Source organism: Hwangdonia seohaensis (assembly GCF_031932625.1).
Lineage (GTDB): Bacteria > Bacteroidota > Bacteroidia > Flavobacteriales > Flavobacteriaceae > Hwangdonia > Hwangdonia seohaensis.
The window spans coordinates 57,672-115,342 of record NZ_JAVSCK010000001.1 but is presented as its reverse complement, the minus strand read 5'-3'; the positions used below and the strand labels follow the sequence as shown (position 1 = coordinate 115,342).

Here is a 57,671-nt window from a genome sequence, read left to right as displayed (position 1 = left end):
ATTAGGACCCATTGCAAATTGGGGCTTGGAAATAGAAAAAAACGCCATTAAAGTAGATAACTCCTTAAATTACCAAACAAACATTCCGGGAATATTTGCCATTGGTGATGTGAATACCTATCCTGAGAAATTAAAACTTATCCTATGCGGTTTTCACGAGGCGACTTTAATGTGTCAAGCGGCATATAGAATTATCAATCCGGGTAAAAAATATGTTTTAAAATACACTACGGTAAGTGGTATTAACGGTTTCGACGGAACGCGCAAAGAAGCTCCAAAGGCTGTTGTTAGAGCCATTGAAGCTTAATATAATATTATGAGTTTATTTGGTAAACCATTCAAATGTTTTAATCTCAAATTAAAGGATACTGTAGAAAACTTTACAAAGCAATTGTTTTATGCGCTTTTTGATGAAGAAGACCCTACAGTATGGAAGCAATTAAAGATTGATTTTCTTGAGATAGCAAACCAGGTCTGTGCCGAAGATAGGGCAGCTACTTGGGACACCTTTTGTAACGCATTGCCCGATGTTAGGCGCAAACTGGACCTCGATGCCTTGGCGATTGAAAAAAACGACCCAGCATCAAAAAGTTTAGAAGAAGTTTATCTCGCATATCCGGGGTTTCATGCCATTGCTATTTATAGAATAAGCCATGAATTATACAAAATAAAAATGCCCATAATCCCTAGGATGATGAGTGAATATGTGCACGGTGTCACCGGCATCGATATTCATCCGGGGGCAACCATTGGTGAGTCGTTTTTTGTAGATCACGGCACGGGAATAGTTATCGGCGAAACATCGGTTATCGAAAAAAACGTAAAAATCTATCAAGGGGTTACGCTTGGTGGTTTGCAGGTAAATAAAAGTCTGGCATCCACAAAACGGCATCCAACCATAAAGGAAAATGTTACCATTTATGCCAATGCCACCATTTTAGGCGGCGATATTGTAATTGGTGCAAATAGTACCATTGGTGCCAATGTTTGGATTACGGAATCTATTCCGGAAAACTCATTGGTAACCTACAAAACCGAAATTAAAATAAGACCCAAAAAAAATGGCATTCGCTAAATCTATATTAAATCAAATCGGACATACGCCTATAATCGAAGCGAGTCATATTGTTTCAAATAAAAACGTAAAACTGTTTTTAAAATTAGAAGGCGATAACCCTGGCGGAAGTGTAAAAGACCGTGCTGCTTTTAATATGATTAACGAAGCGATTAAAAGAGGCGACGTAAAAAAAGGAGGCACTTTGGTTGAAGCCACTAGCGGAAATACAGGTATTGCCTTGGCTTTTATTGCACCGCTTCTTGAATTGAATATGGTTTTGGTCATGCCTGAAAACTCTACCGAAGAACGTGTAAAAACCATGCGTGCTTATGGTGCGGAAGTTGTTTTAACACCTGCAGATATTGGGATAGAAGGCTCACGCGATATCGCTTTTCAGCTTAGGGACGACAAAGGCTATGTGTTGTTAAATCAGTTTGAAAATGACGATAACTGGAAAGCACATTACAAAACTACAGGTCCGGAAATTTGGAAAGATACCCAACAGAATGTTACACATTTCGTGTCGGCCATGGGCACTACAGGAACCATTACCGGGGTTTCAAAATATTTGAAAGAAAAAAATAAAAACATTGCCATTGTTGGCGCTCAACCGGCAGATGGGTCTAGTATTCCGGGGATTAGAAAATGGTCGCCCGAATATGTGCCTAAATTTTTCGATAGAAATAGAGTCGACCAAGTTATTGAAGTTACCGAACAGGAAGCCAAAGCAATGACACAACGTTTAGCCAAAGAAGAAGGCGTGTTTGCGGGCATGAGCAGCGGAGGTGCGGTACATTGTGCTTTAAAATTGGCAGAAACTTTAAAGGAAGGCGTTATAGTAGCCATTATCTGCGATAGAGGCGATAGGTATTTGTCTTCAACGCTGTTTGAGTGATAAGTTTCCTGCAAGGTTTCCAAAACCTTGTATGTATAAAAAATAAAAAACACCTACAAGGTTGAAAAAAGACCAAGCAGTATAAGGAAAACAAAAATATAGTTAGTACTTTTGTTGTTTAAATTCCGCGTAAGCGAAAAAACAGTTCATAAACGTAGTAATTGTTATCAAGAAAGGTAGAGGGATTAGACCCGTTGAAGCCTTGGCAACCTCCCGAACTTTCGGGGAAGGTGCTACATTCTACCAATATTTTTAATATTTGGAAAGATAACGAAAAGTGTTTCACTTACTTTTCTTGATGACATACAGATATAAATAATATCAAAATGTCGAATATCCATAAAGCTTTAAAAGAGCGCATTTTAGTTTTAGATGGTGCCATGGGTACCATGCTGCAAGCTTATAAATTTACTGAAGATGATTTTAGGGGCGAACGCTTTAAAGATTATCCAACACCGCTGCAAGGTAACAACGATTTGCTGTCCATTACCCAGCCAGAAGCCATAAAAACCATCCACGGAAAGTATTTTGAAGCCGGAGCAGACATTGTAGAAACCAATACTTTCTCTAGTACGACCATTGCTATGGCCGACTATCAAATGGAAAATTTGGTTTACGAGTTGAATTATCAATCGGCAAAAATAGCAAAAGAAGTTGCCGATAAATTTACTGCCAAAGAACCTCATAAACCACGTTTTGTTGCGGGTTCAATAGGGCCAACAAACCGTACGGCAAGCATGTCGCCCGATGTAAATGACCCGGGTTATAGAGCCGTAACTTTTGATGAATTACGAATCGCATATAAACAACAAGTTGAAGCTTTAGTTGATGGCGGTGTAGATTTATTATTGGTCGAAACCGTATTTGATACTTTAAACGCCAAAGCCGCATTATTTGCGATTGAAGAAGCTAAAGAAGAACGCCAAAAGGATATTCCAATTATGCTTAGCGGCACCATTACCGATGCTTCGGGCAGAACATTGTCTGGACAAACCGCCGAAGCTTTTTTAATTTCCGTGTCGCATATTCCATTGTTTTCCATAGGATTTAATTGTGCTTTAGGAGCCAATTTAATGCAACCGCATTTAGAGGCGATTGCCAATAAAACCGATTTTGCCATTTCTGCGCACCCCAATGCGGGTTTACCCAATGCATTTGGAGAGTACGATGAGTCGCCAGAGGAAATGGGCGAGCAAATTGAGGAGTATTTAAAAAAGAATTTAATCAATATCATTGGTGGTTGTTGCGGCACATCGCCAGAGCATATTCGCGTTATTGCAAATATTGCGGCAAAATATAAACCACGTCGTCATGCTGAACTTGTTTCAGCATCACTTTAAAATGGATGAATGAGGATGAAAGTGAAACAAACTAAATACATGAAACTGTCAGGATTAGAGCCGTTAATCTTGAACGAAAACAGTAATTTTATAAACGTAGGCGAACGTACTAATGTAGCGGGTTCTCGAAAATTTCTTCGGTTAATTAAAGAAGAAAAATTTGACGAAGCGTTGGATATTGCACGTCATCAAGTGGATGGCGGTGCTCAAATTATCGACATTAATTTTGACGATGGCTTAATTGACGGCAAAGAGGCGATGGTTCGTTTTTTGAATCTTATAGCTGCCGAACCCGATATTTGCAAAGTGCCCATTATGATTGATAGCTCAAAATGGGACATTATCGAAGCCGGACTTCAAGTGGTTCAAGGGAAATGTGTGGTGAATTCCATTTCTTTAAAAGAAGGCGAAGACAACTTTGTCTGGGAAGCGAAGCAAATTAAACGCTACGGTGCTGCCGTTATCGTTATGGCTTTTGATGAGGTTGGGCAAGCCGATAATTACCAACGACGTATTGAAATAGCCAAACGTTCGTACGATGTTTTGGTGAACAAAGTAGGTTTTCCGTCTGAAGATATTATTTTCGATTTAAACATCTTTCCCGTAGCAACGGGTATGGAAGAACACCGCAGAAACGCCCTCGATTTTATTGAGGCCACACGTTGGGTTCGCGAGAATTTACCCAATGTAAGCGTTAGTGGAGGCGTAAGTAATGTGTCGTTTTCGTTTAGGGGAAATAATGGCGTTCGCGAGGCGATGCACTCGGTATTTTTATACCACGCCATTCAAGCGGGTATGAATATGGGTATTGTAAACCCTGCGATGCTTGAGGTTTACGACGATATTCCTAAGGATTTGTTGGAGCATGTGGAAGATGTTATTCTCGACAGGCGTGATGATGCTACCGAGCGCTTATTGGAATTTGCCGAAACCGTTAAAGGGTCAAAAGCTGGAAAAACAGTGGATTTGTCATGGCGTGAAAATCCGTTACAAGATAGGATTACACACGCTTTGGTTAAAGGTATTGACGCCTTTATAATTGAAGATATTGAACAAGCCAGACAGGAAGCCGAAAAACCTATTGATGTTATTGAAGGGCATTTAATGATAGGGATGAATGTGGTTGGCGATTTATTCGGCGCAGGCAAAATGTTTTTACCGCAGGTGGTAAAATCGGCCCGTGTGATGAAAAAAGCCGTGGCTTATTTAAATCCATTTATTGAAGCCGAAAAAACCGATAAGCAAGAGCCCGTAGGTAAAATATTAATGGCAACCGTAAAAGGCGATGTGCACGATATTGGTAAAAATATCGTAAGTGTGGTATTGGCGTGCAACAACTACGAAATTGTAGATTTGGGCGTTATGGTGCCACCGGAAAAAATTATTGAAATGGCCATTAGCGAACGTGTCGATGCCATTGGATTATCGGGGTTAATTACGCCATCGCTTGACGAAATGGTGTATTTGGCCAAAGAAATGCAACGTCAGGAATTCGAGTTGCCTTTGCTTATTGGTGGCGCAACAACCTCAAAAGCGCACACTGCGGTAAAAATTGATACACAGTACAAAAATGCCGTGGTTCATGTAAACGATGCGTCGCGTGCGGTAACCGTTGTTGGCGATTTATTGAATAAAAAATCAGCACACGAATACACCGCAAAATTGAAAGCGGATTACGATGATTTCCGAACCAAGTTTTTAAAACGAGGTAAACAGAAATCGCATATTTCAATTAACGAAGCACGACAAAGAAAATATAAAATTGATTGGGAAACTTCTGAAATTGTGAAACCCAATGAAATGGGTGTTCAGGTTCTAAAACAACTAAGTTTAAAGGAATTGTTGCCATTTTTGGACTGGAGTCCGTTTTTTAGAAGCTGGGATTTACACGGGAAATTCCCCGATATTTTACAAGATGAGGTTGTGGGCGAACAAGCCACCATAATGTACAACGAAGCACAGGAAATGATTAAAGAGATTATTGCAAAACAACTTTTGAAACCCAAAGCGGTTTTTGGATTGTTTGAAGCAAACTCGATACATGACGACGATATTTCGGTTAAGAAAAAAGGTGAGGAAATCGCCGTTTTTAGAACCTTGCGCCAGCAATTAAAAAAGCGCGAGGGAATTCCTAATCATGCTCTTGCAGATTTTATTGCGCCAACAGAAACTGGTAAAACCGATTATATGGGCGCCTTTTGCGTGGGTATTTTTGGCGCACAAGAATTGGCCGATAGTTACAGGGCCAAAGAAGATGATTACAACGCCATTATGGCGCAAGCGATTGCCGACAGGTTTGCAGAAGCTTTTGCAGAATATTTGCACAAGCAAGTACGAACCAAACACTGGGGCTATGCGGCTGATGAGGATTTGAGCAACGACGATTTAATTAAAGAAAGTTATAAAGGTATTCGTCCGGCACCGGGTTATCCGGCGTGCCCAGACCATTTGGAAAAAGAAACTATTTGGGAATTGCTTGATGTTGAAAAACTAATTGGAGTACAGTTAACCGAAAGTTTAGCCATGTGGCCCGCAGCAGCGGTTTCGGGGTATTATTTTGGGAATTCGGAAGCTAAATATTTTGGTTTGGGTAAAATTACCGATAGCCAATTAACCGATTATGCAACAAGAAAAGGCATAGCCAAAGAAAAAGCCAGAAAATGGTTGCACGCTAATTTGGCGGAATAAAAAAGCCCCACCTAACCTCCCCGAAGGGGAGGGACACATGAGGTGAAAAAGAGATTAAGAATTTATAAAACGAATTAAAAATTAAAACACGACCATTAAAAAGCCCCTCTTTTGGAGGTGTTAGGGGTGGGTATAGCGCACGAGTGGCGCGTTAGGGATTGCAGTGGAAAGCCCACAGCGAGGTGCGAGCGAGGACTTGCAGCGTAAAGCCCGACCCTTGTGGTAACGCCAAAAAAAAAAGACAAGAAATCATTCGTGAATTCGTGGCTAAATAAAATTAGAATAAATATTGATGAGATTTTCGCCTTTGCGGAAATAACAAATAAGAACAAATGAAGGTAACAGAACACATAAAAAAAGCAAACGGGAAAACTTTGTTTTCTTTTGAAATTATACCACCAAAAAAGGGAAAAAACATTAAAGAATTGTACAATAACATTGATCCTTTAATGGAGTTTAATCCGCCATTTATTGATGTTACCACCTCGCGCGAAGAGTTTGTGTACATTGAAAAAGAAGGTTTGTTTGATAGAAAAATTACCAGAATGCGCCCCGGAACCTTGGGGATTTGTGCAGCGATAAAGCATAAGTATAATGTGGATACGGTACCGCATGTGTTGTGTGGCGGTTTTACCAAAGAAGAAACCGAGTATTTGTTGGTTGATTGCCATTATTTGGGCATTAATAACGTGATGGCGTTGCGTGGCGATGCCATGAAAGGCGAGCAGTATTTTAAAGCTACAAAAGGTGGGCATACGTATGCGACGCAATTGGTAAATCAAATTAAGGATTTAAACTCCGGAAAGTATTTGCATGGTGTTTTGGATGTTGATGATAAAGCCGATTTTTGTATTGGTGTGGCGGGGTATCCAGAGAAACATTTGGAAGCCCCATCAATGAAAAGCGATTTAAAACGCTTAAAGGAAAAGGTAGATGCCGGTGCGGATTATGTGGTAACACAAATGTTTTTTGATAACCAAAAGTACTTTGAGTTTGTTGATGCCGCTAAAAAAGCAGGGATTAACGTGCCCATTATTCCGGGAATTAAACCCATTGCCGTAAATAGGCATTTGCAATTGTTGCCACAGGTTTTTAAAATAGACTTGCCCGAAACCTTAATTCATGAGGTTGAAAAGTGCAAAGACAATAAACAAGTGCGTCAAGTTGGCGTGGAATGGTGCATACAACAATCCAAAGAGTTGTTGGACGCCGGTGTTCCTGTGCTGCACTACTACTCCATGGGAAAAAGCGATAATATAAAAGCCATTGCATCGGCATTGTTTTAATAATTAAACTATTTTTGTCGCACAAAACCTATTTATGCGCCAACTAATTTTATGTGTTTTCTGTTTAGCTTTTGGCTTTTCTTTTTCGCAAGATAAAACGCATACATCGTACATAGATTTAAGTTATTTTAAAGGCAATATTGCCTTGCATAACAACGATATCCTTCACTTGATTAAAGGGCATCCCGAAGGTTATATTTTAAGTTGGAACAAAAAAACGTACGGTTTTAACGAATGGGAACAGCGTTACAATTACCCCGATTATGGCGTATCCTTTGCTTATCAGAATTTAAAGAATGATATTTTGGGTGATGTCTCATCGTTGTACGCCCATTATAATTTTTATTTTTTAAAGCGGCATATCATGTTGCGCATTGGTCAAGGTATCGCTTTCACAACCAATCCGTACCATAAAGAAGAAAACTTTAGGAATATTGCTTTTGGCTCAAAACTCATGAGCAGTACCTATGTGATGTTTAATTATAAAAAAGAACGCATTATAAATAGGTTTGGGTTGCAAGCGGGAGTAGCGCTTATTCACTATTCCAACGCTAATGTAAAAGCGCCCAATACCAGTATTAATTCCTTGACCTTTAATTTGGGTGTTACTTATAATTTAGAGGAAGAAACGCTCGAGTATCAGAATACATTAGATGAAAATGATAACAAATTCAGCCAACCCATAAAGTATAATATTGCCTTTAGAAGTGGTATTAATGAAAGCGATGTGGTTGGAAGTGGGCAGTTTCCGTTTTATATTTTTTCTGGTTATGCCGATAAAAGGCTGAACCGAAAAAGCGCCATTCAATTGGGAACCGATGTGTTTTTCTCTAACTTTTTAAAAGAACTTATCCATTTTAAAAGCGTGTCGTTTCCAGAGGAAAATGTTGCAGGCGACGAAGATTATAAACGCGTTGGCGTTTTTGCAGGGCACGAGCTGTTTATCAATAAAACCTCATTAATAACCCAATTGGGATATTACGTATATTACCCCTTTGATTTTGAAGGGAAAACTTATTTTAGGGTTGGTTTAAAACGTTATATAAATGATAAATGGTTTGGGGCTTTAACCTTAAAATCGCACGGAGCCAAAGCCGAAGCGGTGGAGTTTGGAGTTGGGGTTAGGTTGTGATTTTTTGTCAATCACTACTCAGAACGCGCTTTAATAAAAACTTACTTCTCTATAATTAAAATAATTGGTCTTAGCAAAAATACGTAGAACTAAGTATTTTTTAAATGAAAGATAAGTTTTATGTTTGTGTAGGAGGTTTTGCAAATATTTATAGTGTGAGCAACGCAACCTTTACGTAATTTTCACATCTATTGGGTATAAACCTTAAAGTACTAAATAATGAAAAACACTTGTCTTTTAATATTTGCACTCGCACTATTAATACTTGGCTGTGGGAAAGAGGGTTTACCTATCGACCCTAAAAAGGACATTTTGGGAAAATGGGAATTAATACAGCAAGGAACATCTTTAGAAAACCTTTTTGATGTAGATCCCAATGGATATACTGAGTTTATAGACGAAACTTCTTATAGGTTTTATAACTATCAAACCGAGGAATTTGATGATGGCGATTACACTTTAAACGATTCCTCACTAACATTTTTTTATTATGCTGTAGAGAATGGTCAGGTAGTAGACACCATACCTGTGAAATATTTTTACACATTTAAAGATCATAAAACCTTGGTCTTAGATATAGATGCTTCTGCAATATTTAGGACTTTTATTTATAAAAAAATAGACTAGACTTTTTCGAAATAGAATTAGCAAATATTTTATTATTAATCATATAAACTAGAAATCATGAAAAAAACAATTACCCTAGCAATGCTATTAGTTATATGCTTTATCGGTTTTGCGCAAAGCCAAGATAAAGTCGGCATAATCAAAAAGAACCAAAAAGGTATTATTACCTCTGTTAAGTTTTCTGCTGCAATGGAAAAAGACAAAATTCCATCTACAGCAGATGCGTTTTTTCAAACTTATTTAGATGTTAACTCTAATGACCAATTTGAAAAAGCTTTCCATAAATCCAAAAGAAAAGAATTTGTACACGACCATTTCGACCAATACTACAAAGGGATTAAAGTAGATGGTGCCGGCTATAACTTGCATTATAAAAATGGACAGATGTATTTTGCTAATGGTAATTTTGTTAAGGTAGGCAATGTAAACTCTTCCTAATGGGTATAACCTTAAAAATGTTAAGACTATGAAGAACACAATACCATTAATTTTTATCCTTTCATTGCTCATTGTTTGCTGTGGGAAAGAGGACTTACCTATCGACCCTAAAAAGGATATTTTAGGTAAATGGGAATTAATCCAACAGAGAACATCTTTAGAAAATATTCTTGATGTAGAGCCTATTGGATATACAGAGTTTTTAGGCGAAAACTCATATACGTTTTATAATGTTTAACTTAACTTTAGAAAATATGAAAACTACATTTTTGATAAAATTCTTTCTTATCCTCTTAATTTCAATGTCCTCTTGTGATGATGATAATAATATTGACCAAAATCTGTATTATTATGACCAAACTGGGTGTTCTGACCCATGGAATACAGGAAAAAATGATAGCAATACAAAAACCGCAACAGCGTTGAAGCAGTATTTTGAAAATTTAAATGTCGATATTTTGGGAATCAATTTCGAAAATATATCACAAGAAGGCGAAAACTCATGTGATGCCTGTGCTTGTACGACAGGAGTACGTATATTAATTAATATACTCGAAAGCGATAACCAAAAGGTAATAGATGTTGGATTTAAAAAAGTTGAATAAAATATCATAATCAACTTAATATCTATAAAAATGAAAAAAACAGTACTTTTTTTAATAGGATTTTTATGGCTTAATGTGTGTAATGCTCAAGTCGTAAGTAATTTTTATCCTGATGGAAACGCTTCGGATCAAATAGGATTTTCGAGTAAAATAACTAAATCTGCTAAAATCTTAACTCTTCCAACTTTTGATTTTGAAAAAATGAAAGATGAAGATCAAAAAGAATTAGATGAATTAGAACCTTATCGTTTTGGAAAAGACTTTGAGGCAAATATAAGTTTAGCCAATGGGGAGTGGAAAGAGATTTCAAATGGAAGAATTTGGAGCATGTCTTTTCGTTCCAAAAATGCTTATTCTTTGAATTTGATATAAAATTATATAACAATTTTTAATAATTAAAATCATGAAAAATATTAAAATACCAAAATTAATGCCTTTTATTATTTACCTATTTCTAGTGGGGTGCTCTAATAGCGATTCTCAAGTCAATGTTGATATTACACAATTTAACTGGAAATTGATATCAATCGAATTGGAAAATGAAACAATAACTGTATCTGAAGAGAGCTATGTTAAAGATTCGTCTTATATGCTAAAGTTTTTGGATAACTCAGCTTTTTCTTTGGATACGAGTATAAACGCAGCCATGGGTAAATATACAATCAACGGCAATTTATTGAAACTGACGGATTACCAGGAATTATCTGATGCTGGAACAAACGACCCTGAACAACTAAGAATCAATGAGCTTCTTATACAACGGCTTGTAAAAACATCGGAATTCAATACCGATGAAGATAATTTAATCCTAATTAGCATGAACGATGCGTTTATTTTTAAAAAAAATTAACCTTTAAACACCAATCAAATGAAAACCAATCTAATTTCTACCTTAATTTTTGCTCTTTTTTTTACTACTTGTGTTTTTTCTCAAAAGAAAAAAGAAGGAAATCCCTTTAGCATGATAGTTAAAACAACTAAAAAGGAAATCCCCGTAATTACTATGCCATCTATCACTCAGTCGGAAATAGATTATATTAAAACAAAAAACGAATTAGATGGCGAAAAATTTCAGTTTGCCTATGGTTTTGATGTCAAAATAAATGTCAAAGAGAAATCAGTAGTTGATACATTGAAAAATGGATTATTATACCGTTTAAGTATACTATCAAAGGGAGCTAAATCTCTAAATATAATTTTTGGAAAGTACAACTTACCGCAAGGAGCTAAACTTTATTTATATGGAAATAACCATAGAACAATAAAAGGGGGATTTACAAATGAAAACAATAAATCCAATAAGAAGTTAGCAGTTGAGCCTGTTTTTGGAGAGCAAATCACTTTGAGCCATTCAATATTCAAAACACAAATAACCTTATTATAAGCAAGGTGTCTCACGATATATATGGTATTGAAGATGGCGATTTTGGAAATTCAGGGAATTGTCAAGTCGATATAAATTGTCCTGAAGGAAGTGCATGGCAAGATATCAAACGTTCTGTTGTCAAAATTATTATTAACGGTACAGGTTTGTGTTCTGGTGCTTTAATAAATAATACCGCTGAAGACGAAACACCATACATACTAACTGCTGCTCATTGTATTTGTGAGCAGAATGATGCTGAAAATTCGGTTTACATTTTCAACTACGAAAGTCCAACTTGTAATGGAGTTGATGGAAGTGTTTCCCAGTCTATATCAGGGGCTGATGTTCGTTCTACAAGTACGCCTTCAGATTTTAGCCTACTTGAATTATCTACTGGGATTCCTAATTCTTATGATGTATATTATGCCGGTTGGGATAGGAGAAACGTAATTTCTAATTCTGGTGTTGGTATTCACCATCCAATGGGTGATGTAAAGAAAATATCAACTTATAATGTAGCTACAACCGATTCAAATTGCATGGGCTTTAATAGAGATAACGGTTGTGGCAATTTTTTTGTTCCAAACGAGAATTTTTGGAGAGTAAATTGGGTTTCTACCGCCAATGGGCATTCTGTTACGGAAAGTGGTTCTTCGGGTTCTCCTTTATTTAATGACCATTCTAGGATAATTGGTCAACTCTGGGGTGCTGGTTTTTGTAATAATACAAATTGTACAAATCCGGGTGCAGATACAGGAAATTATGGTAAAATATTTTCTTCATGGGATGGAGCTAATGCCCAGAGCAGATTAAGAGATTGGTTAGATCCAGGAAATACAGGAAACACCGTTTTGGATGGTATGTTTCAGCAAACCATCGATGGTTCTTTAATTGTGTGTTCAAATACATCATACACGTTACAAAATGGGGGTGCTACATCGTGGCAAGTGTCATCAAATTTACTGATTGTTAGCAGTAATGCAACTTCAATCACAGTTAAACCAAAATACAGTTCTGGAAGTACAGGTTGGATAAGGGCAAACTTTGGTCCTGGGATTTCAATAACTAAGAATGTGCAAGTAAACAACCCAACATTAACCAATAACGATGTTTTTGTCCGCGATGGTTACTACAACAATTTAAGCGGTAGTGGTACTTATTCCGATCCATATTTAATTTGCAATGGAGGAGAAGAGCACGTTATCAATATGGATTCAAACAACGTAAATAGCATAAATTATACCACGATACCAAGTGGTTGGACATCGTATTCTTATGGTGTTTACGAAATTGCCTTTACGCCCAATAACATGAATTACGGTAACACTTACGCCATAGATGTAGATTATGTTGGAGCTTGTGGCAACAGCGTACATACTATGTATTTTAAGAAAGACGATTATTGCTTTGGTGGGTATTTTAAAGTAGTTCCAAACCCAATAACATCTACAGAGCTTAATATTGTAAAGAAAAATAATAACGAAACAAAAGCTTTTAATGCCAACAACGAAGTTGAGTTTTTGTTGCTTAACGATATGGGCGTACAATTAAAATCAAAAAAAGACCTAACCAATAAAAAGAATTATACTTTAAACATTCCCAACTTAAAAAATGGCATGTATTATTTAAAGGTAATAACAGAAAAACATACCGAAGTGCACAGAATACTTGTGGACCGTTAAAAGTTACTGTCCATAGCTAATGTGGTCAAAAATTATTAATTGAAAAAGCGAGCTACTTAACAAAAGGTAGCTCGCTTTTTTATTTGCAAAAGTTATTATTAAAGATCCAATGCTTTTTTAACATCGCTATCCATTAATAATTCTATTGGGTTTTCTAAAGCTTCTTTTACGCCACTAAAAACCCTACAGATTCTTTATCCATCTATAATTTTGTGGTTGTACGATAGCGCCACAGCTACTCCCCGTATAAGCTTGTACTCGCACCCTGTTGGGTGTCGTAAACGTTTATGTTTTCTCTAAAATAAACGTACCTCACACTTATTTAAGCGTATTCAAAAACACAAAAAATCTTACAAAAACTGACTTATATCATATTACACAAGTTTTAAATAGGCTAGTTTTGCTTAAAATTATTTCTTACAAAAATTGAAGCAACCTTTTAGGTGTTTTTGCATCTAATGGGTATAACCTTAAATATAAAACTATGAAGTCTTTGATTGTTTTTTTTGTAGGAATAACATTGATGTGTTGTTCCAATAGTGATGAATCTATCAATCCAACCTGCTATAAAGATGAAAACAGAAAGGTGATAGCTACATTTGAAAATGCTAAAGGGAAAATTATTGGCCCTAACAGTCAAACTTGTTCTAAACTTTTTACTTTGGAAGATAAATCTGGAAAATACACATTAACATTTAGCCCTTGTAATCTTACAGAAGAATTTAAGGAAGATGGATTAGATGTTGTTTTTAGTGGTTATTTATTTGAAACATTTGAAGTTGAGAATATTTGCGCACCCCCTTTTGAACTCACTAAAATAAAAGTTGAGTAGAAAAATAAATTATTCAAAATTAAAATAAAACACAGCGATAATTATGAAAAGACAATTATTATTCATTCTTCTATTTGGAATTAATTTTTTCTTGTTGCAAGCACAACATAAATTGAAAGGCTCTGACATTGATATGAACATTGGTCAATTAAAAGGTTTAGATAATCTGTTTAGTGAATTTGAGGTGTTTAAAATTGATTTGGTAAAACTAAATACCATTGTTTCTAATGGGAATGAAACTCAATTAGATTGGCAGATAGGTAATAAACATCAATATTCACTATCTCTTTACAATAAAGATATTAGGTCTTTAAGTTATCGAGAAAGTTTATCTGTTTCAGATACTAATATAGAATTTAAGCCTGTCGGAAAATCAAAAACCTATAGAGGGCAAACTGGTGATGGTGGTTTTGTAAGATTAACAATCACACATGATTTTATTTATGGTATTATCGAGACAAAAAATGGGTTAATGGTTATCGATCAGTTAAAATATGTGCTAAATAACAAGAACATTCCATCAAATCAACTTATAATTTATAGCTATAAGGATGTTAAGCAAACAGATGGATTTTGTGATACTGTTGATAAGGTTTTTGAAAAAACAGGAAATAAGACTGAAACAGAAATAATCCAAAGAGCAACAACTAACTGTATGATATTAGAAGTAGCAACAGATGCGGATTTTGAGTATTTTCAAGAATATGGAGGTGATTCTAATGATAGAATTTTAGCTGAATTTAATAATATTGAAGGTATTTATGCGACTACATTTGATTTGGAAATAGTTATAGTACATCAAAATGTATGGACAACAATCAATGATCCTTATGTGTCTACCTCAGGTTCAACTATTAATAGTGAGATAGGTAATACATGGCAAACTACATTTGGAAACGTAAAAAGAGATTTGACACATATGTTTACTGGTAAAGACTTAGGGGGTTTATTAGGCAGAACTTCAGGCATCGGTAATGTCTGTGTTGATGCTAATGCAAATAGTTTTACTGTGGATGTTGACGAAAGTAATTCTTATACGGTAGCTCACGAAATTGGACATAACTTAGGGGCCGTTCATCCAAACGGAGACCCCAACTCTTTCTGCGGAGGTACAGATCTTCAACGTACTGTGATGTGTCAGGGAGGAAATATTGCTAATATTGTATTTTCTGCTTTTTCTCAAAATCAAATTAACAACTTTATTTCTGAAAACTCAGCATGCCTATTTGAGTTTGATTATATTTCATCAATACTTGGTAATAATAATATTTGCGTTAATAATTCGGATGCTTATACTTTGAACGTGCCTAATGAGGCAAATATAACTTGGTCGTTGAGTAATTCTAATGCTAGAATTGTTTCTGGTCAAGGTACTACTACCATAACTATTGAAGGCTTGAACTTTGGAAGTGTAAACTTAACTGCGTCAGTTGATTTTGTTTGTCAAGATCCTACTTTGGTAATTCAAGAATTATGGATTGGAGAGCCAATTATTTCTTCAAACGATGTTTTTGTACGTGATAGCTATTACAACAATTTAAGCGGTAGTGGTACTTATTCCGACCCTTATATAGTTTGTAATGGCGAAGAATATGTAATCAATATGGATTCAAACAACGTTAACAGTATAAATTATACCACGATACCAAGTGGTTGGACATCGTATTCTTATGGTGTTTACGAAATTGCCTTTACGCCCAATAACATGAATTACGGTAACACTTACGCCATAGATGTAGATTATGTTGGAGCTTGTGGCAACAGCGTACATACTATGTATTTTAAGAAAGACGATTATTGCTTTGGTGGGTATTTTAAAGTAGTTCCAAACCCAATAACATCTACAGAGCTTAATATTGTAAAGAAAAATAATAACGAAACAAAAGCTTTTAATGCCAACAACGAAGTTGAGTTTTTGTTGCTTAACGATATGGGCGTACAATTAAAATCAAAAAAAGACCTAACCAATAAAAAGAATTATACTTTAAACATTCCCAACTTAAAAAATGGCATGTATTATTTAAAGGTAATAACAGAAAAACATACCGAAGTACACAGAATACTTGTAGACCGCTAAAAGTAAGTGGTTATCAGTAAAACGAAAAAAGCCCTATAATTTCTTTTTAAAAAATTATGGGGTTTTTGTTTGGGTTTTTTAATATAAACTGAAAGCTTAATAATAGTTGTTCGCAATACCTATATTTGCCAAAATTAAAAAGATAAAAATGGATTCCTTCCCGATGGTTATCGAGACTCATGGGTATGACAAAAAAAATGAAACAAATTATTTACATATTCGCATTAATTTTAATTTTTTCCTGCGACAGCGAAAACGCAAACGACTGTTTCCAGAAAACAGGTGCTATTGTTAAAAAAGAAATAGTTGTTGATACTTTTGAAAAAATATTGGTAAACCGCGATATTGAACTAATCATTAAAGACGGCGCAACCCAAAAGGTAAGTATTGAAACCGGCGAAAATTTAATGAACGATGTTACCGCCACTGTAGTTGACGGCAGACTAACACTTACCGATAATAATAGTTGTAATTATGTACGCGATTATGGCATAACCAAAGTGTATATAACATCGCCAAGCATTACCGAAATACGCAGTTCCACGCAATACGATGTGCGATCGGATGGTGTTTTAAGCTACCCGAGTTTAACCGTTTTATCCGAAGATTACGGTGCGCCCGATACTTTTACCAACGGCAATTTCAGGCTTCAAATAGATAATAATGCTTTTACGTTGGTGTATAACAATCTATCGAATTGTTTTGTTTCCGGAAAAACCAACAGCCTAAACATTACGTTTGCCGCAGGCACCTCGCGTTTTGAAGGTCGCGAGTTAATGGCTCAAAATGTTACTATTTGGAATAGAAGTTCTAACGATATGATTGTAAATCCGCAACAATCCATTACCGGCAAAATATCGGGAACGGGCAATGTTATTGCCGTGAACAAACCAGCAACCGTTGCCGTGGAAGAGCAATACAAAGGCCGTTTAATTTTTGAGTAAATTTTAGTGGTTTGTCATTTTCGACAGAATATTCCCGATAGCTATCGGTAGAATGACGAGAAATCTTTTAGCCATGAGATTCCTCTTCATTTATTTCTCCAAATACTTTCAAACAAAATTATATTTTGATTTCAGTAGCCTTCTACAAGAATGACAAATAGTTTTTCAGTATTAGCCTGAATTAGTTTATTAACTTTATGGCTTTAATTTGAAATGGTTTCAAACAAACTCACCGACTGTTTCGCTATTTCCAATTCTTCGTTTGTTGGGATGACCAATATTTTAACCTTAGATGTTTCGGTGTTAACGGCTTTTAAGCTTTTGGGTCTGCAATTGTTCTTTTCCGCATCTAATTCAATGCCTAAAAAATCTAAATCTTTGCAAATTTCTTGCCTCATAAATTGCGAGTTTTCGCCAATGCCTGCAGTAAACACAATAGCATCCAATCCGTTTAAAATAGCAGCGTAACTGCCTATGTATTTTTTTATGCGGTACACATTCATTTGTAAAGCTAACTGGCAGGCTTTATTGCCCTTTTCAGCTTCGGCCTCAATATCCCTTAAATCGCTAAAACCGGTTAACCCCAACATGCCGCTTTCTTTTAATAAAAGTTTATTAATGTCGTTTAAATTATAACCTAATTTATCGGCCAAATAAAAGGTAAAAGCGGGGTCGATATCGCCCGAGCGTGTGCCCATTACCAATCCTCCCAAAGGTGAGAACCCCATAGAATGGTCAATGCTTTTTCCGTTTTTAACCGCCGTCATACTGCAACCATTACCTAAATGAATACTGATGATTTTTGAATCTTTTTTTCCTAAATATGCAATGGCTTTTTCCGAAACATATTTATGGCTCGTACCATGAAATCCGTACAAACGAATGTTGTACTTTTCTGAAAATGTTTTGGGAATAGCATATTTATACACGTGTTCTGGAACAGATTGATGAAATGCCGTATCGAAAACCGCCACTTGTTTGGCCTTGGGGAAAATAGCCTCGGCAACTTCGATGCCTTCCAGATTTGGTGGATTGTGCAACGGTGCTAACGACGATAATGCTTTTATTTTGTTTTTTACAGTTTCGGTAATTTCGGTGGTGTCGCTAAAATGACTGCCACCATGCACCACACGATGCCCAACAATAGTTATGGCATCGGTAGATTTTATAACACCAGTTTCTTTATCCAAAAGTTGATTGGCCAATAATTCCAAACCGATTTTATGATTGGGAATGTTTTCAACAATTTCAATGGTATCATTTTCCGTTTTGAATTTGAATTTGGCATCGGTAAACCCAATGCGTTCAATTAAACCAGAGCACAAAATGATTTCTTCTGGCATTTGAAACAGTTGAAATTTTAATGAGGAACTTCCAGAATTTAAAACTAATACTTGCATAAATTAAAGGTCTTGTGCTTGTATGGCGGTTATTATTACGGTGCTATAAATATCGTCGGCAGTACAGCCACGGCTTAAATCGTTAACAGGTTTGTTAAGGCCTTGTAACATGGGGCCAATGGCCAATGCACCGGTTTCACGTTGTACGGCTTTATAGGTGTTGTTTCCCGTGTTTAAATCTGGGAAAATAAGCACGCTTGCTTGTCCGGCAACATCAGAATCCGGTAATTTACTTTTTCCAATGCGCATATCTACGGCGGCATCGTATTGGATGGGGCCTTCAATTTTTAAATCCGGGACTAAATTTTTAGCAATTTCCGTGGCTTTTCTAACCTTATCGACTTCTTCACCTTTTCCGGATGCGCCAGATGAATAGGACAGCATCGCCACTTTAGGTTCAACACCAAAATTTTTGGCTGTTTTAGCCGATGAAATAGCAATTTCAGCCAACTGTTCGGCATTGGGATTTGGGTTAATGGCGCAATCGCCAAAAATAGAAACACGATCCTCTAAACACATAAAAAATACGGACGACACAATATTAACACCGGGTTTGGTTTTAATAAACTGTAAGGCTGGTCGCAGGGTGTGAGCCGTTGTGTGCAGTGCTCCCGATACCATACCATCGGCGTGTCCTTTGTAAATCATCATAGTGGCAAAATACGACACATCGGTCATGGCATCTTTGGCCATATCCAAATTCACGTCTTTATGCTTTCTAAGCTCATAAAAAGTGTTTACGTAATCATCAAAATGAGGGGATTTAACGGGGGAAACAATATTAATATCATCAATATCCAAGGCAATGTCGAACTTTTCAATACGTTCTTTTATCTTATCTTTTTCACCAATTAAGGTGATGTTTACAACATGAGCATCAATTAATCTTGCCGTGGCGCGTAGTATACGTTCGTCGTAACCTTCGGGCAATACAATGTGTTTTTTGTCTTTTAAAGCGCGTTGCAACAAATTATACTGAAACATTCTTGGAGTGAAAATATCGGATTCGAAGGTGATTAAATCCTCTGATAATTTATCGGTATCAACGTGTTTTTCGAAGGTGGCAATCGATGTTGTAATCTTGTCGATATTCTCAGCGTATATTTTAGATTTTATTTTTCCAATGGTGTTGGTCACGTGGAAGGTGCCTTCTTTGGCGCTAATTATGGGCACCACGCTCGACAGTCCTTCAATTAATTTTAAAATGGGGTCTTCCGGAATTAATCCACCGGTTAAAATAATACCAGATATTTTAGGGTAATTTTTAGAGATGTTGGCTTGTAGGGCGCCTAAAATAATATCGGCTCTATCGCCCGGAGTAATTACTAAAGCATTCTCTTTTAAGTGCGTTAAATAATTACGCAATTGCATAGCGCCCACACTAAAACTATCTATTTGATTGTTAATTAGGTATTTACCAAAAAGTATGGTGCCGTCTAGTTTTTTGAAGATTTCTTTTAAAGTAGGACTCGCTAAACTTTTAATTTTAGGAATAACACTGATATCGGTACCGTTATTAATTCGGTTTTTTAATTGTGTTTTTAATTCGGTAAGATAATCGGGATTGACTTTATTGGTCATTATCGACAATACATCCACTTCTTCTTTAAATGTGTCGTGAGCCAACTGCACATTGTCCACAATTTCCTTTATATCTTTACCGTCGCCTTGCGATACAATTATAACCGGCAACCCTAAGTTTTTGGAGATTAGAATATTAATATCCAGTTCTAAACTAGAATTTTCGTGCGAGAAATCGGTGCCTTCAACCAATACAAAATCGAAGCGTTCTTCGAGGTATTTATACTTTTTAATGATTTCGTCGATAACCTCTCCGGATTTCCCTTGGTTATATAAATCCAGTACCTCGTTTCGGGTATAAACGAATGTTTTTTTGTAGTTGATATCAATTTCAAAATGCGAGATTACAGTGCTGATGTGGTTGTCCATTTCACCATCTTCGGTGTCTTCTATAATCGGTCTGAAATAGCCCACCTTTGCCGTTTTTCCTAAAAGCATACGCATTAAACCCAGTACGGCAACAGATTTTCCGCTGTTGGGTTCAATAGTCGCTACATAAATTCCTTTACTCATTTTTGATTATTTTTTTCCTTTGCAAAGATAGTTCTTTGCTTCCTTTACGAAAGATGATTTTTGTCATGCTTTTAAACTAAAAGTCATCTTTTTTCGAAACTAAAAAAAACCGAAACGATACTTTAAAAGTTATTCTGTGGTCAACTCCCTAAACAAAGTTTCTAAACTTGCATTTTTTTGATTGAGCTGAAGAATTTTTAATTGGTTATCATGTGCAAAATCAAATACATGAGAGCGCATGTCTTCGGTGGTTTTAAACGTAATTTCGTAAACAAAATCATAAGTGTTCACCACGCGGTCAGCTTTTGGGAGTTTTAATAAAAAGGCATCTTCAACGCGGTAATCAAACTCCACAATAATGGTTTGCTCTTTGCTTTCACGAAGTTCTTTCAGTTTTTTATCGGCAACAATTTCACCTTTGTTGATAATGATTACGCGGTCGCACATGGCTTCAACCTCTTGCATAATGTGTGTGGATAAAAACACGGTTTTGGTTTTGCCAATGTTTTTAATAAGGTTCCTAATATCTATAAGCTGGTTGGGGTCTAAACCCGTTGTGGGCTCGTCTAAAATCAACACATCGGGGTCGTGCAATAGGGCGTTTGCCAAACCTACGCGCTGCCGATAGCCTTTCGATAGCTGCCCAATTTTTTTGTGCACTTCGGGTGTTAAACCGGTAAGTTCAATCACTTCGGCAATACGTTTTTTGGGTACTTTGTAAATAGTTGCATTAAAGGTTAAGTATTCTTTAATGTACATATCTAAATACAAGGGGTTGTGCTCAGGCAAATACCCTACACTTTTTTGTACTTTTTGTGTGTTTTCGGTAATGTCGAATCCATTAACTTTAGCAACACCGTTTGTGGCGTTAACATAAGTAGTCAATATTTTCATCATGGTTGATTTTCCGGCGCCATTGGGACCTAAAAAACCAACAATTTCAGGTTTTTCAACCTTAAAGGATACGTGGTTTAATGCTTTCTGATTTCCGTAAAGTTTCGAAACTCCTTCAACTTCAATAGACATATTTAAAATATTTATTCAAAAATAATGATTATCTAATATTATATTCGTTTTACTGTAAAATCTTTAAAACTTTTAATAAAAACGAAAAAAAGATTATATAGTATTTTGATTTCTTGAAATATTATTTACTTTAGCCCCGTAATTATTATGACAACAGTATATTATACATATTTTAACAATTGGTTTTATTTCTTTTTTAGCAAAAGGAACGAGGCGTTGTATGTATAATTTATAACTATAAATTTTAATATAAGTCTCGATGAAAATCGGGACTTTTTTTGTTCAACTTTTGTTTGAACAACGGCAATGAAGATTATTTAAAAAAACTAAATTTTGATAAAAACAGTAGCTATACAAGGTGTAAAAGGATCGTTCCATCATATCGTATCCCAGCAATTTTTTGATAATGATGTAAAAGCTATGGAATGCTTAACCTTTGATGGTGTTGTTGAGGCTTTGATAAACGGCGATTGCGATGCTGCAATTATGGCTTTAGAGAATTCCATTGCCGGTTCTATAATACCAAATTACGCCTTAATCGACAACCGAAATTTACACATTGTTGGCGAGCATTATTTAGATATTCAGCACAATTTCATGGCGCTTAAAAACCAGAGTATTGCCGATATAAAAGAAGTGTATTCGCACCCCATGGCACTGTTGCAATGTAAAGAGTTTTTTAAGCAACATCCGCACATCAAACTGATTGAAGACAAAGATACCGCCGAGGTTGCACAACGCATTAGCACACATAAACTAAAGGGTGTTGGCGCCATTGCCAGTGTAATGGCCGCCGATATTTTCGAGCTCGATATTTTGGCACATAGCATACAAACCATTAAACATAACGAAACTCGATTTGCTATTGTAAAACGCACGAATTCCGAAATTGTTGAAGCAGAAACCAACAAGGCTTCCTTGAAGTTTGAGGCCAATCACAAACGGGGCAGTTTAGCCGCTATTTTAAATGTGATGAGCGATTGCAAACTGAATTTAACAAAAATCCAATCGTTACCAATTATTGAAACACCTTGGAAATATGCCTTTTTTGTAGATGTTACCTTTGAGGATTTTTCAGATTTCAAAAAAGCAAAATCGTTAACAGAAATAATGGCAGATAATTTTAAAGTTTTAGGCGAATATAAAAATGCAAAGCTATGATTGAAGTCGCTAACCGCTTACATACCGTTGAAGAATACTACTTCTCAAAAAAATTGAGAGAAGTCAATCTGCTTATTGCAAGCGGAAAACCAATTATCAATCTTGGTATAGGTAGTCCCGATTTGCAACCGCCAAAAAAAGTAATTGAGGCATTAACCAACGGTTTGTTAAGCCCCAATGCCCATAAATACCAAAGCTACCAAGGGTTGCCGGAATTACGGGAAGCTATGGCCGGTTTTTATAAAACGCATTTTTCGGTAAACCTAAGTGCTAATACCGAAATACTTCCGTTAATGGGAAGTAAAGAGGGAATTATGCATATTTCGATGGCGTATTTGAATGAAGGCGATGCCGTTTTAATACCAAATCCCGGTTATCCAACCTACCAATCGGTAACAAAATTAGTGGGAGCAAAACCTGTTTTTTACGAATTGGATGCCACTAACAATTGGTTGCCCGATTTAAAAAGTTTAGAACAAACGGATTTGAGCCAAGTGAAATTGATGTGGGTTAATTATCCACACATGCCAACGGGGGCGCAACCAACAGAAACTGTGTTTGAAGATTTAGTGGCCTTTGCAAAACGACATAATATTTTAATAGTAAACGACAATCCGTATAGCTTTATCCTCAACGATTCACCAAAAAGTATTTTAAGCGTTAAAGGCGCAAAAGATGTGTGTTTGGAGCTTAATTCGTTAAGCAAAACCTTTAATATGGCAGGTTGGCGCGTGGGCATGTTGGTAGGGGATAGCGAACATGTTAACCATGTTTTAAAGGTGAAAAGCAACATGGATTCCGGTATGTTTTACGGTATCCAAAAAGGTGCCATTGAAGCTTTAAAATGTTCTAAAATGTGGTTTAGTACATTAAACAGTGTATATCAGCAACGGCGCGATTTGGTTTGGCAATTGGCCGATGCTTTAAACTGTACCTACGATAAAAATGCCACGGGACTTTTTGTTTGGGCAAAATTACCAGCGAATGTAAGAGCAGAGGAGTTTATAGATTTAATATTGAAAGAGAACCATATTTTTATAACACCCGGAACTATTTTTGGGAGTCAGGGCGAAGGTTATATTCGGTTTTCTTTATGTGCATCAACAGAGGTTTTAGAAGAAGCCATTGCAAGAGTAAAATGAGTTTACAGTCGCAGTCGCAGTAAACAGTTATATAATAAATGAAAGAATAATAATTAGATAATTTTTGAAAGCCCTCTCTTTTGGAGAGGGTTGGGAGAGGCTTATGAAAAACATATATATAATAGGCGTTGGTTTAATTGGTGGCAGTCTTGCTATTGATATTAAAAAGAATAATCCAGATATGGTTATTCACGGTATTAGTAGAAAAGATGCCACGTTAGAAACGGCTTTATCACTTAATTTAATTGATAAAAAAGCGACTTTAGACGATATTGAACATGCCGATTTGGTAATTGTGTCCATTCCCGTTGATGCAACGGTTACATTGTTGCCAACCATTTTGGATAAGATTTCGGATAACGGATTGGTTGTAGATGCGGGCTCAACAAAAGAGGACATCTGTTTGGCAGTCGCAAACCACCCTAAGCGAAGAAATTTTTTGGCCATGCATCCTATTGCTGGCACAGAACATTCGGGTCCAAACGCAGCAATACCTGGGTTGTTTATTGGTAAAACAAATATTATTTGCGAAGTTGAAAAAACCGCCTTTAAGCTTCAAGAAAAAGCGTTAAAATTGTTTGCCGATGTTGGTATGCGCATGCGCTACATGAATCCTGTGGCGCACGATAAGCACATTGCGTATATGTCGCATTTATCGCATATCAGTTCGTTTATGTTGGGTAAAACAGTAATCGATAAAGAAAAAAACGAGCGCGATATTTTTGATATGGCGGGCAGTGGATTTGCTTCCACAGTGCGATTGGCAAAAAGTTCGCCAGAAATGTGGACCCCCATTTTTAAACAAAACAAAACCAATGTTATTGAAACTTTAGAGGAGTACATAATAAACCTCACGCATTTTAAGGAATTGATGAAACAAGATGATTTTGATGCGATTTTTAATGAAATGAAAGATACCAATTATATAAAAGATATTTTAAACGGCATGGGTTAAAGCCCCTCCTAACCTCCCCAAAGGGGAGGGGTGCTCACTCTTGAGTGAGACCCGAGAGGTTTTAAAGAACTCGATAGATTTGAGTTTGAGTACGTGTTCCCCTCCTTTGGAGGGGCTAGGGGTGGGTTTTTAGAGCAAGAGTGATGCGCTAGGGATTGCAGAGGAAAGCCCACAGCGAGCCTTTTTTGGCGAAGCGAGGACTTGTAACGTAAAGCCCGACCCCTTTTTCGGGGTAACGCCCAAATTATGAGCATTAATTAGTAAAAATTAAATAGTAAACGGAATAGCTTTAGTGGCTAAATATTAAGGAAAAATGGAAAACAAAAAAGAAATGAGAACCTGGTTAGATGATTTAAAGTTAGATCATCCGTTAGTAATTGCAGGACCATGTAGCGCAGAAACCGAAGAGCAAGTTTTAAAAATAGCTCACGAGCTTAAAGATACCGATGTAAGTTATTTTAGAGCAGGTATTTGGAAACCAAGAACACGCCCCGGTATGTTTGAGGGCGTTGGTGCTTTAGGATTAAAATGGTTGCAAAAAGTAAAGGCCGAAACAGGAATGAAAGTGTGTACCGAGGTAGCCAATGCAGCACACGTTAAATTGGCTTTGGAACACGATGTGGATTTATTGTGGATTGGTGCACGATCAACCGTAAGTCCGTTTATTATGCAAGAAATTGCCGATGCTTTAAGAGGCACTGACAAACCGGTGTTGATAAAAAATCCGGTTAATCCAGATTTAGCTTTGTGGCTAGGTGGCATTGAAAGAATTTATAAAGCGGGTGTTAAAAATATTGGCGCTATACACCGTGGGTTTTCAACGTACGAAAAATCTAAATACAGAAATAATCCGGAGTGGCAATTGGCCATTGAGTTTCAAAATAAATTCCCGGACATTGCCTTAATTAACGACCCGTCGCATATTACTGGCAAGCGCGATATGATTTTTGATATCTCCCAAACGGCATTGGATTTGAATTTTGATGGATTGATGATTGAAACGCACTACGACCCTGAGAATGCGTGGAGTGATGCGGCACAACAAGTAACGCCATCTACTTTGGTTCAAATTATGAAGGATTTGAAAATAAGAAAAGAAACCGATGCCGAAGCTGAGTACATAACGGCATTGAATAATTTAAGAGCGCAGATTGATGTGATTGATAATCAAATTATAGGTTTGTTGGGCAAACGTATGGTTGCCGCCGATAGCATTGGCGCTCTTAAAAAGCAAAAAAACGTTGCGGTGTTGCAAAGCAAACGTTGGAACGAGATTTTGGGCAATATGGTTTTAGAAGGTCAAGACCACGGATTGAGCGAAGAGTTTATCTTAAAAATGTTTAAAGCCATTCACCAAGAATCTATTAATCACCAAGAGAAGATCATTAAAGGCTAATACCTAGCAATAAAAAAATGCCTCGCTTTTTGCGAGGCATTTTTTATGTTGAATATTATTGTTTGTTTCTTTTAAAAATATAACGGGTTATAAAAATACCTTGGCCGTCACCTTTTCCGCTATCGCTTTCAACGGCACTGGTAACAAATGCCAATTCCCAGCCTTCGGTAACCATCGTATTTATTTTTGAAGTAATAACAGCATCATTTGCAGCGATGTTCTGAAAACGGATACCACCAAGATTAAAGAAGTTCAATAATTTGGTTTCATCAAAATCCTTAACTCTTATCTCGCCACGTTTTGATTTGTTACGCGTGTTATCGTCTTCGGTTTGGGTGCTGGTAAATTCTTCGAAATTTTTTTCTTCATTGGCACTAATAAGTCTGGAGCGTCCTAAACCGCTGGAAACTATAGATTCTACGCTGGTAATAACTTTATATTCCACTTGGGCGTTTATTTCAACGAAGCCAAATAAGGACATGCAGAATACTACTAAAATTTTTTTCATATGGTTGATGTTTTTTAAATTAAGCCTCTAATATAATTCATTAACTTAAAAGTTGTTAATTTGTATTATAATTAAATGAATGACAGGACGCGTATATAAATCTACAGGAAGTTGGTACACCGTTAAAACCGAATTGGGTGATACTTACCAATGCCGTATAAAAGGCAAATTTAGGTTAAAGGGTATAAAAAGCACCAATCCCATTGCGGTGGGCGATATTGTGGATTTTGAACTGGAAACCGACCAAAATCAAGAATCCGGTGTTATTTATAACATTCACGACCGAACCAATTATATTGTTAGGAAATCGGTAAATCTATCGAAACAAACCCATATCATTTCGGCGAATATCGATCTGGTTTTTTTAATGATTACCATTAATAATCCACCAACGTTAACCAGTTTTATCGATAGGTTTTTGGTAACAGCCAATGCGTATTCCATTAAAACCGTTTTGCTTTTTAATAAAATTGACACCTACGACGAAGAGACGTTAAACGAAGTAAAATACCTAGCGCATATTTATAGAAAAATCGGGTACGAATGTATTGGGGTGTCTGCGGTAACAGGAAAAAACGTTGATAAAGTAAAAGCGTTAATGCAAGGTAAGGTTAGCGTGTTTTCCGGCCATTCGGGCGTTGGTAAATCCACGCTTATAAACACCATTGAGCCTTCGTTAAATATAAAAACAAAAGAGATTTCTACCCAACATAACCAAGGGCAGCATACCACAACATTTGCTGAAATGTTCGATTTAAGTTTTGGAGCCAAAATTATCGATACACCCGGAATAAAGGGTTTTGGCGTGGTGGATATGGACAAAGAGGAAGTGGGCGATTATTTTCCCGAAATATTCAAACTAAAACAAGATTGCAAATTCAATAATTGCTTGCATACCCAAGAACCAGATTGTGCCGTTAAAAAAGCCTTGGACGATGATGAAATAGCCTTTTCGCGCTACCGCAGTTATTTGCAAATTATTGAAGGCGAAGACGAACACTATAGAACCGATGTTTGGGATAAAGAATAATTAATTGGCATAATAAAAATAGTTTTTGATATATGAAGCGTAGTTTGTTTTTTGCTTTTGTGGCTATATTATCAGTAAGTTGTTTAAATAAGAAAACAGAAAAATCAGCAAAACTTAATCCTGTTGAAACACGGGGAACATCAAAGTTAAACACCTTGTTCAAACCAGGGGAACAAGGCTATGCCTGCTTTAGAATACCAGCTGTAATAACTACCAATAACGGATCCGTTATAGCGTTTAGCGAGGCTCGAAAATCGGGATGCTCGGACACCGGGGATATTGATTTGGTAATGAAAAAATCTACAGATAATGGCTTAACTTGGAGTGCACTACAAGTGATTTGGGATGATAACGACAACGTATGTGGAAACCCCGCTCCCGTACTCGATGCCGAAACGGGAACTATTCATTTGTTAACCACCTGGAATAACGGAAAAGACCATGAGTCTGACATTATTAACGGAACAAGTATGGACAGTAGATTAATTTATCAGCTAACATCAACTAATAATGGGCAAACATGGTCTGAACCAAAAAACATTACCTCAAGTGTGAAAAAGCCCAATTGGACATGGTACGCTACGGGTCCTGTGCATGGCATTCAATTAAAAAAAGGAGCACATAAAGGGCGATTGGTAATTCCTTGCGATCATATTGAAAAGGAAACGAAAAAATATTATTCGCATGTATTTTATTCCGACGACCACGGTGTTTCATGGAAACTCGGGGGAACCACGCCTTTCGACCAAGTTAATGAGTGCACCGTTGCCCAATTATCCAATGGCGATTTGTTATTAAACATGCGTAATTATAACAGAGAAGCCGTTAAAGCTAGGCAAATAGCGATTAGTAAAGATGGCGGAGATACGTGGATTGATCAAAAATTTGATACCCAACTACCGGAACCTAGGTGTCAAGGGGCGTTGTTGTCGGTAAAAAACGAAGCCAAAAATGTACTGCTATTTACAAATCCAGCAGATTCGATTGCGAGGGTGAATATGACACTTTCGGTAAGTGATAATGACGGTTTAAGTTGGGAAAAAAAGATTCCGATTTATGAATCGCATGCAGCCTATTCAGATCTTACGGAATTAGAAAACGGAAACATTTTAGTGTTATATGAAGCCGGTGAAAACAATCCATACGAGGGTATTCATTACAAGGTTATTCCTAAAAAAAACATCTATAATTAAGCCCATTTATAAATGAAAGTAGTTATACAACGAGTATCAAAAGCAAGCGTAACCATTGAAGGAGAAAAAGTAGCATCAATTGAAAACGGACTCTTAATTTTGTTGGGTATTGTAAATGAAGATGCGCAAGACGATATTAATTGGCTTTCAAAAAAAATAGGAAACCTTCGCATTTTTGAAGATGAAAACGGCGTGATGAACAAATCGCTTTTAGATGCCAAAGGCGATGTTATTGTGGTAAGTCAATTTACCTTGCACGCATCAACCAAAAAAGGAAACCGACCTAGTTATATTAAAGCTGCAAAACCAGATGTAGCTATACCGCTGTACAATGCTTTTGTTAATCAATTAGAATCGGTTTTAAGGAAACCTGTCCAGACCGGATCCTTTGGTGCCGACATGAAAGTGGAATTAATAAACGATGGCCCTGTAACTATTATCATCGATTCGCAAAACAAAGAATAATTGGCTTCAGTTTTTGGGCATACTGCAGTTGGGTTTACTTTATCTAAATTAATAGATAATAAGAATAATAGACTGCTATTGTGGCTCGCCATTTTCTCCACCATCATGCCGGATTTTGATGTGATAGGTTTTAAGCTCGGTATTCCTTATGCACATCCCTTAGGGCATCGCGGATTCACACATTCTATTGTTTTTGCACTTGTTTGGGCACTTATTTTAATGTTTGCTTTTGGCAGAAAAAACAAGCTCATTTGGTTTCTGGTTATATTTTTATCCACCATATCCCACGGTATTTTAGATGCCATGACCAGTGGGGGCGAGGGCGTTGGTTTTATAATTCCGTTTAATAATAATCGGTTTTTCTTTTCTTTCAGAGACATCGTGGTTTCACCGTTGGGCATAAAAAACTTTTTCTCAAAATGGGGCGCTCAAGTTATTTTTAGCGAAATAAAGTATGTTATTCTCCCGTGTTTTTTTATCTTAGCTGTAAGATTTTTAATTAAAAAAATAAAGAAAAGCTTTCTGGATACATGATTTTCCTCATATAATTAAAGGTTTTTATCCTTTATATTTATAGCTTTAATTTAGAATAAAAACCAAATTATGTCCCTAAAACTTATTGCAAATATGGTCATGCTATTTGCTGCCCTAACTGTTTTTTCGCAAGATGATTTATATTCCAGTTTAACAATTCCCAAAGATTTAAAGCAAAACGCAAATGCTGTGATACGGCTAAATGAGGTTGTTGTTTCGATAAAATCTTCTAGCGAAATGTCTGTCAAAGAAAAAAGGATTATAACCGTTTTAAATAAAAAAGGGAATACAAATGTTGATGCCTATGTGCATTACGATGAAAATGTAAAAATTAAAACCCTTGAAGTTTTAGCTTTTGATGCTTTTGGTAACGAAATAAAAAAAATAAGAAAAAACGATTTTAAAGATGTGAGCGCCGTTGATGGCGGGACGTTGTATTCAGATTCCCGAGTAAAGTATTTGGAGTATACGCCCATTAAATACCCCTATACCATAGAGTTTACGAGTGAAACCATTACCGGAAACACTGCTTTTATTCCTTCATTTACGCCCATTAACAGTTATTTTGTTAGTGCAGAAACAAGCACATATACCATTAATTACCCGGAACACATTACGATTAGGAAAAAAGAAAAAAACCTTGAAAATATCGATATTGAAACCGAAGCTATGGCGGGCAGCATATTTTATAAAGCCAAGAATTTAAAGGCTTTTAAACCGGAAGATTATAGCCCGTCAATTACAGATTTTACGCCTAAAGTGTTGTTTGCTTCAAAGCAATTTACTTTAGAAGGTGTTGATTCGGTTGTTGAAAATTGGGACGATTTTGCAAAATGGATGTATCACGATTTAATTAAGGTTACCCACGATTTACCAGAAAGTACCATTAGCGACATTCAAAACTTAGTTAAAAATGAAACCAACGATATTGATAAAGCCAAAAAAATATATCAATATGTACAAGATAAGGTTAGGTATATAAGTGTGCAAGTTGGTATTGGTGGCTGGAAACCCTTTAATGCTTCAGAGGTCGATAGACTGAGTTATGGCGATTGTAAAGGTTTGACCAATTACACTATGGCCTTGTTAAAAGCGGCAAACATTGAGTCTAATTATAGTGTGGTTTACGCTGGGAAATCACAAAGAAGTATTGAAGAAGATTTTACTTCAATACAAGGTAATCATGTTATTCTTAACATACCGAGCGACAACGAAGAAGATATTTGGTTAGAATGTACAAGCCAGAAACTGCCATTTGGCTTTATTGGCGACTTTACCGATAACAGAGACGTGTTGGTAATTACCCCCGAAGGTGGCAAAATACAACGCACCAAAAAGTACCATACCGAAGAAAACACCCAAGTTACCAAAGGCCGCTATACGGTATCAAACGATGGTACGATTACAGCTGAAGTCAACGTGAAATCCAAAGGCATTCAGTACGACGATAAATATTGGTTGGAATCTGAAACCGAACGTGATTTAGACAGACGCTACAAAACACGTTGGAGTTATATAAATAATATGGCTATCGATAACATGTCGATTGAAAATGACAAAGATAGCATTGTGTTTAACGAAACCTTGGCTTTTCAGGCCACAAGCTATCCTAAAATAGTGGCTAACAGAATGCTATTAACCGTTAATGCCCTAAATAGAAACACGCATATCCCAGACCGTTACCGTAACCGAAAACTTCCGCTTAAAATAAAAAGGGGCTTTAAAGATGTGGATGAGGTAGAAATAAAATTACCGCAAGATTATAAGGTTGAATCGTTGCCGGCCAAGAAAATAATTGAAAACAAATTTGGCAGTTATAAGGCCGAAGTTGTTGTAAAGGATGAAAACACCTTGCTTTATAAAAGAGAGTTTGTGGTGAACGATGGCGAATTCCCAAAAGAAGATTACAGTAAATTCAGAACATTTTATAAGAACGTTTCAAAACAAGATAACGCCAAAGTAGCATTAATTAAAAAGGAATAATAAAAATGAAAAACATTGTTACCCTATTAGCCGTATTATTTGCTTTCCAAATAACAACTGCACAAGATTACAAGTTCGGAAAAGTTTCAAAAGAAGAACTTGAAGAAACGTTTAATCCGTTGGATTCATCGGCGAGCGCCACCTATTTGTTTAAATACAGAAAAACGTTTTACGAGTATGATCGAGACAAAGGATTCCAATTAATCACCGAAGTGCACGAACGTATAAAAATATACAATCAAGAGGGTTTTGATTATGCGACAAAAGCCATAAACCTTTATAAAAGTGGTTCGCACCAAGAAATTGCCAGAGGCTTAAAAGCTTATACTTATAATTTAGTTGGCGGTAAAATTGAAGATACCAAACTTAAAAAAGAAGGTATTTTTAAAACCGAAAAATCAAAATATCGCAACGAGACTAAATTTACAATGCCCAATATTAAAGAGGGTTCGGTGGTAGAATATGAGTATAAAATTATATCTCCTTTTTATCAGAATGTCGATGAGTTTCGTTTTCAGCATGCCATTCCGATAAAGAAATTAGAAGCCGAATTTCAAGCTCCTGAATACTATAACTTTAAAGTAAATATGAAGGGGTTCTTGAAGATAACGCCCAAAATAGAAAACAAAAGAGATAAAATAACATTTAGTAGTAAAAGTAGGACAGGTCAATCCGGAGCTGTTAGAACCTCTTTTAATTCTTCAGATTTAGAGTTTACTAAAAAAGTATCAACTTATAATTTAGAAAACATTCCCGCTTTAAAAGATGAGCCTTACGTAAATAATATAAATAACTACAGGTCGTCGGTTAAGTATGAATTATCGTATGTAAAAATGCCGCAATCAACCATAGAATACTATTCAACAACCTGGGAAGATGTGGTTAAAACCATTTATAAAAGTTCCAGTTTTGGAGACGAATTAGATAAATCGGGCTATTATGAAGACGATATTGATGCCCTAATAGGTAGCGTTTCAGACCCTAAAAAGAGAATAGCATTAATTTTCAATTTTGTAAAATCTAAGGTAAAATGGAACGAATATTACGGCTATCGAACAGCTGATGGCGTTAGAAAAGCCTATAGGGAACAGGTTGGCAATGTTGCCGAAATCAATTTAATGCTCACCTCCATGTTGCGTTATGCGGGCTTAGAGGCCAACCCTGTTTTGGTTAGTACGCGTCGTAACGGTATTCCGATATTTCCAACAAGAGAAGGCTACGATTATGTGATTTCTTGTGTGGAACTGCCAACAGGGAATGTGTTGTTAGATGCTACCAATAAATACGGATCGCCAAATGTTTTGCCATTTAGAACCTTAAATTGGGAAGGCCGGATTATTAAAAAGGATGGCTCTTCTAGTTTAATAAGTTTGTACCCCAATGAAAACTCCAAAAACTCCATTTTAATGATGGCCAGTTTATCTGAAGAAGGCGATTTGGAAGGTAATTTCAGAAGTGTTAAAACTAATCATAAAGCCTTATCTTATCGAGAACGTTATAATAATACAGATGAAGATGATTTTTTAGAAAAGTTAGAAAACAATTATGACGGCTTGGAAGTTTCAGATTTTAAAGTATCAAATGCCGTTGAGCTTTCAAAACCAGTTATGGAATCGTATAAATTCTTTAAGGAAAGTCAAGCCGATATTATAGGCGATAAAATATATTTTTCGCCGTTGTTCTTTTTACGTTCAAAAGAAAATCCCTTTAAACTGGAAAAAAGAGAATTTCCTGTAGATTTTGGTTACCCATCATCAAGCACATACCGAATAACCATTAAATTGCCCGAAGGCTATAAAGTGGAGTCGATACCCGAAGCTTCGGCATATGCTTTGCCAGATAATTTGGGCATCTTTAAATATATGTTATCTCAAAACCAATCAACCATCCAGTTGTTAATTGATACTAAAATAAACACCTCAATTATTTCACCTTTGTATTATGACACTTTAAAAGCGTATTTTAAGCAACTCATAGAAAAAGAAAACGAACAAATTGTATTAACCAAAGTATAATGGATATTAAAAACGCACAAAAAATAGTTGACGATTGGATTAAGCAACACGGTGTACGCTATTTTAACGAGCTTACAAATATGGCACAACTTACCGAGGAAGTTGGCGAAGTGGCCAGAATTATAGCACGTCGTTATGGCGAACAAAGCGAGAAGGAAAGCGATAAGGATAAAGATTTAGGTGAAGAATTGGCCGATGTGCTGTTTGTGGTGCTGTGTTTAGCAAACCAAACGGGGGTAGATTTACAACAAGCATTCGACAATAGAATGGACAAGAAAGCAAAACGCGACCACGATAGGCACCATAATAACGAAAAACTGAAATAACATTCTTGGAATGATATGACGCAAGAATTTCAATGCAGCCAAAAAAACATGAAATTCCGTAGTATTAATCTCGATTATCGAGTAAATTTGCTAGCTTTAAGAAGCAAGACAATTTACAATGAGCAGTATTACACTTCATAAATCTGAATTAAAAAACCGTAAATTCGACGTTACGATAACAGGTTCCAAAAGCGAATCCAACAGGTTATTGTTGCTAAAGGCGTTGTATCCTGAGATACGTTTAGACAATGTTTCAAATTCTGATGATAGTCAACTCATGACCAAGGCGCTATCGTCCACATCACATATTGTAGACATTCATCACGCGGGTACCGCTATGCGATTTCTAACGGCTTTTTTTGCAGTACAAGAAGGTCGGGAAGTTACGCTTACAGGTTCAAAAAGAATGAAAGAGCGTCCCATTAAAATATTGGTTGAGGCGTTGCAGGCTTTAGGTGCCGATATTAATTATGCTGAAAACGAAGGCTTTCCGCCATTAAAAATTAAAGGAAAAAAATTAACCAAAAATAAAGTCTCGCTAAAAGCTAATGTGAGCAGCCAGTATATTTCGGCTTTATTGCTCATCGCTTCAAAACTTGAGAATGGTTTGGAACTAACGCTTGAGGGCGAAATCACTTCCATTCCGTATATAAAAATGACCTTGAGTTTATTGGATGAAATTGGTGTAGCATCGTCTTTTGTAAACAATACCATTACCGTAAAACCCAATAATAGTAAGTCAACCGCTAAAACCTTAACCGTAGAATCAGATTGGTCTTCGGCATCCTACTATTTTAGTATTGCCGCGTTGTGCGATATGGGGACCGAAATCACCTTATCGTCATATAAAGAAAACTCCTTACAGGGCGATTCGATTTTGGTCGATATTTATAAAGCATTTGGAGTGGTTTCAACGTTTAAAGAAAACCAGCTTACTCTAAAAAAAGAAACTTTTAATATTGAAGCTATAAATTTAAACTTGCAGAATGCTCCAGATATTGCGCAAACCATTGCGGTAACTTGCTTTGCATTGGGCATTGTATGTAATTTAAAAGGTTTGCATACGCTAAAAATAAAAGAAACCGATAGACTCGTGGCTTTAAAAACCGAAATCGAAAAATTAGGTGGGCAAGTAGATATTACAAATGATGCGCTGTATTTGCATCCATCAAAAGCAATTAACGAGATGGTTTCCATTGCAACCTATCACGATCATAGAATGGCCATGGCTTTTGCACCTTTGGCATTAAAAACTTCACTGGTTATTGAGGATGCCATGGTGGTTTCAAAGTCGTATCCAACGTTCTGGAACGACCTAAAAACCATGGGTTTCAAAATATCTGAATAATAATCACTTAAATACTTGACAACGCCTATTCGCAGATTGTATATTTGCAACTTTCTTTAAAACACTTAAATACGTATACATGAAATTATCACACTTTGGTTTCAACTTACCAGACGAATTATTAGCAGAATATCCAGCAGAGAATAGAGACGAATCGCGTTTAATGGTATTGAACAGAAAAGAGCAAACCATTGAGCACAAAATGTTTAAGGATCTCATTGATTATTTTGATGAAAATGATGTTATGATTCTTAATAACACCAAAGTATTTCCTGCCAGATTATACGGAAACAAAGAAAAAACCGGTGCTAGAATAGAAGTGTTTTTGTTAAGGGAATTAAACGAAGAGCAACGCCTTTGGGATGTTTTGGTAGATCCTGCAAGAAAAATAAGAATTGGCAATAAGCTTTATTTTGGCGAAGATGAAACGTTGGTTGCCGAGGTTATAGATAACACAACATCGAGAGGGCGTACCTTGCGTTTTTTATATGATGGATCGTACAACGAATTCCGCAGAAAATTAACCGAACTTGGTGAAACACCACTTCCAAAATACATAAAAAGAGAGGTTGAACCAGAAGACGAAGACCGCTACCAAACCATTTTTGCGAAAAACGAAGGTGCTGTAGCAGCACCAACAGCAGGCTTACACTTTTCAAGACACTTGTTAAAGCGTTTAGAAATTAAGGGCGTTAATTTTGCCGAAGTAACCTTACACGTTGGGTTAGGGACATTTAATCCGGTTGAGGTTGAAGATCTTTCCAAACATAAAATGGATAGCGAGGAATTGACCATTAACGATAAAGCTGTTACAACCGTTAATACCGCTTTAAAAAACAAAAAACGTATTTGTGCGGTGGGCACTACGGCTATGCGCGCTATAGAAAGTGCGGTGTCATCAAACGGAGAGCTTAATGAATTTGATGGTTGGACCAATAAGTTTATTTTTCCACCATACGAATTTAGTATCGCAAACTGTATGATTACTAATTTCCACACACCAAAATCTACATTATTGATGATGGCTTCAGCTTTTGCAGGTCACGATTTTATAAAAAAGGCCTATGACGAAGCCATAAAAGAGAAGTACAAATTTTACAGCTATGGCGATGCCATGTTGATTATTTAATAACATTATATCAAAAAAAAGCCTCGTTTTTACGAGGCTTTTTTTATACGTCATGTTTTTGAAACTACAGAAAAAACTTAAAATTTAATATTCAATTCTTCCTGAGTTAAGGTCGCACCGTAATAATGGTCCAAAAACCAAGTGTTGTCTTTTTTGTAAATAATACCATCAATTCCTTCAACCACAAAAACATCTTTTAAGTTGGTTCTATTCATTCTATAAACCACTTTTGGTGAGCTGTCAACCAACTGAAAGCCGTCTGGGGTTTCTTGAGCGTACAATATATTTGAGGTGCCCTCGATTACCGTTTTGGGCATTGTTTTGGTCTCTTTTACCGGTACTTCAACAATTTCTTCAACCTCAGTTTTGGGGCCGGCAACCTCTGCAACTTCTTCTTTTTTGTTTTTTAAAGATTGTATTTCTTCTTTTAATTTCTGGATTTCTTGTGCCACTTCATTATTGGTTTCCACATCTACTTTGGCAACGGATATAGCGTTTTTAGTACTTGGCTTATAACTGTAATTCAAGTCTTCAAACGATTTAAAGGCATTTCGCAGCGCTTCGTTGTAAGCTTTGCTGTATTCCTTCAATCTGCTTTCGCCCAATTGCGAAGTATAAACCACTACGCCATTACAGTCTTTTAGCGCAACGGTTAGTTTTGTTTTAAACATTCCAGACTCTTTTAAAACATCGGAATTTAAACCCATACAACGGTTTTGCTTAAAGTCGTCTGGATAGGTTTCGCCTTCCAATAAGGTGTTAAATCCATGTTTTTCGAATAAAAATTTGGTCAACGAATTTAAAAGATATTGATTTTCTTGTTTTAAGAAACTGTATTTTTTAGGAACAATTACATATTTATAATCGTTTAAATTGGTTTGAGAAAATGCACTTGCAATAATAAAACAAGCTATACATGTAGTAAATAATTTAGTTTTCATTTTTTTAAATAATATAGTTAAACCCCAAATTTGTTTGGAAGGTTGTAAATAGTCATCTGTTTTAATGTAGCGCTTAATTTGTTTAAGCATTACATCATTGTTTATTTATGTTGTAACCCTGAAACAAGCTCGGGGCGACTAAGGTTTACGATGCATTACTAAACTAAAAACCCAATTGTAAAGATACGTTTTACAAATAATTTTTTAAATGAATTAGGTTGTTTATTTGTTTAACATCCTCATTTATAGCTTCGTTTTTGGTGTCGAACAAAATGGCATCCATTCCAATATTTATGGCACCTAGTATGTCTGCTTCGTAGTTGTCGCCTATCATTAAGGCTTTATTTACGGGCGTATTGGCGGCTTTTAAGGCATGGTTGAAAATTTTAGGGTTCGGTTTTTTTACACCAACCGACTCGGAGTTAGTCACCGTTTTAAAATAATGGATGATGTTCGAGTTTTTCATTTTTCCCTGCTGCACTTCGCTAAATCCGTTGGTTATAATATGAAGGGTGTAGTTGTGCTTTAAATAATCCAGGATTTCAAAAGTGTTTTCAAACAAATGGTTAAAACTGCTTAAATGTGTAATATAATCTTCTGAAAGTTGATGGATTACATGATTTTCAACCGTAAAATCGACTGCTGAAAAAGCATCGTTCAACCGCCCGAAACGCAATGAAGCCTTGTCTATTTTTTCATCTCTGTAAAGCTTCCAATAATTTAAATTGATAGGTTCGTAATAGGCTAAAAATTCATTCAAATTAATATTGATATTATTCAGCTTAAAAATTTTATCGAAAGTTAGGGCTGAGTTTTTATCAAAATCCCAAAGGGTATGGTCTAAATCAAAAAATATATCCGTGATGCCTTTAATCTTCATTTGCCGATTCTAAAATAATATTAAACAATGTTTTAAAGCCGTTCCAGCGGTTGGAATCGCTAAATGTATAGTTGTGAAATACAGGAACAAATTCCCCGTTTACCCGTTTTACTTCGTTGATAATTTGATTTAATGCCATTTTTTTATCCAACAACGATTTGTTTTTAAGCAAGGCAAAATCCATAAGATGGTAACCATGCACTTTTAAAGGGGTTTGGGTTTCGTAATCTAAGTCGTAAAACAAAAATGGGGTACAAGACCCAGCCCTAAAACCAATATGGTTTATATAGCCCATGGTGTAATCTTCTTCTATTTCCAAATCGATAAGATTTCTGTAAGATTCGGGTAAATTAAGTTTAGAATGCGATTGCCTTGAGGCTTTTAAATTGGTGTTAATTATGGCTTCCATTTGAAGTTTTTCCTTTTTTAAAATCTTTTGATGGTCGATAGCAAAGAAAGATGTTTTTAACCCCACAAGGCTGTAATCTGCCACCTGTTTTATAAGCGATATAAACTTTTTTTTGTTAGGATTAATGCCTTTATCGTACGTGGAATAAGAGCCTATTAAAAAGAAGAACACAAACTTAAACTTGCTTTGTTTTTGTTTGTTTATAATGTATTTAAAGGTGTCAAACGGGTCGTGTTTCAATCCGAAAAGCACCATAAACCTATCGTATAAACTTTTAAGTTTAAAGCGCAATAAGTCTCTAATGGAACCACCAAAAGATCTGATGATGCCCTTTAGTTTATAATTGTACGGGCTTGGTACATCAATTACAGGTTTTATACTATAGGCGCGTTGCGGGAAACTAAAATCGGGAAAATGATTTTGTAAGGCATCCTTAAATTTTAACGCCCAAATATCAACAACGGGTTGATGTAAAAAGTTGTGTTTAAACGCGATGCTTTCGGTAGCCAAAAAACGTCCAAATTCGTCTCGTACCTGCGGTAAATACTCCTCGTAACGGGACAATAAATAAAATGATGCCGCAAAAATATCAAACGGAATGACGCTTTTATCTCCGTTGTAAAAGAAGCCTTTGGTATCCTCCCAATCGTGCACGTGTATGTCTACGTCCGATAGCCCTTGCTCAAATAAGATGTCGTGGCTTTTAATAAAAAACTCGTTCGCCAATGGCTGTCGAGTATACGACATTTTTAAATTATCGTGCGCAATAAAGGTTTCGATTTTTGTGGTAAACGAAACTTCAATACCCAATACCCTGGTGCAAATATGCTTGAAAACATATTTTAATCTTGGCGATATTTTATGAGTATAAACTAATAACATTTTGCAAATGTAAATTCCAAAATTTTTAAAAAAACAAACTCCAATGATTTTCTGTTTTTGGAATTTGGGATTTGTGTTTTAACTTTTTGCGTTTCTAAAGCATGTTTTCATCCGCAAAACTAAAGTATGCTTTTTCTGTTATAATTAGGTGGTCTAGCACTTTTATATCTAAACTTTCGGCAGCGACTTTTAATTTATTGGTAATTTGTTTGTCGGCTTCACTGGGTTTTAAAGTCCCCGACGGATGATTATGTGCCAAAATTAAACCTGTCGCCCCAACTTGAAGCGCATTTTTTAATACCAAACGTATATCGACCAAAGTGCCTGTAATACCGCCTTTGCTCAATTGGTTTTTTTGAATGACCTTGTTGGAATTGTTCAAGTAAATAATCCAAAATTCTTCGTGCTGCAGCTCGCCAATAATGGGCTGCATCAGTTCGAAAACCGATGCGCTGGATGTGATTTTATTTTTACGCAATGCCTCTTCGCCTCGTCGTCGTCTTCCCAATTCCATCGCAGCGGTAATGGTTATGGCCTTGGCCTCGCCAATGCCTTTAAATTGCATCAATTGTTCAACCGACAGTTTTCCCAGTTCACTTAAATTATTGTCAGCACTTGCTAAAATACGCTTGCATAAGGCCACGGCACTTTCTTCTCTGTTGCCCGAGCCTATTAAAATAGCCACTAACTCCGCATCGCTTAAAGCTGTCTTGCCTTTATAAAGTAATTTTTCGCGGGGTTGATCGTCTTGCGCCCAATTTTTTATTGAAAATGATGATGGTTTTTCAGACATTTGATAAATATAATTATTGTAAATTTATAAATCAACATTCATTAATTTTAATTCGTAAATCCATTTGAATTATCCACCAAAACACCATCAAGAAAACAATATTAATCGCCTCATTGAAGTGATTAAAACCTATCCGTTGGCCACGGTTATTTCAGTAAAAAACAACACGCCTTTAATAACCCATTTGCCCTTGATTTACAACGAAAACGGTAAGCTTGTTGGGCACATCGATAGGTATAATCCGCAAGCGCAATTGCTTAAAGATAATAATCCAGTAACGCTAATTTTTTCCGGACCGCAATGTTATATTTCCCCCAGTATTTATTCAACGGCGCAGCTACCAACTTGGAATTATATAAAAGTGCATATAAAAGGAACTGTAGCCGAGGTAAACGACGAGGAAAAAGTAAAACAAGGTTTGGTAGATATGGCTGGTTTTTTAGAGGCTCCAGACCATAAATACCAACTGAAAATGGACAACCCAAGAATGCACGGTTTAATAAATTATATAAAAGGATTTGAGATTGATATTACCCATTGGGAAGGCAAATTTAAACTCTCGCAAGACAAAAATAAAACCGATATAACCAATGCGAAGGAGGAGCTTATTCGAGCCAATAAAACAAGTATTGAAACTTTTTTAAGTAAAGTATTTAACTGAAGCTATACAGGGCATTTGATTGATAATACGTTGTGTATAGCCCAATAAATAGTATTGAAATTATTTTTAAATTAAATGAAAAACCACACGCTAATATTGTTACTGTTTATCCTTTTTATGGCTGCAAGTTGCTCAAAAGCCACAAAAACGGAAGCCCAAAAACCAAATATTATTTATGTGTTGGCAGACGATTTGGGCTACGGCGATATATCCAGCTTTAATGAAAACGGACAAATTAAAACCCCAAACATCGATCAATTGGCCAACGCTGGCATTAAGTTTACCGATGCACATACGTCATCGGCAGTGTGCACGCCAACGCGCTATAGTATTTTAACAGGACGATATAATTGGAGAAGTAAATTAAAAAGCGGTGTGCTAACAGGAAAATCTAAAGCCTTAATTCCAAATTCGAGAACAACCGTGGCTTCCATGTTGAAAAAACAAGGTTACCACACCGCCTTTATTGGCAAATGGCATTTGGGTTGGGATTGGACTTTAAAAGATGAAGATAGTTTTGGCGGAAGCGGTTGGGATTTTAAGGATTTTGACAATATAGATTTTACAAAACCCATAAAAAATGGCCCAAACGAATTAGGGTTTACTTATGCTTACGGACATTCGGGGTCGTTGGATATGGCGCCTTACGTGTATGTTGAAAACGGACAAGTTACCGTAGTTCCAGATTCCGTTACCGAAAACTCGGGCAAATACACTTGGTGGCGAAAAGGGCCAACTTCAAAAGATTTTATACATGATGATGTAACGCCCAATTTCTTCAGAAAATCGTTTAAATACATTACCGAAAAAGCTAAAGACAACAATCCGTTTTTCTTATATCTTGCTTTGCCATCGCCACACACCCCAATTTTGCCAACGGAAGAGTGGTTGGGGAAAAGCCAATTAAATCCTTATGCTGATTTTATGATGCTCATCGATGCTTATATGGGACAGCTTACCAAAACGATTAAAGACGCAGGAATTGAAGAGAATACCATCGTTATTTTTACCAGCGATAATGGCTGTTCGCCAGAGGCAGATTATGGGGTTTTAAAAGCTAAAAACCATAACCCAAGTTATATATATCGCGGCCACAAAGCCGATATTTTTGAAGGCGGACATCGAGTGCCTTTTATCGTTAAATGGCCAAAAAAAATAACGCAAGGTATTACTTCAAAAGAAACTATTTGCACTACCGATTTTATGGCGACCTGCGCCGAAATTTCCGGATATAAACTTTTGGATAACGAAGCCGAAGACAGTTACAGTTTACTGCCATTATTCACTCAAAAAAAGCTTGATAAACCCTTTAGGGAAGCTACGGTGCACCATTCCGTTAATGGGAGTTTTTCCATAAGAAAAGATGAATGGAAACTTATTATGTGCCCAGGTTCCGGTGGTTGGAGTTTCCCAAGACCCACTAATAAAGCCGCTATGGATTCTTTACCAAAACACCAACTTTATAATTTGAAAAATGACCCGAGCGAAACGAATAATATAATAGCAATAAACCCAAAAAAAGTTATGGAATTAAAAACTTTACTAACGAAATATATTGTTGAAGGGCGAAGCACACCTGGAACACCACAAAAAAATGATGCTATTGATTTTGATTGGAAACAGGTTGGGTTTATTGAATAGTTGATTGGCCTCTATTTGGTTTTGTCTGAAAAAGATGATATGTTTGTCCAGCGTCTGAACAAGTTTGTTAAAAGATTACTCCGTGTGTCATTTAATTCAAATATAACCTTGCAATTGTAATTTATGATGAAAAATATAGCATTAATAGTTATCTCGCTTATTCTGGTAAATTGTAATAAAGATTCAGAAGAACCATTTTTAAATGAAGAGCCTGTAATAAAAACACTTCAAGCTATAAGTGTAGACGCTACAGGGGCCACATTCAGAGGAGAACTAGTTCAAAAAGGTGAGGCAAAGATTAATGCTTATGGGTTCGTTTGGAGTTTATGGGATTTTGAAGAGCCCAATGTTAATACTTCGAATAAAATAACTTTTGAATCAGATGTTTCTACGGGTATTTTCGAGGCCAGAATAGACTCCTTACTGGCGAGTGGTTTCGAGTATAAAATAAAGACCTTTGCTAGCTATGGAACTAAAACAATTTATGGAAACACGGTTTCTTTTATGAGCAAGGGAAGTGAAAAATCAATTTGGTCAAAAGAACTGAGCAATTTAAATCTTCCAGGTGTACATGTTCCATATGGTTTTTCTGATAAAGAAAATGGGTATGTATTATTTCAAGACACCAAAACGTATAAGTATAATCCAAATGAAAAGGTATTCCATCAAATAGCAAGCTTCCCAAATCCTGATGGTTCATCTGGGACTAAATTCACCGCTGTCCATTTAAATGATTCAAATTATATTTTAAATGATATCGATACCAACCTATATGAACTTAATGAGAATACTTGGTCTGTTCTATCAGTAGCACCGTTTAATTATGAAGGATTTGGTGGGTATTACCATGGTTATTCAAACGCAAATAATATCCTTATTTTAAGTTCTTATAAATCGTTTAATTATGCGCCCGAAACAGATCAATGGTATAGTAAATCCAGTCTTTCTGCAGAAGGCTTTTCGGTAGGCGGAACCAATCTTGACGGAATTGCTTATATAATGACTTCAAGGAAAAAGATATACAGTTATAATTCCGTAGACGATACTTGGGATTATGTGACGGAATATCCAGGTGTTTTAAAATCTAATATAATTGGGTTCTCCTATAGCAATAAGATTTATTTTGGATTTAGCTATTTGAATCATGAGGAAACCCCTTGGATAGATCAAACATTTTGGTCATTTGATTTAACAAAACGTTCTTGGACCCAAATTGCCCCTTTGCCAAAGGAGCTTTCTACAAGAGGGACCATGTTTTTCTTTATATTGAAAAACAAACTTTTTATAGGACACGGCGTGTCAAAATACTATGATTTGTATGCCCTGGATTTTACCAAGTTGTAAAGAAAACAAGGAGGTGCCTGTTTATAAAATTATTGAATAGAACATCTATTAGGAACGTGCTTTTGCTGTCTCGATAATTATCAGGATTGTTTCAGTATTTAAATGTAACTTTATCTTTGCGTTAAATGAACCTCTTTAAAACCATCATTTCTTCCGCTCAATAACATAATTCACCATCAATTTCAGGGCATTTTTATACTCTGAATCTGGATAGGTATCCAACAATTGCAAAGCTTCATTTTGAAATGTTTTCATTTTACCCACGGCGTAGTCTAAGCCGCCATTATTTTTTACAAAGGCTATTACTTCCTTTACGCGTTTGGTATCTTTATTATGGTTTTTAATGGAGTTTATCAGCCAACGTTTATCTTTTTTATCGGCTTGGTTGAGCACATAAATTAATGGTAATGTCATTTTTTGTTCTTTAATATCAATGCCTGTGGGTTTGCCTATTTGGGTTGCGCCGTAATCGAACAAATCGTCTTTTATTTGAAAAGCCATACCGATAAGTTCACCAAACTTTCGCATGGTTTCAACATCCTGTGAATCGGGTTTTACTGATGCTGCCCCCAAACTACAACAGGCCGCTATAAGCGTTGCTGTTTTTTGACGTATAATTTCGTAGTAAACCGTTTCGGTAATGTCTAATTTTCGAGCTTTTTCAATTTGAAGCAGTTCGCCTTCACTCATTTCTCGAACCGCAATAGAAATGATTTTAAGCAAATCGAAATCATTATTGTCTATGGATAACAACAATCCTTTAGACAGTAAATAATCACCTATTAAAACAGCTATTTTATTTTTCCAAAGCGCGTTTATCGAGAAGAATCCACGACGCCGGTTGCTATCGTCCACCACATCGTCGTGCACCAAAGTTGCCGTATGGATAAGCTCGATAACCGATGCACCTCTGTAAGTGCGTTCGCTTACTTCTCCGTTAGATACCATTTTAGAGACCAAAAACACAAACATAGGGCGCATTTGTTTCCCTTTCCGGTTAACAATATAATGCGTAATTCGGTTTAGCAACGCCACTTTACTGGACATGGACAATTGGAACTTTTGCTCGAAAAGATCCATTTCGTAGGCTATGGGTTGCTTTATTTGTTCTACTATTTTCAAATGCTAAAATTGAATGTCACAAAGCTAATGATAAACTGATATTAAGCAATGTTATAATCAAAAAAAACTATTTATATGAGAAATGATTATCCACCAAAATATTAAGTCATTAGTCTTGTTGTCCAGCTTTAAAAACAATATTTGTTTAAAACAAAATTTCATATGGGTTATTCATTTTTCTTTTAACGTTAATCGATTATTAATAAAATTAGTAATTTAGCATAAATTAAGGCCTTAATAAATGTTTTATAAAACATTTATTGAAAACAAATCTATCACAACATTAAACCTATTAATTATGAAAAAAATTACTTTATTGTTTGTTTTTTTAATCTCTTTCCATTTTGTTGGTGGTCAGATTTTATCAGAAAATTTTGATGATGTTTCCACCTTGTCAACGGCGGGCTGGACCATATTAAATGTTAGTGAGTTTCCAGGTGCCACAAATTGGTTTCAAGGAGATACAAGTAGGTTTAATGCTCATGGAGGTGCTTTAAATTCTTATATAGCAGCTGATTATTTGTCAGCTTCCGATATAGGTCAAGCAGTTAGCACGTGGCTTATACTTCCAACACTATCGTTAAAAAATGGTGACGAATTAAGTTTTTATACCAGAACGGTTGACCCCGTTCAATATCCGGATAGACTACAGGTACGTATTGGAGCAGGAACCAATCCAATTGCTCCAACAAATAGTACAGATGTAGGTGAATATACTACCTTGTTATTAGATATTAATCCAACATATCTTACTACAGGTGCAGGCTCTTATCCTACAACATTTACACAGTATACAGTAACGGTTTCAGGCTTGAGTGTTACACCTGTTGATGCACGTCTTGCATTTAGGTATTTTACTGAAGACAATACTAATAACTCTGACTATATAGGTGTTGACACTGTTGTAGTTACTAGCTCTACTCTTGGTTTAACAGATGTAGAAGCCAAAGCCTTCAGTCTATTCTATAATAAGGACGAAGGTGTTTTATCTTTAAAATCACCTCATTCTAAGTTGCAAAATGTTACCCTGTATAACTTATTAGGGCAAGAAGTTTTGAGTAAAAAATTATATCAAACAGAAGAGAAGGTTGATGTTTTGGATTTAAACCGGGGTATTTACCTCGCTAAGGTGACCTTAGAGGGACATTCGAAAACCATCAAATTTTACAAAGATTAATTAATAAAAAGCTGCAATTTGCAGCTTTTTTTAACCTTTATTTGCTAATTGTCCGCATGCCGCATCAATATCTTTTCCTCGGCTTCGTCGTACATTAACCACTATTCTATTTTTTTCTAAAGTTTTGATGTAGTTTTCCAAGGCCTCATTTGAGGCTTGCTGAAAATGGCCATCGTCAATAGGATTGTACTCAATAATATTAACTTTACATGGCACGTATTTACAGAACTTAACAAAAGCATCAATGTCTTTTTGTGAATCGTTTATACCTTTCCAAACTACATATTCGTAACTTATTTTACGGTTTGTTTTTTCGTACCAATATTCTAAAGATTCTTTTAAATCCTTTAAAGGAAAAGTTTCGTTAAAAGGCATGATGGTGGTTCGAACCTCATCGATAGCTGAATGCAACGATACGGCTAAATTAAATTTAACATCGTCGTCTGCCATTTTTTTAATAATTTTTGGCACGCCAGAAGTGGAAACGGTTATGCGCTTTGGCGACATGCCCAAACCTTCGGGCGAGGTTATTTTATCGATGGCCTTAATTACGTTGTTATAATTCATTAGCGGTTCGCCCATGCCCATAAACACTATGTTGCTTAATGGCCTGTTGTGATATAATCTACTTTGGTTATCGATAGCAACCACTTGGTCGTAAATTTCATCCGGGTTTAAATTACGCATCCGTTTTAATCGTGCCGTGGCACAAAATTTACAGTCTAAACTACAACCAACTTGACTGGATACACAGGCTGTTGTGCGTGTTTTGGTTGGAATTAAAACCGATTCTACAATTAAACCATCGTGCAAGCGCACCGCGTTTTTAACCGTACCATCGTTACTGCGCTGCATGTTATCGACCTTTATGTGATTGATTACAAAATGGTCTTCGAGCATTTGGCGTGTTTCTTTTGAAACATTGGTCATGTCCTCAAAATGGTGTGCCGATTTTTGCCAAAGCCATTCGTATACTTGATTGCCCCTAAATGCTTTGTCGCCTTGTTTTACAAAGAATTCTCTTAATTGTTCTTTGGTTAATGCGCGTATATCTTTTTTCTTTACCGTCATAAGTTTTGCAAAAATAGTGAAAGGAATTTCGATGGACGAATTACCGTTGACGATTTTTAATGGGTGTTAGGATTTGCGTTAGGGATTGAGGCATTTGTTGGAGCTCGCCGACGCAGGAGGAAGCGACTGCCGAAAGCCCGACCCCTCTTGCCCTGAGCTGAGTCGAAGGGTGGGGTAACGCCCAAATAATGATGATGCGATGCTAAAACAAGTTCAGCATGACAAATCATGGTAGAATTTAGATTTTTGAAGTCAACGATTTAAAGAATACGTAGCCAAAACCTAGAAATAACATGAGGTGAAAGGGGAACAACCCGAAATCGCCACCTTGGTCGCCAACCACGAATGCACTGTACATGCCAAAGGCGAAGTAGAGCATGAGGGCGCCTTCGAAAATGACGTTTATAGAGATTGTTTTTTTGAGGTATTTGTTGTTTTTCCAACCATCTTTTATCGTGCTAATGTTGAATTTTGGCGTGCGCACAAATTCACTTTTTTTGCCCAAATGTCCTTCTAAAACAGCAATGGAATTGTGTAATGAAAAGCCCATGGCTATTGAGAAAAACACGAAAAACATACCAATGTAGTTCATAAAGTTTTTTATGCCGCCGCCGTACATTCTGCGGTACATAATCCAGTAGCAAACAAAAAATATTACGGTGCTTATAATAAAGAAGCTCATTACAAAAAAATAGGCTTTTAAATGGGTGTACTCGTTTTTTATGTAAAGCATGGGGATGCTTAATACGGCCACTATGAGGATGTTTAAAAACATGGTGCTGTTTAATAAATGCAGCAGGCCGTGGGCTTTGGTTTTTGCCGAAATGTTTTTGTTTTTTAAAACTTTCCAAAGCATTTTTTTAAAGTTTTCGGCACCGCCTTTGTTCCACCTAAATTGTTGCGAGCGTGCCGCGCTTATGGCCACGGGAAGTTCTGCCGGTGTTTCTACATCTTCGAGATATTTGAATTTCCAGTTTTTTAATTGGGCGCGGTAGCTTAAATCGAGGTCTTCGGTTAGGGTGTCGCCTTCCCAATTGCCAGCATCTATAATACAGGTTTTGCGCCAAACGCCGGCGGTTCCGTTAAAATTTATAAAATGCCCTTTGCTGTTTCGGCCTACTTGCTCCAAGGTAAAATGCGCATCTAAAGCAAAGGCCTGAATTTTTGTTAATACCGAAAAATTGCGGTTAATGTGCCCCCAACGTGTTTGTACAACGCCAATATTATCGTCTTTAAAATAAGGAATGGTGCGTTTTAGCCAATCTTTTTTTGGTAGAAAATCGGCATCGAAAATGGCAATAAAACCGCCTTTGGCTGTTTTTAATCCTTCTTTAAGTGCACCGGCCTTAAAGCCTTGTCGGTTGGTTCGGGTGATATGTTGAATATCTAAACCTTTGGCTTTAAGTTTATCGATTTGATTTTTTGTGGTTTCAACAGTCTCATCGGTTGAGTCGTCTAAAACCTGGATTTCCAATTTGTTTTTTGGATAGTCGATTTCCGCAATGTTGTCGAGCAAACGCTCCATGACATACATTTCGTTATAAACGGGCAATTGTATGGTTACAAAGGGGATTTCCGCCGGGTTTGACAAATTGAAAGTTTCGCAGGATGTATTGTTTTTTTTAGAAGATAAATAATTGAATAGTAGGTTTAATTGTGCCAAAGCATACATAAATATAAGCAATAACGCGATGGTGTAAACGACTATAATTATGGTTTCTAAAATCATTTTTTAATACTGTATTTAAAAATCCAACCTAATATTTTAAAGCCTGCAAATATAGCACCTTTTACCGTTCCGGAAACTTTTGAGACGCCAATTCGGTTTCTGTAATTCACGGGTATTTCGGTGTATGTTAGTTTTTGCTTTAAAGCTTTTAGTTGCATTTCTACCGTCCAACCATAGGTTTTGTCCTCCATATTTAGACGCAATAGTTTATTGTATTTAATGGCTCTAAATGGCCCCAAGTCGGTAAATTTTGCTCCAAAAAATAAGGTCATTAATGTGGTTGCCAACCAATTGCCAAAAATTTGGGGAAACGTCATAGCGCCCTGCTCTCTCAGTCGTTTTACACGCGCACCGATTACAAAATCTATATCATCATTAATAATTGGTGCTACAATTTTTGTTAATTCTTCGGGGTAATCGCTGTAATCGCCATCTAAAAAAACGACTATATCTGGTTTTAAATTCTGTTTTGCTATATGGGCCATACCTTTTAAACAGGCGTATCCGTAGCCTTTTCTGGATTCGGTTAAAACCGTTGCTCCAGCTTTTTTAGCGTTGATTTCGGTGTTGTCGGTGGAGTTGTTGCTAACCACAATAATTTCATCAACTATATTGGGAATATCATTAATAACATATGCGATGGAGTCTGCTTCGTTATAGGCAGGAATAATGACTTTTATACTTAGGTTTTGCTCAGCACTGGATTTGATCATTGTAGGTCTAGTAAATTATTTTCTTTTTTGAACGCTTTTAAATCTGTCCATGTTTTAATTTTTTTTCCGGATTTAAACTTAGCGACAGAAACTAATTTTTCATTTTCGTACATGAGGCAATATCCGTTTTTCCGATTGTATTTAAACTGGCATTTGTAATTGATTTTTTCAGCGTTGTTATAAAACGACCACCAGTTTGTTTTTTCGCCATTATCAAAACGACCTTCACTTTGTTTTGTGCCGTTTTCGGTGTAAAAATACCAATATTTAATAGGTTTGTTTGCTGAAAAATGACCTTCTTTTTCAATGTTTCCGTTTTTGTAAAAGAATTTCCAATAACCATTTTTTTGATTGCTTTTTATCCAGCCTTCAGATTTTAAAACGCCGTTATCAAAATAATTTTTTTGATAGGTTTTTTGAGCTGAAATTGATAAGCTGATGGACAGGATTATATAGAATGAAATCTTTTTCATTTTAATTTATTAAAGTTAGCCACAAATACACGAATGTTTTTTAATCATGTTGAAACTGTAAACTTATTTCTGATTCACTAAATCCATTAAATTCACATCGTTCCCAAGTAAAACATCGGTTGGATTGATGCGTCCTTTTTCCGGGCCATTCTCCAGTTTTAAAACACCTCGCGGGCAAACTGCGGCACAAATACCACAGCCAACACAACTCGCTCTAATAATGTTTTCGCCTTTTTGTGCATAGGCGCGCACATCGATTCCCATTTCACAATAAGTGGAACAATTACCGCAAGAAATACATTGGCCGCCATTGGTTGTAATTCTAAAACGGGATTTAAAACGCTGTACTATACCTAAATAAGCGGCTAACGGACAACCGAAACGGCACCAAACCCGATTGCCAAAAATGGGATAGAACCCTGTGCCGATAACCCCGGCAAAAATGGCACCGATTAAAAAGCCGTAAACATCTTGTATGGTTTGTGTTTTGATGCCCAATACCGCCTCAGCTCCCGAAAAATAGGAGTAAAGTGTAAAGCCTGTCATTACTAAAGCAAATACCAAAACACCATGTACCAACCAACGTTCAAATTTCCAAGCGCTTAACGATTTATCGGATAGTTGTCTGTAAGGGTCGCCCAAGGTTTCAGCTAAGCCACCACAACCGCAAACCCAACTACAATACCAGCGTTTTCCAAAGAAATACACCATTACGGGAACGATAACCAAGGTTAATACGATGCCCCAAACTAAAATAAACAAGCCCAAGCCACCGCTATTTATAAGTTCATCAAGGTTCCATTTAAAGAAGAAATCGTAATCCAATGGAAAGGCGTTTTTAAAATCGTACCAAGGTTTTTCAAAACGAACTAAAATTTCTGGAATTAAAAAGGCAAACACAATTTGAAAAAACAAAACCGACGTGGTTCGTAATATTTGGTATTTATTGTGTCGGTATTTTATATACATTCTCACCGCCATAACCGTCATTACGGTGCAGTATAAAAATCCGTATAAAAACCATTGACTTGCTGGGTTTCCGTTTAAACTTTCACTTATGGGGTCAACAAGGTAAACCCAGTTTACAATATAATCGGGCCTGAAATAAAGCAGGATATAAAAACCTACCAAAAATATAAAGGCGAACCAACCTATCCAACCTCGGTTTGTCGCTGCACTATGATAAATGCCATTGTTTTTAATGCCTGCAGGTCCTAAGGTAATAACCTTTGGAATAATAAATAACAATGCACCAATAATGCCCAAACCAAAAGTGAGCCACCAAAACAGCCATTTGTTTACTTTAACCATGCCGCTTCCGGCGCTTTTGGCTATTTGGTAAGAAAAACTGTGTGGCTTGTCCCAAATAACTTTATCCCATTCGCTATTTTGTTTGTGGGTTTCGTTTGCTGTTTTTAATGCCGATGTGATTTGAGATGAAAATGAAAACGGATTTGTAAATTCCTTCTCAACCACGTTCGTTTTTAAATCATCAATAAAAAGCTCGCTTTTAATGCCTTTGTTGATAATGACTTGGTCTAATAACTGTGGTGTTAACTCATACTTCCCTAAAAATACTAGCGCGATAAATATAGCGAGACCTGTTAAAAATAAACCAAGTCCTATGTTTTGAATGTTCTTCATTTGATTTATTTATGAGGTTTGAAAAATACGTTTCCAACTTTTCTTTTTCAGCTGAATATTCGTGTGGTTTTCTTGGTTGAATTTTGCAACGATTTCCGGTTCGTGCAGTTTGTAAAACTCAGGATCAAAATTAGCATCGGCCAAATGTTCTAAAACATAATCGACCGAACGTTTTTCGGTTAAAACCTTATCGAAAAACTCATGTCGCATTCTAATTCCCAAATTATTAATCCCAATAAATTCACGCGTGTTTTTATCGTAGTTGATGTGAATACATTTGTTGCCTTTATGGTGTTCCCAATAAAAACGGGCTTCGTTTTCCTTTGGTTGCGCCCAAACCCAACCATAGGTTTGGTATTCAATATCAAAAAACTTAGCCGAGTTAAACCAGTGTCCGGGTTTGTATGCAATGCGGTTCCCGCAAATGGTTTGCGCAACGGTTTCTCCCATCATGCGTCCGGTGTACCAAACGGCTTCAATGGGTCTGCGCTGATCAATGCCTTCGTGTTGTTCGGCGCAATCGCCAATGGCATAAACATCGGGGATATTGGTTTCTAAAAACCGATTCACTTTTACACCGCGCCCTGTTTCAATACTTCGCCCGGGCTCAGTCTGGTTTTCAGATTCTTTTAAAAAATCAATATTCGGTGAAACACCAGCAGTTAATCCCACCACATTGCAGTCAATTTCTTCGCCTGTTTCTTCAATAATCACCGATTTTACCTGACCGTTTTCATAGGCTTTAATTTCTTTTAAATTCACGCCTAATCGTAAGTCGATACCGTTTTTTAAAATTTCGCGGTTAATCATAGCCGATTCACCTTTAGGTAAAACTGCATCCCAAAAACTATGTTCCCGTACTAAAAAAGTCACTGGAATATGTCGCGAATGCAACATTTCAGCAAGCTCAATACCTATTAATCCGCCACCAACAATTACGGCGTGTTTACATACTTTATTATTGGGTGCATATTTTTCAAGATTATCTAAATCTTGTTTGTGGTACATACCCATAACGCCTTTTAAATCTTGCCCTGGCCACCCAAATTTATTAGGTTTGCTGCCCGTGGCAATTATTAGTTTGTCGTATTGTAAGGTGTCGCCATTTGCAAACTGTAGTGTTTTAGATGTGGTTTCAACCGTTTTTACATAGCCTTTTTTAAGGTTGATTTTATTTTTTTTCCAAAACCAATTCTCGTAAGGTTGTGTATGCTCAAACTTCATGTGTCCCATATAAACATACATTAGCGCGGTTCGAGAAAAGAAATAATCGGTTTCGGCAGATACAATGGTGATTTTTTTAGCCTGTGCTGAACTTGTTTCAGTATCGGAAAGTTTTCTTATATGCCTCGCAGCGGTAACGCCCGAAATGCCATTTCCTATTATAACAATGTGATCCATATTTAGTGATTGTGTTGTAGTAGGTCGAAGTTAAAGATAATAACTTATATTGAAGTTGTTAATTTAGAATTGCTTTAAATTACAGGTGTTTTGTAAGGATTTAAAATTTTTAAAGACGCAAAAAAACTTTTTTTAACCATGTAAGTTAGCTAACATTTTATACGACCTAGGTGGTAACACTTTGCAAAGCATAAATTATAGACAGATGAAAAAGCAACATATCATTTTAATTATTATTCTAGTTAGCATTGAAGGATTTTCGCAAGATGTGAATGTTTTTTTTAGTAAGGCTGATACTTTTTTTAGAACTTATGTTGATGAGGGGAAAGTAGCCTATTCGGACATTTACAACAATCAAAGTGGCTTGAATGAATTGATGAAATTAGCCGAAGCTATTTCGGTTTCAAAAGAAGATGCAGAGGTCTATCAAGCCTTTTGGATTAACGCTTACAACCTATCTGTTATAAAAGGCATCATCTTTAATTATCCAACAAATTCACCCTTGGACAACGCTGGTTTTTTTGATAAAACAACTTATCGTTTAGCAGGAAAAAACATCACGTTAAATGATATTGAGCACAAATTATTACGCGCCCAATTTAACGATGCGCGCTTCCATTTTGTGTTGGTTTGTGGTGCCGTTGGTTGTCCGCCATTAATCAATAAAGCCTATTTACCAAATACCTTGGATGTACAATTGGAAACGCAGACCAAAAAAGCCATAAACGGTAGTTTTTTAAAAGTGAACACCAAAAAGAAACGTGTTGAAGCATCGCAAATTATGGAATGGTATAAAGCGGATTTTACCATGAACGGTACAACGGAAATCGATTTTATTAATAAATACAGAGCTGAAAAGTTAGAAGGCAAGTACAAACTGGGTTATTTTCAATACGATTGGAGAATCAATACACAGTAAGGTCTAAAAAAAGAAACAAAAACCAAATACAGATGAAAAAAACAATAGCATGTCTTATAATTTCAGCGATAGCATTTACCGGGTTTTCACAAGAAGAAGATGTCCAAAAAAGCAATATCCAAACCTATACACCATCAAAACTCTTAAAAAAAGGTCAGTGGGATATTAAGTTTTTCAACAACTTATACACGCAAACCAAAGTGGCAAATAGTAGTGGCGATGTGTCTAAAAATGAACCGAGAGAAACCTATTTCACATCAACAATCGACGTGTTTACGGGCGTTTCGCAAAACAGTACATTGAATGTGGGTTTGTTGATTGAAATGCGTTCCAACGTCGTTGGAAACCGTAAAGCCCTCGATGTTTTTAAGTTTGACGGCGAAACCAATACGGCGCGTTCGGGCATAACATCTATCGCACCCGCCATCAAATTCAATCCGTTTAACAATGTGAACAACTTTACAATTCAAACGGCATTCCATATACCATTGGTTGATAACGAAACCGAAAACAACGTGTTTTTAGACCAAACCGCATACACATTCCAAAATCGTTTTTTCTACGATTACACCTTTCCTAGTGGTGATTGGCAACTGTTTACAGAGCTAAACACCGAGTATAATTTTGGTGAGAAAACCAGTTTTGCCGATAAAACATTTGTGTTGGCTCCGGGTGTGTTTTTAAGTTATTTTCCCAATCAGGAATTTACCATTTTAGGATTTGCGCAGCATCAACAACGTGTTGGCGATTTTAAACAAGATTATACGGCATTGGGTTTTGGCGGAAAATATCAATTATCTAAAACTTTAAATTTAGAGGTGCTTTACAGTAATTTTATAAGAGGCAACACTACAGGTTTAGGGCAATCATTTAATATAGGTTTAAGGGCTTTGTTTTAATTAATAATGTAAATTAGGAGTTTATAAATCGTTTTTTATGAAACTATTTAAGTTCCTAATTGTTTTTTTAGCGCTGATTTTTCAGACCTGTTTAAGTCAACCAGAAAAAATTAACGGTGTAAGTTTTGTAGCTTCACGAGAGTCCATTGATCATGCGCATGTAAAACCTGTTGTGAACGTCAACGCTAATTATGCAGCCATTATGCCTTTTGGGTTTATACGAAATTTGGAACACCCGGAAATTGTGTTTAACACACAGCGACAGTGGTTTGGTGAAACCACAGCAGGAGCAAAGCAATATGTTGAAGTGCTTCAACAAATGCATATTAAAATTATGATAAAACCCCAAATTTGGATTTGGCATGGCGAATTTACGGGGTATTTAGAAATGGCATCTGAAGCCGATTGGAAAACCTTGGAAAATTCATATTCCAAATTTATATTAGAATACGCCCAATTGGCTCATGAGGTTAATGCTGAACTATTTTGCATAGGTACAGAACTTGAAAAATTCATTGAAAACAGACCAGATTATTGGCGTAATTTAATTGCGGAAATAAAAAAAACATACAAAGGCAAACTAACTTACGCTGCCAATTGGGACGAGTTTAAGCGTACACCATTTTGGGATGAATTGGATTTTATAGGTATTGATGCCTATTTTCCCGTTAGCGATAGTAAAACGCCAACGGTTGCCGAGGCTACAGCAGGTTGGAAAACACATAAACCAGTTATCGAACAGGTTTCAAACACCTTTAACAAACCTATTTTGTTTACTGAATTTGGCTATAGAAGCGTAGATTATTCTGGGAAAGAACCTTGGAAAAGCGACAGAAATATGGGGCATGTTAATTTAGATGCGCAAACCAATACCACGAAAGCGCTGTTGGAAACCTTTTGGAATGAAGACTGGTTTGCCGGTGGTTTTATTTGGAAATGGTTTGTTAATCACGAAGCGGTTGGTGGCGTAAACAATGCACAATTTACACCGCAAAACAAACCCGTTGAAGCTGTTTTACGTAAACATTACAGTGATTTTAAATGAATAAATTGAAGTACATATTGGTCTGTTTTTTCGCTTTTACATCTTGTTCAAAAGATGCGGATGACGACCTGCGCAATACGTTAGAGGCTTACGTTTTAAACAGGTCTTTTGAAGTGGGCCAAGTTATTGCCTGTGCCGCAAGCGATGAAAATACCAACGGGATTCTAACCTTTTATTACCCAGAATCCGGTGCAACCCATATTCGGCTTTATGAAACTGAAAATGCACAAGTTGACCAAAACGATTTTTCAAATTATGTGCAAATCACCATTCCAAACGAACCGTTTTTTAATGGGTATTTGGGCAAGTTTGTACAATCTTCTTCAAATGAAAAATGGATTATTGTTACTTTTGAATTGCATGGTGAAATAAAAATGTCCAACCCCATTCGGTCCAAACAAAACACCAAACCAACTGTTTGGAATAGCGAAGTCGTTATCGACCAATCGCAACCCAACATGCCAAATTTTATGTGGGAAGATGATGCTTTTGGCGAAAATGCCATATATTTTCAAGTGGTTTCGGATGCGCAAAACAATTTACTTTCGGGCACCTATACTTACGAGAATCATTTTCAATATTACAACACATCCAATGTGGTTTTAAATATAACGACCCAGCAAACGCCACCATTGCTCATTTCTGGAAATAATTATAATTTCACCTTAATGGATGTTAGTGAAGATAATTGGGTAAATTGGGTCATTCTTAAAACCTTTGAAGCTCAATGAGTAAAACGCTAGCCATTGTATTTTTAAGCTTTTTCACTGTGAGTTTGTTTTCGCAGAATTATACGGTTGCCGATTTAAAAATTCAGGGTAATAAAAAGCTCAAATCGTCTTTCATCAAAAAAATATCATCTATTAAAACTGGAGAAAAACTGGATTCGTTGGTTATCGAGCAAGATATAAAACGCTTAAAACGCTTGCCGTCGGTGTCTCACGCTTATTATCAGGTGTTTTATTCCGAAAACAATCAATACAACGTGTTTTATAATGTTGTTGAGAACTTCACCTTAATTCCTTCGGCCAATATGTATACCACAAATAACGATGAGTTTGCCTATCGTTTGGGACTGCACGAATTTAATTTATTGGGCAGAAACATTGGCTTTGGCGGGTTTTATCAAAAGGATATTTACAGCAGTTACGCCATAAATTTTAGGGCGCCTTATTTGTTTTCAAACAAATTGGGTTTGGCTGTAAACTATCAAGATTTAACAACCCAAGAGCCTGTTTTTTTTGATGGTACAA

Annotated in this window: 55 protein-coding genes, 1 pseudogene and 1 riboswitch (2 of these 57 cut by a window edge); of the genes and pseudogenes, 40 read left to right on the top strand and 16 right to left on the bottom strand. The window is 36.4% G+C overall.

Annotation, left to right across the window (positions count from 1 at the left end; all coding sequences use genetic code 11):
- From RNZ47_RS00495 to RNZ47_RS00425, 15 genes are all read left to right on the top strand, one after another.
- Positions 1-307: the 3' end of an NAD(P)/FAD-dependent oxidoreductase gene (locus tag RNZ47_RS00495; protein ID WP_311935040.1), read on the top strand. The gene continues 749 nt to the left of window position 1, outside the view; 307 of the gene's 1,056 nt are visible here — the last part of the coding sequence; the start codon falls outside the window, past its left edge; its stop codon occupies positions 305-307.
- A 9-nt stretch (positions 308-316) separates the two neighbouring features.
- On the top strand, positions 317-1,075 hold the full coding sequence (epsC, locus tag RNZ47_RS00490) for a serine O-acetyltransferase EpsC (RefSeq protein WP_311935038.1): 759 nt from the start codon (positions 317-319) through the stop codon (positions 1,073-1,075).
- The gene (cysM, locus tag RNZ47_RS00485) at positions 1,062-1,952 is read left to right on the top strand and encodes a cysteine synthase CysM (RefSeq protein WP_311935036.1); all 891 of its coding nucleotides are present in this window, start codon (positions 1,062-1,064) and stop codon (positions 1,950-1,952) included. The genes epsC and cysM overlap by 14 nt, the downstream gene beginning before the upstream one ends.
- Positions 1,953-2,113: 161 nt before the next feature.
- Positions 2,114-2,226, top strand: a riboswitch (SAM riboswitch).
- Positions 2,227-2,278: 52 nt separating this feature from the next.
- Positions 2,279-3,292 (top strand): homocysteine S-methyltransferase family protein, encoded by a 1,014-nt coding sequence (locus tag RNZ47_RS00480; RefSeq protein WP_311935034.1) that lies wholly within the window; start codon positions 2,279-2,281, stop codon positions 3,290-3,292.
- 15 nt (positions 3,293-3,307) lie between these two features.
- Positions 3,308-5,980: a methionine synthase gene (gene metH / locus RNZ47_RS00475; protein WP_311935032.1), complete on the top strand. Its 2,673-nt coding sequence runs from the start codon at positions 3,308-3,310 to the stop codon at positions 5,978-5,980.
- A 332-nt stretch (positions 5,981-6,312) separates the two neighbouring features.
- Positions 6,313-7,266, top strand: a complete 954-nt coding sequence (gene metF, locus RNZ47_RS00470; protein ID WP_311935031.1) for a methylenetetrahydrofolate reductase [NAD(P)H] — start codon at positions 6,313-6,315, stop codon at positions 7,264-7,266.
- A 34-nt stretch (positions 7,267-7,300) separates the two neighbouring features.
- Positions 7,301-8,398, top strand: a complete 1,098-nt coding sequence (locus RNZ47_RS00465; RefSeq protein ID WP_311935028.1) for an acyloxyacyl hydrolase — start codon at positions 7,301-7,303, stop codon at positions 8,396-8,398.
- Positions 8,399-8,617: 219 nt separating this feature from the next.
- Complete coding sequence (locus RNZ47_RS00460) at positions 8,618-9,025, top strand: hypothetical protein (RefSeq protein WP_311935026.1); 408 nt, start codon at positions 8,618-8,620, stop codon at positions 9,023-9,025.
- 57 nt (positions 9,026-9,082) lie between these two features.
- Complete coding sequence (locus RNZ47_RS00455) at positions 9,083-9,463, top strand: hypothetical protein (protein ID WP_311935024.1); 381 nt, start codon at positions 9,083-9,085, stop codon at positions 9,461-9,463.
- A gap of 28 nt (positions 9,464-9,491) precedes the next feature.
- Complete coding sequence (locus RNZ47_RS00450) at positions 9,492-9,701, top strand: hypothetical protein (RefSeq protein WP_311935021.1); 210 nt, start codon at positions 9,492-9,494, stop codon at positions 9,699-9,701.
- Positions 9,702-9,717: 16 nt separating this feature from the next.
- Positions 9,718-10,068 carry a hypothetical protein gene (locus RNZ47_RS00445; protein ID WP_311935019.1) on the top strand — a complete coding sequence of 117 codons (351 nt, stop codon included), beginning with the start codon at positions 9,718-9,720 and terminating at the stop codon, positions 10,066-10,068.
- A gap of 30 nt (positions 10,069-10,098) precedes the next feature.
- Positions 10,099-10,440 carry a hypothetical protein gene (locus tag RNZ47_RS00440; protein ID WP_311935017.1) on the top strand — a complete coding sequence of 114 codons (342 nt, stop codon included), beginning with the start codon at positions 10,099-10,101 and terminating at the stop codon, positions 10,438-10,440.
- Between the two features lie 58 nt (positions 10,441-10,498).
- Complete coding sequence (locus RNZ47_RS00435) at positions 10,499-10,918, top strand: META domain-containing protein (protein ID WP_311935016.1); 420 nt, start codon at positions 10,499-10,501, stop codon at positions 10,916-10,918.
- An 18-nt stretch (positions 10,919-10,936) separates the two neighbouring features.
- Entirely contained in the window at positions 10,937-11,452 is a 516-nt protein-coding gene (locus RNZ47_RS00430) for a hypothetical protein (protein ID WP_311935015.1), read from the top strand.
- A gap of 5 nt (positions 11,453-11,457) precedes the next feature.
- On the top strand, positions 11,458-13,116 hold the full coding sequence (locus tag RNZ47_RS00425) for a trypsin-like peptidase domain-containing protein (protein WP_311935014.1): 1,659 nt from the start codon (positions 11,458-11,460) through the stop codon (positions 13,114-13,116).
- Between the two features lie 98 nt (positions 13,117-13,214).
- On the opposite strand, the pseudogene RNZ47_RS16255 reads toward RNZ47_RS00425, so the two are convergent.
- Positions 13,215-13,349 (bottom strand): annotated as a pseudogene (locus RNZ47_RS16255) (2-oxo acid dehydrogenase subunit E2); the annotation flags it as partial.
- Positions 13,350-13,600: 251 nt separating this feature from the next.
- On the opposite strand from RNZ47_RS16255, the gene RNZ47_RS00420 reads away from it, so the two are divergent.
- The 3 genes from RNZ47_RS00420 (at position 13,601) to RNZ47_RS00410 (ending at position 16,969) form a co-directional block, all read left to right on the top strand.
- Positions 13,601-13,948 (top strand): hypothetical protein, encoded by a 348-nt coding sequence (locus tag RNZ47_RS00420; RefSeq protein WP_311935012.1) that lies wholly within the window; start codon positions 13,601-13,603, stop codon positions 13,946-13,948.
- Positions 13,949-13,991: 43 nt separating this feature from the next.
- Positions 13,992-16,025, top strand: a complete 2,034-nt coding sequence (locus RNZ47_RS00415; RefSeq protein WP_311935010.1) for a zinc-dependent metalloprotease family protein — start codon at positions 13,992-13,994, stop codon at positions 16,023-16,025.
- Positions 16,026-16,222: 197 nt separating this feature from the next.
- Positions 16,223-16,969 (top strand): head GIN domain-containing protein, encoded by a 747-nt coding sequence (locus RNZ47_RS00410; RefSeq protein ID WP_311935007.1) that lies wholly within the window; start codon positions 16,223-16,225, stop codon positions 16,967-16,969.
- Between the two features lie 203 nt (positions 16,970-17,172).
- Here the strand turns inward: RNZ47_RS00410 and RNZ47_RS00405 are convergent, their stop codons facing one another.
- From RNZ47_RS00405 to gldA, 3 genes are all read right to left on the bottom strand, one after another.
- Positions 17,173-18,369 (bottom strand): acetate/propionate family kinase, encoded by a 1,197-nt coding sequence (locus RNZ47_RS00405; protein ID WP_311935005.1) that lies wholly within the window; start codon positions 18,367-18,369, stop codon positions 17,173-17,175.
- Positions 18,370-18,372: 3 nt separating this feature from the next.
- Complete coding sequence (gene pta / locus RNZ47_RS00400; RefSeq protein ID WP_311935003.1) at positions 18,373-20,463, bottom strand: phosphate acetyltransferase; 2,091 nt, start codon at positions 20,461-20,463, stop codon at positions 18,373-18,375.
- Positions 20,464-20,592: 129 nt separating this feature from the next.
- A complete protein-coding gene (gene gldA, locus RNZ47_RS00395; RefSeq protein ID WP_311935002.1) occupies positions 20,593-21,489 on the bottom strand; it encodes a gliding motility-associated ABC transporter ATP-binding subunit GldA in 897 nt (298 codons plus the stop codon).
- A 333-nt stretch (positions 21,490-21,822) separates the two neighbouring features.
- Here gldA and RNZ47_RS00390 point away from each other — a divergent pair, with 333 nt between their 5' ends.
- From RNZ47_RS00390 to RNZ47_RS00375, 4 genes are all read left to right on the top strand, one after another.
- Complete coding sequence (locus tag RNZ47_RS00390) at positions 21,823-22,650, top strand: prephenate dehydratase (protein WP_311935000.1); 828 nt, start codon at positions 21,823-21,825, stop codon at positions 22,648-22,650.
- Positions 22,647-23,792: a pyridoxal phosphate-dependent aminotransferase gene (locus tag RNZ47_RS00385; RefSeq protein ID WP_311934999.1), complete on the top strand. Its 1,146-nt coding sequence runs from the start codon at positions 22,647-22,649 to the stop codon at positions 23,790-23,792. Before RNZ47_RS00390 ends, RNZ47_RS00385 begins: the two co-directional genes overlap by 4 nt.
- Positions 23,793-23,895: 103 nt before the next feature.
- Positions 23,896-24,747, top strand: a complete 852-nt coding sequence (locus tag RNZ47_RS00380) for a prephenate dehydrogenase (RefSeq protein ID WP_311937457.1) — start codon at positions 23,896-23,898, stop codon at positions 24,745-24,747.
- A 313-nt stretch (positions 24,748-25,060) separates the two neighbouring features.
- Positions 25,061-26,143 (top strand): chorismate mutase, encoded by a 1,083-nt coding sequence (locus tag RNZ47_RS00375; RefSeq protein WP_311934998.1) that lies wholly within the window; start codon positions 25,061-25,063, stop codon positions 26,141-26,143.
- A gap of 55 nt (positions 26,144-26,198) precedes the next feature.
- On the opposite strand, the gene RNZ47_RS00370 is transcribed toward RNZ47_RS00375, so the two are convergent.
- Positions 26,199-26,651 (bottom strand): hypothetical protein, encoded by a 453-nt coding sequence (locus RNZ47_RS00370; RefSeq protein ID WP_311934996.1) that lies wholly within the window; start codon positions 26,649-26,651, stop codon positions 26,199-26,201.
- Between the two features lie 79 nt (positions 26,652-26,730).
- Between RNZ47_RS00370 and rsgA the strand changes: the two genes are divergently transcribed.
- The 9 genes from rsgA to queA all read left to right on the top strand — a co-directional run bounded on the left by rsgA (position 26,731) and on the right by queA (position 36,674).
- Complete coding sequence (rsgA, locus tag RNZ47_RS00365) at positions 26,731-27,681, top strand: ribosome small subunit-dependent GTPase A (RefSeq protein WP_311934994.1); 951 nt, start codon at positions 26,731-26,733, stop codon at positions 27,679-27,681.
- Positions 27,682-27,713: 32 nt separating this feature from the next.
- Positions 27,714-28,874, top strand: a complete 1,161-nt coding sequence (locus RNZ47_RS00360) for a sialidase family protein (RefSeq protein WP_311934992.1) — start codon at positions 27,714-27,716, stop codon at positions 28,872-28,874.
- Between the two features lie 12 nt (positions 28,875-28,886).
- Positions 28,887-29,339 carry a D-aminoacyl-tRNA deacylase gene (gene dtd, locus RNZ47_RS00355; RefSeq protein WP_311934989.1) on the top strand — a complete coding sequence of 151 codons (453 nt, stop codon included), beginning with the start codon at positions 28,887-28,889 and terminating at the stop codon, positions 29,337-29,339.
- On the top strand, positions 29,340-29,873 hold the full coding sequence (locus RNZ47_RS00350; protein WP_311934987.1) for a metal-dependent hydrolase: 534 nt from the start codon (positions 29,340-29,342) through the stop codon (positions 29,871-29,873).
- Between the two features lie 69 nt (positions 29,874-29,942).
- The gene (locus RNZ47_RS00345; protein WP_311934984.1) at positions 29,943-31,856 is read left to right on the top strand and encodes a DUF3858 domain-containing protein; all 1,914 of its coding nucleotides are present in this window, start codon (positions 29,943-29,945) and stop codon (positions 31,854-31,856) included.
- Positions 31,857-31,861: 5 nt separating this feature from the next.
- Entirely contained in the window at positions 31,862-33,871 is a 2,010-nt protein-coding gene (locus RNZ47_RS00340; RefSeq protein ID WP_311934983.1) for a DUF3858 domain-containing protein, read from the top strand.
- Positions 33,871-34,197 carry a nucleotide pyrophosphohydrolase gene (locus RNZ47_RS00335; RefSeq protein ID WP_311934981.1) on the top strand — a complete coding sequence of 109 codons (327 nt, stop codon included), beginning with the start codon at positions 33,871-33,873 and terminating at the stop codon, positions 34,195-34,197. The genes RNZ47_RS00340 and RNZ47_RS00335 overlap by 1 nt, the downstream gene beginning before the upstream one ends.
- 118 nt (positions 34,198-34,315) lie before the next feature.
- Entirely contained in the window at positions 34,316-35,545 is a 1,230-nt protein-coding gene (locus RNZ47_RS00330; protein ID WP_311934979.1) for a 3-phosphoshikimate 1-carboxyvinyltransferase, read from the top strand.
- A 79-nt stretch (positions 35,546-35,624) separates the two neighbouring features.
- Complete coding sequence (queA, locus tag RNZ47_RS00325) at positions 35,625-36,674, top strand: tRNA preQ1(34) S-adenosylmethionine ribosyltransferase-isomerase QueA (protein ID WP_311934977.1); 1,050 nt, start codon at positions 35,625-35,627, stop codon at positions 36,672-36,674.
- 77 nt (positions 36,675-36,751) lie between these two features.
- Here queA and RNZ47_RS00320 read toward each other — a convergent pair whose 3' ends face one another.
- From RNZ47_RS00320 to radC, 4 genes are all read right to left on the bottom strand, one after another.
- On the bottom strand, positions 36,752-37,615 hold the full coding sequence (locus RNZ47_RS00320) for a hypothetical protein (protein ID WP_311934975.1): 864 nt from the start codon (positions 37,613-37,615) through the stop codon (positions 36,752-36,754).
- Positions 37,616-37,805: 190 nt separating this feature from the next.
- The gene (locus RNZ47_RS00315; RefSeq protein WP_311934973.1) at positions 37,806-38,495 is read right to left on the bottom strand and encodes a YjjG family noncanonical pyrimidine nucleotidase; all 690 of its coding nucleotides are present in this window, start codon (positions 38,493-38,495) and stop codon (positions 37,806-37,808) included.
- Positions 38,485-39,786 carry a polysaccharide deacetylase family protein gene (locus RNZ47_RS00310; protein ID WP_311934971.1) on the bottom strand — a complete coding sequence of 434 codons (1,302 nt, stop codon included), beginning with the start codon at positions 39,784-39,786 and terminating at the stop codon, positions 38,485-38,487. The genes RNZ47_RS00315 and RNZ47_RS00310 overlap by 11 nt, the downstream gene beginning before the upstream one ends.
- A gap of 94 nt (positions 39,787-39,880) precedes the next feature.
- Positions 39,881-40,579, bottom strand: coding sequence for a RadC family protein (radC, locus tag RNZ47_RS00305; protein WP_311934969.1), 699 nt, complete (start codon positions 40,577-40,579; stop codon positions 39,881-39,883).
- A gap of 64 nt (positions 40,580-40,643) precedes the next feature.
- Here radC and RNZ47_RS00300 point away from each other — a divergent pair, with 64 nt between their 5' ends.
- From RNZ47_RS00300 to RNZ47_RS00290, 3 genes are all read left to right on the top strand, one after another.
- Complete coding sequence (locus tag RNZ47_RS00300) at positions 40,644-41,240, top strand: FMN-binding negative transcriptional regulator (protein WP_311934967.1); 597 nt, start codon at positions 40,644-40,646, stop codon at positions 41,238-41,240.
- 75 nt (positions 41,241-41,315) lie between these two features.
- Positions 41,316-42,881, top strand: a complete 1,566-nt coding sequence (locus tag RNZ47_RS00295) for a sulfatase family protein (protein ID WP_311934965.1) — start codon at positions 41,316-41,318, stop codon at positions 42,879-42,881.
- A 123-nt stretch (positions 42,882-43,004) separates the two neighbouring features.
- On the top strand, positions 43,005-44,225 hold the full coding sequence (locus RNZ47_RS00290) for a Kelch repeat-containing protein (RefSeq protein WP_311934963.1): 1,221 nt from the start codon (positions 43,005-43,007) through the stop codon (positions 44,223-44,225).
- 144 nt (positions 44,226-44,369) lie between these two features.
- Here RNZ47_RS00290 and RNZ47_RS00285 read toward each other — a convergent pair whose 3' ends face one another.
- Positions 44,370-45,347, bottom strand: coding sequence for a polyprenyl synthetase family protein (locus RNZ47_RS00285; protein WP_311934961.1), 978 nt, complete (start codon positions 45,345-45,347; stop codon positions 44,370-44,372).
- Between the two features lie 298 nt (positions 45,348-45,645).
- Between RNZ47_RS00285 and RNZ47_RS00280 the strand changes: the two genes are divergently transcribed.
- The gene (locus RNZ47_RS00280) at positions 45,646-46,524 is read left to right on the top strand and encodes a T9SS-dependent choice-of-anchor J family protein (protein WP_311934959.1); all 879 of its coding nucleotides are present in this window, start codon (positions 45,646-45,648) and stop codon (positions 46,522-46,524) included.
- Between the two features lie 30 nt (positions 46,525-46,554).
- On the opposite strand, the gene rlmN is transcribed toward RNZ47_RS00280, so the two are convergent.
- From rlmN to RNZ47_RS00250, 6 genes are all read right to left on the bottom strand, one after another.
- A complete protein-coding gene (rlmN, locus tag RNZ47_RS00275; RefSeq protein ID WP_311934957.1) occupies positions 46,555-47,595 on the bottom strand; it encodes a dual-specificity RNA methyltransferase RlmN in 1,041 nt (346 codons plus the stop codon).
- A 238-nt stretch (positions 47,596-47,833) separates the two neighbouring features.
- Entirely contained in the window at positions 47,834-49,324 is a 1,491-nt protein-coding gene (locus tag RNZ47_RS00270) for a cellulose synthase family protein (protein WP_311934956.1), read from the bottom strand.
- Positions 49,321-50,037, bottom strand: coding sequence for a glycosyltransferase family 2 protein (locus RNZ47_RS00265; protein WP_311934955.1), 717 nt, complete (start codon positions 50,035-50,037; stop codon positions 49,321-49,323). The genes RNZ47_RS00270 and RNZ47_RS00265 overlap by 4 nt, the downstream gene beginning before the upstream one ends.
- A complete protein-coding gene (locus RNZ47_RS00260) occupies positions 50,034-50,510 on the bottom strand; it encodes a toxin-antitoxin system YwqK family antitoxin (protein WP_311934954.1) in 477 nt (158 codons plus the stop codon). Before RNZ47_RS00260 ends, RNZ47_RS00265 begins: the two co-directional genes overlap by 4 nt.
- A 63-nt stretch (positions 50,511-50,573) precedes the next feature.
- A complete protein-coding gene (locus RNZ47_RS00255) occupies positions 50,574-52,154 on the bottom strand; it encodes a 4Fe-4S binding protein (RefSeq protein ID WP_311934953.1) in 1,581 nt (526 codons plus the stop codon).
- A 9-nt stretch (positions 52,155-52,163) separates the two neighbouring features.
- Positions 52,164-53,555, bottom strand: coding sequence for an NAD(P)/FAD-dependent oxidoreductase (locus RNZ47_RS00250; protein WP_311934951.1), 1,392 nt, complete (start codon positions 53,553-53,555; stop codon positions 52,164-52,166).
- A gap of 205 nt (positions 53,556-53,760) precedes the next feature.
- On the opposite strand from RNZ47_RS00250, the gene RNZ47_RS00245 reads away from it, so the two are divergent.
- The 5 genes in view from RNZ47_RS00245 to RNZ47_RS00225 are tightly spaced (at most 37 nt apart) and all read left to right on the top strand, a layout consistent with a single transcriptional unit that may run on beyond the window.
- Positions 53,761-54,474 carry a DUF547 domain-containing protein gene (locus RNZ47_RS00245; RefSeq protein ID WP_311934949.1) on the top strand — a complete coding sequence of 238 codons (714 nt, stop codon included), beginning with the start codon at positions 53,761-53,763 and terminating at the stop codon, positions 54,472-54,474.
- Between the two features lie 32 nt (positions 54,475-54,506).
- Positions 54,507-55,373 carry a transporter gene (locus RNZ47_RS00240; protein WP_311934947.1) on the top strand — a complete coding sequence of 289 codons (867 nt, stop codon included), beginning with the start codon at positions 54,507-54,509 and terminating at the stop codon, positions 55,371-55,373.
- 37 nt (positions 55,374-55,410) lie between these two features.
- Positions 55,411-56,418, top strand: coding sequence for a glycoside hydrolase family 113 (locus RNZ47_RS00235; RefSeq protein ID WP_311934944.1), 1,008 nt, complete (start codon positions 55,411-55,413; stop codon positions 56,416-56,418).
- 5 nt (positions 56,419-56,423) lie between these two features.
- Positions 56,424-57,149: a hypothetical protein gene (locus tag RNZ47_RS00230; protein WP_311934942.1), complete on the top strand. Its 726-nt coding sequence runs from the start codon at positions 56,424-56,426 to the stop codon at positions 57,147-57,149.
- A protein-coding gene (locus RNZ47_RS00225; protein WP_311934939.1) for a POTRA domain-containing protein crosses the window boundary here: on the top strand, positions 57,146-57,671 show its start. Its footprint extends 737 nt past the window's final position; 526 of the gene's 1,263 nt are visible here — the first part of the coding sequence; its start codon is at positions 57,146-57,148; its stop codon lies beyond the right edge, outside the window. The genes RNZ47_RS00230 and RNZ47_RS00225 overlap by 4 nt, the downstream gene beginning before the upstream one ends.

Bases quoted from the DNA above. Each gene is read 5' to 3' on its own strand.
- RNZ47_RS00410 (WP_311935007.1), top strand. From the start codon at position 16,223: ATGAAACAAATTATTTACATATTCGCATTAATTTTAATTTTTTCCTGC.
- RNZ47_RS00290 (WP_311934963.1), top strand. From the start codon at position 43,005: ATGATGAAAAATATAGCATTAATAGTTATCTCGCTTATTCTGGTAAAT.
- RNZ47_RS00235 (WP_311934944.1), top strand. From the start codon at position 55,411: ATGAAACTATTTAAGTTCCTAATTGTTTTTTTAGCGCTGATTTTTCAG.
- RNZ47_RS00345 (WP_311934984.1), top strand. From the start codon at position 29,943: ATGTCCCTAAAACTTATTGCAAATATGGTCATGCTATTTGCTGCCCTA.
- RNZ47_RS00320 (WP_311934975.1), bottom strand. From the start codon at position 37,615: ATGAAAACTAAATTATTTACTACATGTATAGCTTGTTTTATTATTGCA.
- RNZ47_RS00330 (WP_311934979.1), top strand. From the start codon at position 34,316: ATGAGCAGTATTACACTTCATAAATCTGAATTAAAAAACCGTAAATTC.
- RNZ47_RS00450 (WP_311935021.1), top strand. From the start codon at position 9,492: ATGAAGAACACAATACCATTAATTTTTATCCTTTCATTGCTCATTGTT.
- RNZ47_RS00405 (WP_311935005.1), bottom strand. From the start codon at position 18,369: ATGCAAGTATTAGTTTTAAATTCTGGAAGTTCCTCATTAAAATTTCAA.
- gldA (WP_311935002.1), bottom strand. From the start codon at position 21,489: ATGTCTATTGAAGTTGAAGGAGTTTCGAAACTTTACGGAAATCAGAAA.
- RNZ47_RS00295 (WP_311934965.1), top strand. From the start codon at position 41,316: ATGAAAAACCACACGCTAATATTGTTACTGTTTATCCTTTTTATGGCT.
- pta (WP_311935003.1), bottom strand. From the start codon at position 20,463: ATGAGTAAAGGAATTTATGTAGCGACTATTGAACCCAACAGCGGAAAA.
- RNZ47_RS00455 (WP_311935024.1), top strand. From the start codon at position 9,083: ATGAAAAAAACAATTACCCTAGCAATGCTATTAGTTATATGCTTTATC.
- radC (WP_311934969.1), bottom strand. From the start codon at position 40,579: ATGTCTGAAAAACCATCATCATTTTCAATAAAAAATTGGGCGCAAGAC.
- RNZ47_RS00480 (WP_311935034.1), top strand. From the start codon at position 2,279: ATGTCGAATATCCATAAAGCTTTAAAAGAGCGCATTTTAGTTTTAGAT.
- RNZ47_RS00465 (WP_311935028.1), top strand. From the start codon at position 7,301: ATGCGCCAACTAATTTTATGTGTTTTCTGTTTAGCTTTTGGCTTTTCT.
- RNZ47_RS00385 (WP_311934999.1), top strand. From the start codon at position 22,647: ATGATTGAAGTCGCTAACCGCTTACATACCGTTGAAGAATACTACTTC.
- rsgA (WP_311934994.1), top strand. From the start codon at position 26,731: ATGACAGGACGCGTATATAAATCTACAGGAAGTTGGTACACCGTTAAA.
- RNZ47_RS00380 (WP_311937457.1), top strand. From the start codon at position 23,896: ATGAAAAACATATATATAATAGGCGTTGGTTTAATTGGTGGCAGTCTT.
- epsC (WP_311935038.1), top strand. From the start codon at position 317: ATGAGTTTATTTGGTAAACCATTCAAATGTTTTAATCTCAAATTAAAG.
- RNZ47_RS00340 (WP_311934983.1), top strand. From the start codon at position 31,862: ATGAAAAACATTGTTACCCTATTAGCCGTATTATTTGCTTTCCAAATA.
- RNZ47_RS00260 (WP_311934954.1), bottom strand. From the start codon at position 50,510: ATGAAAAAGATTTCATTCTATATAATCCTGTCCATCAGCTTATCAATT.
- RNZ47_RS00335 (WP_311934981.1), top strand. From the start codon at position 33,871: ATGGATATTAAAAACGCACAAAAAATAGTTGACGATTGGATTAAGCAA.
- rlmN (WP_311934957.1), bottom strand. From the start codon at position 47,595: ATGACGGTAAAGAAAAAAGATATACGCGCATTAACCAAAGAACAATTA.
- RNZ47_RS00310 (WP_311934971.1), bottom strand. From the start codon at position 39,786: ATGTTATTAGTTTATACTCATAAAATATCGCCAAGATTAAAATATGTT.
- RNZ47_RS00375 (WP_311934998.1), top strand. From the start codon at position 25,061: ATGGAAAACAAAAAAGAAATGAGAACCTGGTTAGATGATTTAAAGTTA.
- cysM (WP_311935036.1), top strand. From the start codon at position 1,062: ATGGCATTCGCTAAATCTATATTAAATCAAATCGGACATACGCCTATA.
- RNZ47_RS00240 (WP_311934947.1), top strand. From the start codon at position 54,507: ATGAAAAAAACAATAGCATGTCTTATAATTTCAGCGATAGCATTTACC.
- RNZ47_RS00430 (WP_311935015.1), top strand. From the start codon at position 10,937: ATGAAAACCAATCTAATTTCTACCTTAATTTTTGCTCTTTTTTTTACT.
- RNZ47_RS00265 (WP_311934955.1), bottom strand. From the start codon at position 50,037: ATGATCAAATCCAGTGCTGAGCAAAACCTAAGTATAAAAGTCATTATT.
- RNZ47_RS00270 (WP_311934956.1), bottom strand. From the start codon at position 49,324: ATGATTTTAGAAACCATAATTATAGTCGTTTACACCATCGCGTTATTG.
- queA (WP_311934977.1), top strand. From the start codon at position 35,625: ATGAAATTATCACACTTTGGTTTCAACTTACCAGACGAATTATTAGCA.
- RNZ47_RS00435 (WP_311935016.1), top strand. From the start codon at position 10,499: ATGCCTTTTATTATTTACCTATTTCTAGTGGGGTGCTCTAATAGCGAT.
- RNZ47_RS00250 (WP_311934951.1), bottom strand. From the start codon at position 53,555: ATGGATCACATTGTTATAATAGGAAATGGCATTTCGGGCGTTACCGCT.
- metH (WP_311935032.1), top strand. From the start codon at position 3,308: ATGAAAGTGAAACAAACTAAATACATGAAACTGTCAGGATTAGAGCCG.
- RNZ47_RS00445 (WP_311935019.1), top strand. From the start codon at position 9,718: ATGAAAACTACATTTTTGATAAAATTCTTTCTTATCCTCTTAATTTCA.
- dtd (WP_311934989.1), top strand. From the start codon at position 28,887: ATGAAAGTAGTTATACAACGAGTATCAAAAGCAAGCGTAACCATTGAA.
- RNZ47_RS00420 (WP_311935012.1), top strand. From the start codon at position 13,601: ATGAAGTCTTTGATTGTTTTTTTTGTAGGAATAACATTGATGTGTTGT.
- RNZ47_RS00315 (WP_311934973.1), bottom strand. From the start codon at position 38,495: ATGAAGATTAAAGGCATCACGGATATATTTTTTGATTTAGACCATACC.
- metF (WP_311935031.1), top strand. From the start codon at position 6,313: ATGAAGGTAACAGAACACATAAAAAAAGCAAACGGGAAAACTTTGTTT.
- RNZ47_RS00370 (WP_311934996.1), bottom strand. From the start codon at position 26,651: ATGAAAAAAATTTTAGTAGTATTCTGCATGTCCTTATTTGGCTTCGTT.
- RNZ47_RS00245 (WP_311934949.1), top strand. From the start codon at position 53,761: ATGAAAAAGCAACATATCATTTTAATTATTATTCTAGTTAGCATTGAA.
- RNZ47_RS00440 (WP_311935017.1), top strand. From the start codon at position 10,099: ATGAAAAAAACAGTACTTTTTTTAATAGGATTTTTATGGCTTAATGTG.
- RNZ47_RS00460 (WP_311935026.1), top strand. From the start codon at position 8,618: ATGAAAAACACTTGTCTTTTAATATTTGCACTCGCACTATTAATACTT.
- RNZ47_RS00255 (WP_311934953.1), bottom strand. From the start codon at position 52,154: ATGAAGAACATTCAAAACATAGGACTTGGTTTATTTTTAACAGGTCTC.
- RNZ47_RS00360 (WP_311934992.1), top strand. From the start codon at position 27,714: ATGAAGCGTAGTTTGTTTTTTGCTTTTGTGGCTATATTATCAGTAAGT.
- RNZ47_RS00415 (WP_311935010.1), top strand. From the start codon at position 13,992: ATGAAAAGACAATTATTATTCATTCTTCTATTTGGAATTAATTTTTTC.
- RNZ47_RS00280 (WP_311934959.1), top strand. From the start codon at position 45,646: ATGAAAAAAATTACTTTATTGTTTGTTTTTTTAATCTCTTTCCATTTT.